We start from the raw sequence: 56,113 nt of genomic DNA on the forward strand, positions 1-56,113 counted from the left end.
GAACGCATCCGCCAGATCGAGTCCAAGACCCTCAACAAGCTGCGGGACCACGCCTACGCGGACCAGCTCAGGGGCTACCTGGACTGACGAGGGGGGTGCCCCGCCGGTCAGGCAGGACACCCCCCAAAAAAGGCGCGATGCGTCAGTCGACCTCGGCGACCGCCTGCGCGAACTGCGCCGCGTACAGCCGGGCGTAGGCCCCGCCGGACGCCAGCAGCTCCTCGTGCGTGCCCTGTTCGACGATCGAGCCGTTCTCCATCACCAGGATCACGTCCGCGTCCCGGATCGTGGAGAGCCGGTGCGCGATCACGAACGACGTGCGCCCGTGGGCGAGTCGGGCCATCGCCTTCTGGATGAGGACCTCGGTACGGGTGTCGACCGAGCTGGTCGCCTCGTCCAGGACGAGGATCACCGGATCGGACAGGAACGCCCGCGCGATGGTGATCAGCTGCTTCTCACCCGCGCTGACGCCCGCCCCGTCGTCCTCGACGACCGTGTCGTAGCCCTCGGGCAGGGTCCGGATGAACCGGTCGGCGTGCGCGGCGCGCGCCGCCTCCTCGATCTCCTCCCGCGTCACCTCGCGCGTGGCGCCGTACGCGATGTTGTCCGCGATGGTGCCGCCGAAGAGCCAGGTGTCCTGGAGGACCATGCCGATGCCCTTGCGCAGCTCCTCGCGGGACATCCTCGCGACGTCCACCCCGTCCAGGGTGATCCGGCCGCCCGTCACCTCGTAGAACCGCATCAGCAGGTTCACCAGGGTCGTCTTGCCGGCGCCGGTCGGGCCGACGATCGCGACCGTCTGCCCCGGATCGACCGTGAGCGACAGGTCCTCGATGAGCGGCTTGTCCGCCTCGTAACGGAAGGACACCTGGTCCAGGGCGACCTTGCCCTTGAGGTCGATGGGCTTCTCGCCGGCCGCCGCGTCCGGCTCCTGCTCCTCCGCGTCGAGCAGCTCGAAGATCCGCTCCGCCGAGGCGACACCGGACTGCACCAGGTTCGCCATCGACGCGACCTGCGTCAGCGGCATCGAGAACTGGCGGGAGTACTGGATGAAGGCCTGCACGTCACCGATGGACAGGGTGCCGGTCGCCACCCGCAGACCGCCGACCACGGCCACCAGGACGTAGTTGATGTTCGAGATGAAGAACATCACCGGCTGCATCACGCCGCTGTTGAACTGGGCCTTGAACCCGGCCTCGTACAGCGCCTCGTTCTGCTCGCGGAAGTCCTTCGCGGACTCCTCCTGCCGGCCGAAGACCTTCACCAGGCTGTGCCCGGTGTACATCTCCTCCACGTGCGCGTTGAGCGCGCCCGTCGACTTCCACTGCTGCACGAAGTGCGGCTGCGAGCGCTTGCCGATCTTCGCCGCGACGAACACCGAGACCGGCACCGTCACCAGCGCCACGAGCGCGAGCAGCGGCGAGATCCAGAACATCATCCCGAGCACGCCGACGATCGTGAGCAGCGAGTTGATCAGCTGGCCCATCGACTGCTGGAGCGTCTGCGAGATGTTGTCGATGTCGTTGGTCGCCCGCGACAGCACCTCGCCGCGCTTCGCCTTGTCGAAGTACGAGAGGGGGAGCCGCGCCAGCTTCGTCTGGACGTCCTCCCGCATCCGGTAGACCGTCCGGTTGATCACCTTGATCGACATGCGGGTGGAGACCAGCATGAGCAGGCCCGCCGCCACGTAGATCGCGAGGACCCACAGCAGGACCTCGCCGACCGCGCCGAAGTCGATCCCGTGGCCGGGGGTGAAGTCGACCCCGGACAGCATGTCGGCCATGCCGCTGTCGCCGGAGGCGCGGAGCTTCTCCAGGGCCTGCGCCTTCGTGGCGCCCTCGGGCATGTTCCGCCCGACGACCCCCGCGAAGATCAGGTCCGTCGCCTTGCCGAGGATCTTCGGTCCGACCACGGAGGCCGCCACCGACAGCACGCCGGCGATCAGCATCACCCAGAGCGTCTTGCGCTCGGGCGCCAGCTGCTTCAGCAGCCGCTTGCCCGAGCCCTTGAAGTCCATCGACCGCTGGTCGGGGCCGCCACCGGCCATCATGCGTCCGCCAGGACCGGCCATCAGGCTGCCTCCGCCTCGGTCAGCTGGGAGAGCACGATCTCCCGGTACGTCTCGTTGTCCGCCATCAGCTCGCGGTGCCGTCCGGTGCCCACGACCCGGCCCTCGTCGAGGACGACGATCCGGTCGGCGTCGCGGATGGTCGACACGCGCTGGGCGACGATCACCACGGTCGAGTCGGCCGTCTCCCGGGCCAGCGCGGCCCGGAGCAGGGCGTCCGTCTCGTAGTCGAGCGCGGAGAAGGAGTCGTCGAAGAGGTAGATCTCCGGCCGCTGCACGAGCGTCCGCGCGATCGCGAGCCGCTGCCGCTGCCCGCCGGAGACGTTGGTGCCGCCCTGCGCGATCGGGGCGTTCAGACCGTTCTCCAGCTTCCGTACGAAGTCGGCGGCCTGGGCGACCTCCAGGGCGTGCCACAGCTCCTCGTCGGTCGCGTCCGGCTTCCCGTACCGCAGGTTCGTCGCCACCGTCCCCGAGAACAGGTACGGCTTCTGCGGGACGAGCCCGACGGTCCTCGCCATCAGGGCGGCGTCGAGCTTCCGCACGTCGACGCCGTCGACGAGGACCTCGCCGCCGGTGGCGTCGAACAGCCGGGGCACGAGCCCGAGCAGCGTCGACTTGCCGCTGCCCGTCGAACCGATGATCGCGGTGGTCTCACCGGGCCGGGCGACGAGCGCCACGTCCTTGAGGACCGACTCCTCCGCGCCCGGGTACCGGAAGTCCGCGCTCCTGACCTCCAGGTGCCCGCGCCGCAGCAGCTTCGTCACCGGCTCGGCCGGCGGCACGACGCTCGTCTCGGTCCCGAGGACCTCCTCGATGCGCTCCGCGCAGACCTCGGCGCGCGGCACCATCATGAACATGAAGGTGGCCATCATCACGGCCATCACGATCTGCATCAGATAGGCGAGGAAGGCGGTCAGCGCGCCGATCTCCATCCCGCCGCTGTCGATGCGCTGCGCGCCGAACCAGACCACGGCCACGCTGGAGACGTTCACGATGGTCATCACCGTCGGGAACATCAGCGCCATCAGCCGCCCGGTCGCCATCGACACGTCGGTCAGCTCGCCGTTGGCACCCCGGAAGCGCTCCTCCTCGTACCCGTCCTTCACGAAGGCGCGGATGACCCGGTTGCCGGTGATCTGCTCGCGCAGCACCCGGTTCACCGTGTCGAGGCGCGTCTGCATGGTCCGGAAGAGCGGCCGCATCTTCCGCACGATCAGCGAGACGGAGACGCCGAGGACCGGCACCACCGCGAGCAGCACGGCCGACAGCGGGACGTCCTGGCCGAGCGCCATCACGATGCCGCCGACGCACATGATGGGCGCGGAGACCATGAGGGTGAACGCCATGAGGACCAGCATCTGGACCTGCTGGACGTCGTTGGTCGTACGGGTGATCAGCGAGGGGGCGCCGAAGTGGCCGAGCTCCCGCGCGGAGAAGGACTGCACCCGGTCGAAGACCGCGCCGCGCACGTCGCGGCCGAGCGCCGAGGCGGTGCGCGCGCCGTAGTACACGGCTCCGATGTTGCAGACGACCTGGACGACGGAGACGCCGACCATCAGGGCGCCGAAGCGCAGGATGTAGCCGGTGTCCCCGTTCACGACACCGTTGTCGATGATGTCCGCGTTCAGGGTCGGCAGGTAGAGGCTCGCGCAGGTCTGCAGGAACTGCAGCAGGACGAGCAGCGCGATGGGTTTTCGATAGGGCCGCAGGTGGGTTCGGAGAAGTCTTATGAGCACGGCTCCTACTATCGCCCGCGTCCCCGTGGCGTTACGAACGGTTTCGGGGGCGCGGGCGGAGCCCTGGGGAAGACTTTACGAACGCCTGTACGCCCCTCAGGCGCCGAACGCGCCGGGGTGGATCTGCTCCCGCGTCGCCACGTACTGCTGCCGCACCGCCTGCCCCGCCGACAGGTCGTCGCCGGGCTCCAGGATCTGCGCGACCGCGCCCTGCCAGGCCGGGGGAGCGGCCGGGGACAGCGTGCCCCGCGCGACCCCGAGCGCCCAGGCGGCCTGCCGGGCCGCGCCGAGCGCCGCGTAGTCGGCGGGCTGGGGGACGACGACCTGCGCGCCGAAGAGCGCCGGCGCCAGTGCCTGCACGGCCGGCAGGGCGGCCGCCGCGCCGAGCAGGAACACCCGCCGCACCTCGACGCCCCGCCCGCGCAGCACGTCCATGGCGTCGGTGAGCGCGCAGAGCATCCCCTCGAACGCCGCCCGCGCCAGGTGCTCGGGCTTCATCGACTCGCGCCGCAGCCCGCTGAGCGTGCCCGCGGTGTGCGGCAGGTTCGGCGTCCGCTCGCCCTCCAGATAGGGCAGCAGGACGAGCCCGGAGGCACCGGGCGTCGACTTCAGCGCGAGCGCGGAGAGCTCGTCCAGCGACTCCAGGCCCAGCATCTCCGCGGTCCCGCGCAGCGCCCGTACGGCATTGGAGGTGGAGACGACCGGCAGGTGCATGCCGGTGGCGTCGGCGAAGGAGGTGATCATGCCGTTCGGGTCGGCGAGGGCCTCGTGGTGCACGGCCATCACGGAACCGGAGGCGCCGAGCGAGACGACCGCGTCGCCGGGGCCGAGACCGAGGCCGAGCGCGGCGGCCATCGTCTCGCCGGTGCCGGCGGAGACGAGGAGGCCCTCGGGGGTGATGCCGGCGGCCTCGGACGGGCCCAGGACCTCGGGCAGCACGGCCTGGTGGCCGAGCGCCAGGTCGACGAGGTCGGGCCGGTAGGACCCGGTCCGCGCGGACCAGTAGCCGGTGCCGGAGGCGGCGCCGCGGTCGGTGGTGCGGCGGACGGGCCGGCCGAGGAGCTGCCAGACGAGCCAGTCGTGCGGCTGGAGGATCATCGCGACCCGCTGGGCGTTCTCGGGTTCGCTCCGGGCCAGCCAGCGCAGCTTGGCGACGGGCTGCCCGGCGCCGGGCACGCTGCCGACGGCCTCGGCCCAGGCCTGCCGTCCGCCCAGCGACTCGACGAGGTCGGCGGCGGCGACCTGCGCCCGCTTGTCGTTGCGGACGAGCGCGGGCCGGACCAGGCCGCCCTGCGCGTCGAGCGGCACGAGCCCGTGCTGCTGCGCGGAGACGCCGATGGCCTCCACGCCCTCCAGGAGCCCGCCGGTGGCGGCCTCCCCGAGCGAGAGCAGCCAGTTCTGCGGATCGACGTCGACGGCCTTCGGCTCGCCTGGATGCGCGGCGTACCCCTGCCGCAGTACGGCACCCGTGTCCGTGTCACAGACGACGATGCGTGTGAACTCCGCAGAGCTGTCCAGTCCGGCGACTATCCCCATGACACATGATTCTGCCGCACGCGAGGGGCTCAGGTGTTGCTGGTGCCCCAGTCGTCGTCCTCGTAGACCTTGCCGTTGCCCCGCTGCCGATCGCGCAGCGCGTGGACCCGGTCGGTCACCGAGGACGGCAGCCGGTCGCCCACCTTGTCGCCCACCAGGTGCGCCGCCCTGCCCGCGGCCTGGCGGCCGGTCTGGGCGGCGGACTCGGCCGCGTTCCGTACGGCGGGGTTCTGGGCGAAGTCCTTCACCGACTTCTTCATCTGCTCGTAGCGCTCGCGTCCGGCCCGCGTGCCGACCACGTAACCGACGGCGAGTCCCACGACGAACGTCAGCTTGTACCGCACGGCGGCGATCCTTCCTGGAGGCCCTGGGGATACCGATTGGCGGAGCACCCCCCTGCTTGCGCTAATGTATGTCTCGCAGCGAGCGGCCGCCGCCCGGCAAGGCCAGAGGTGGATCCGATCGGTGCAACGCAGCAATCCCCTGTAGCTCAATTGGCAGAGCAGCCGGCTGTTAACCGGCAGGTTACTGGTTCGAGTCCAGTCGGGGGAGCGCGATCCCCTGTAGCTCAATTGGCAGAGCATTCGGCTGTTAACCGGAGGGTTGCTGGTTCGAGTCCAGCCGGGGGAGCGAGACGGAAAAGGACCCTTCGGGGTCCTTTTTCGCGTGTACGGGAACCATACGGAGCGCGGTGCGGTCTTCATGGTCGAGCAGAGCCGATCATCCGGAGCAGGAGATCGTATGAGCGGCTATGCTGCGGCAGACGGCGCGCACACATGTACGCGCCTCACCGTTCGGGGCGGTAGCTCAGCCGGTTAGAGCAGCGGACTCATAATCCGTCGGCCGTGGGTTCGAGTCCCACCCGCCCCACCACACGCCCGTGGTCGCAGGAAGGTTTCGTCTGCGACTGCGGGCTCTTTCGTCCCACGGTGCACCCGCTTCGCGCGGGAACGCGGAGCGACACGCCGACATCACCCCGATGCCTCATGGGCGCGGGGCGGTTCAGCCTCTGCCGGGCTTGGCCAGCGTCGCCAGGACCGTGCCGTCGGCACCCAGGACGGTGATCGTGCTGCCGTTCGTCCCGGCCTGCGTGTCGTACGCGTGGAAGGCGACCCAGCCGGGGCTGCCGGGCAGCGTGACGATACGGGCGCTCACCGTCCGGCCCCCCACGGAGAGGGTCACCCCGGCGGGCCTCTCGGGGCCGCGGTAGATGCCGGCCCACACGGTGCCGGTGCCGGTGCCGTCGCCGGAGGTGGTGGCCGAGATCTTTCCGCCGGGCACGTCGGCCGCCTTCATCAGCTGCTCCGAGGCCTTCGGCACCGCCAGGTACAGGCCCTGGGCGGTCAGCCGCATCGTGTGGCCACGGCCGAGCGGCACCTTCTCGCCCGGAACCACCACCTGCACGGCCGCCGGCGCCGGCGTCGACGCCGCGGGCACGGGGGGCGTGGAAGGGGAGCCGAAGGTCGCGGAGAACGCCGCACCGACCACCGGGACGAGCACCGCGGCCGCCACGACGGCGGACCGCATCGTCCTGCGGCGCCGGCGGATCGTCCTTCCCCGCAGCATCACGGCCGCCGTGGGGGCCGTGCCCACCGGCACGGCCGCGGCGGCCTCGTGGAGCGCCGCGGCCAGGGTCTCGTCCTGGTTCATCGGGGCATTCCTTTCAGCGCGACCGAGTCGCTCGGGTGGTCACGGGGTTCCCGGGGGCGTCCGACCAGGGCGGCCAGGACGCCGTCGTCGCGGAGTGCGGCCAGACCGCGGGTGATCTGGCTGCGTACGGTGCTCTCCCGGGTCCCCAGGGCCGCGGCGATCTGGGCGGGAGCCATGTCCTCGAAGTAGCGGAGCACCACCGCGGACCGCTGCCGCAGGGGCAGCCTGGCGAGCGCGTCCATGAGCGCGCCGCGGTGCTCCACCTGTGCCGTCCGGTCGGCCACCGCGGTCTCCGGGAGCCGGGAGGTGAACCACTCGCGGACGGTCCGCCGGCGGAACCCGTCCGCGTGAACGTTGATCATGATCTTGCGGACGTACGCGGCCATGTCGTCACTGTGCCGCACCCTGTTCCACTTGGAGTAGGCGCGGGCCAGGGCGTTCTGGGCCAGGTCCTCGGCATCGTGGTGGCTGCCGGTCAGCAGATACGCGGTGCGTATCAGGCTGGGCCATCGGACGGTCATGAAGGCGTGGAACTCGTCGTCGGCGCTGCTCGAGTCGTCGGCGTTGCTCAACCGGACCTCGGGGGAGAGACGGGGGCGGTGAAGGACACGTGCCGGGTTCGCCGCCGCCCCGTCCTGGGGCGGCGGCGACGGTGCGCGACTAGGTCCGGACGGTGATCGAGGGCTTCATGGAAGCCTTCGCCTTCGCGTCGAAGACGTAGTAGGCCGCCCAGCCCGGCTTGCCGGCCAGGGTCACGACCCTGGCCTGAAGCGTGCGGCCCCCGACGGTGAGGGTGACCGTGGCCGTCGCCGTCACCGGACCGCGGTAGATCCCCGCGAACAGCGCACCGGAGGCGTCGCCGTGGGCGATCGTGGCCACCTTCCCGGGGAGCACGTCGGTCACCCGGAGGACATCCGGCGCGTCCGTGCCCGAGGACGTCGTGGCAGCCACGTGCAGGCCCTCCGCCGTCAGCCACAGCTTGTCGGCGCCGGCGGCGATCCGCTCACCCGGCGCGACCACCCGCACGGAACCGGCCACGGAGGCCGCTCCGGAAGAAGCGACCGCGGGCGCCGCCGACACCGGCGCCGTGGTCACGGACGCCGCGACCGCCGTCCCCATGCCCGTCGCGAGCACCGCGGCCCCCGCGACCGCGGCCAGCCATCCACGCCTCCGCCTGCGCGTACCGATGGAAGTCATCACCAGCTCCTCCAGACCAAACAACGTCGGCTTCCGGCCACCGGGGCCGGAGCAGACGGGCTCTGTCGTCCCATCCACCCCCCAGACGGCACCCGCGCCGCAGAACGCTGCTCCACGCGACGCCCCGTCACGTGTGGTGCTCGTCACATGCGAAGCCCCGCACGCGCAAAGCCCCCACACATCTCCCAAGGGCTTCTCCCTCTCGTTCATGTTTTCTACGTCGCTGCTTCACCGGACCGTGGAGCGGTCAGCGCCCAGCGCGGTGATTGTCATGCCCGCAGCCAGGCTGCGTGGCCGATTGTCGGCCACGCTGAGTTCCCGGCGAAGGGGGCGGCTCCGTGTCTCGGCCACGGTTTCTCTTTGTGTCATGGGTGGACGTCGAAAGACGTCAGGCGCCGGACGAGTGGACTCCGGCCGCGAACCGTGCGGAGGCGGTGAGCTGGCGGCTCGTCGGCGCCAACAACCACGAACTCGGCCGCGGCCCGGGCTTCCACCGGGGCCACACCGCCTGCCACTCCGCCGTCGTACGGCTGCGCGACGGGCTCGACCGCGCGGTCCCCCTCGTCACCATGGCCGCCGACGCCACCGGCACCTGGACCTGGCAGCTCTCCATGGACGACCGCTGCGTGGCCGTCGCCGCCCGGACGTACCGGCGTCAGCGCGAATGCCGCGACAGCCTCCAGCTCTTCCTCGCCGCCGCCGTCGCGGGGCAGGTGGCCTCAGGCGTGACGTACACACGCAGACTGCGCGGCCTGCGACTGCCCGACGCGGCCCGGAGGAACGTCTCTTGAGCACCGTCACCACCCCGGTCGCCGCGGACACCGACGTACCGCGCGCCAGGTCCGCGGCCAAGGACCCCGCCGACCGGCTCTTCCGCGTCGGCGCCCGTGGCGCCGGAGCCGTCGTCCTCGTCACCATGACCCTCGTCGGCGTCTTCCTCGGCGTCCGCGCGAGCCAGGCCCTCGCCGGAGCCGGCGGCTCCTTCGTCACCACCCCGGCCTGGGAGCCCGACTCCCACCGCTTCGGCATCGCCGCCGTCCTGCCCGGCACCGTCCTCATCGGCGTCACCGCGATCAGCTTCGCCCTGCCGCTCGCCCTCGGCACCGCGCTCTACATCACCGAGTACGCGCCCCGCGGACTGCGCCGCACCCTCGTCAGCCTCGTCGACCTGATGGCCGCCGTGCCCAGCGTCGTCTACGGACTGTGGGGCTTCTTCTTCCTCCAGCCCCACATCACCGGCCTGTCCCGCTGGATCTCCACCTACTTCGGCTGGATCCCGGTCTTCGCGGTGAACGGCGCCGACCCGGACGACCCGCTCTCCCCGGCCACCGTCTACACCTCCTCGACCTTCATCGCCGGGGTCGTCGTGGCGCTGATGGTCACCCCCATCGCCTGCTCCGTGATGCGCGAGGCCTTCGCCCAGGCCCCGCCCGGCGAACGCGAGGGCGCCTTCGCGCTCGGGGCGAGCCAGTGGGGCGTCATCCGCACGGTCGTCCTGCCCTTCGGCAAGGGCGGCATCATCGGCGGCACGATGCTCGGGCTCGGCCGGGCGCTCGGCGAGACCATCGCCGTCGTCATGATCATCTCCCCGGTCTTCGTCTTCCAGCCGCACCTCCTGGAGAACGGCGCCAACTCCGTCTCCGCGCTGATCGCCCTGCGCTACGGGGCCGCCAGCCCGTTCGGCATGTCCGCGCTGATGGCGGCCGGGCTCTCGCTCTTCCTGATGACCCTCGTCGTCAACTTCATCGCGTCCTCCGTGGTCGCCCGCAGCCGGTCCGGAACGGGAGCCGAGGCATGACCCTGACCACCGACCAGATCCGCCCGGACGCCGCCGGCACGGTCACCCCGGACGTCGTCCCCGACGGCCCCGGCGCCCCCGCGGAGACCCGCCGTACGACGTCCGCCCTGCACGCCCGGGACGTCTTCGCCCTCGTCGGCGCCGGTGCCGCCGCCCTCGCCCTGACCTCCGTGATCTTCGGGCGGGTGCTGCCCTTCGACGGCGCCCTCGGCTTCACCGTCGTCGCCTACCTCGCCTTCATGGCGCTGTACGCGGTGCTGATCTCCCTCGACGAGAACGGCGCCGTGATCCGCGCCCGGCTCGCCCAGACCCTCGTCCACGCCCTGGCGTTCCTGCTGCTCGCCGCGCTGCTGTTCATCGTGGGCTACGCCCTCTGGCGCGGCCGGGAGGCCCTGCCCCATCTGAACTTCTTCACGGAGGACATGTCCGGCACCGGACCCCTCCAGCCGCTCACCGAGGGCGGCATGCTCCACGCCATCGTCGGCACCCTTGAGCAGATCGGCATCTCGCTGCTCGTCACGGTGCCGCTGGGCCTCGCCTGCGCGGTCTTCCTCAACGAGGTGCCCGGCCGGTACGCCCGCTTCGTCCGCACCATCGTGGAGGCGATGACCGCCCTGCCGTCCATCGTGGCCGGCCTGTTCGTCTACGCCACCGCCATCCTCGCCCTCGGCCTCGGCAAGTCGGGCTTCGCGGCCTCCCTGGCGCTCTCGGTGATGATGCTGCCGATCATCATCCGCGCCTCGGACGTGGTCATCCGTCTCGTGCCCGGCTCGCTCCGCGAGGCCTCCTACGCCCTCGGCGCCGGACAGTGGCGCACCGTGTGGACGGTGGTGCTCCCCACCTCCCGCTCGGGCCTCACCACCGCCGTCATCCTCGGCACCGCCCGCGGCATCGGCGAGACCTCCCCGGTGCTGCTGACCTCGGGCGCCGCGACCGGTCTCAACGCCAACCCCTTCGACGGGCCGCAGACCTCGCTGCCGCTGGCCACCTTCACCCTGGTCGCCTCCCCGGAGAAGGCCATGATCGCCCGCGGCTTCGGCTGCGCCGCCCTGCTGATGGCCCTCGTCCTGCTGCTCTTCCTGCTCGCCCGGGTGATCGGCGGGCGCGGACCGGGCCAGCTGAGCCGACGTCAGCAGAAGCGCAGGACCGCGGCCTCGCTGCGCGATCTGGAGCGCATGGGGTCCCAGGCGTACGGACCCGACCCGTCCGGGGGCCGACCGGACGGCCCCGGGCCCGAGGCCTCCGCCGTCCCGCCGCCCCGGGCCGGCTGACCGCCCGGCCGTACGACCCCGACACCCGCCCCGACACCCCGGTACGACCCGCATCCGCCCGCGGACCCGGTTCCGTACGCGTGCCGGTACGACCCGCACCACCCGCCACCGATCAGGAGAACCCGATGTCCGGACGCCCACCGGCATTCCCCGCGAGCGTGCTGCGGCGCACCCTGGCCGTGCTCGTCACCGCCCTCGCCCTCGTGGCGCCCGCCGCGACGCCCGCCGCCGCCGAGAGCTACGTACCGGTCTCCGGCGCCGGCTCCACCTGGAGCCAGAACGCCCTCGACCAGTGGCGGGCCAACGTCAAGCAGTACGGGATGACGGTCAACTACAACGGCACCGGCTCCTCCGACGGACGCAACCAGTTCCGCAACGGCACCGTCGACTTCGCCGTCTCGGAGATCCCGTACGGCATCAACGACTCGGGCGTCGCCGACCCGCCGCCCTCGCGGAAGTTCAGCTACATGCCGATCGTCGCGGGCGGCACCGCCTTCATGTACAACCTGCGGATCGGCAACCGCCGGGTGACCAACCTGCGGCTCTCCGGCGAGAACGTCGCCAAGATCTTCACCGGCGCCCTCACCATGTGGAACGACCCCGCGCTCAAGGCCGACAACCCCGGGCTCGCGGCGAGCCTCCCCGCCCGCCGGATCGTCCCCGTGGTCCGCTCCGACGGCTCGGGCACCACCGCCCAGCTGACCACCTGGATGAGCAAGAAGCACCCGGCGATCTGGGACGCCTACTGCCGCCGGGCGGGCCGCAGCACCCCCTGCGGGCCGACCTCCAACTACCCCGTCGTCGGCGGCACCGGCATGGTCGGCCAGTCCGGCTCCAACGGCGTCTCCGGCTACGTCGCCCAGGACGGCAACCAGGGCACGATCACCTACGTCGAGTACTCGTACGCCGTGTCCACCACCGGCTTCCCGGTGGCCAAGATCCTCAACGCCAAGGGCTACTACACCGAGCCCACCGCCCAGAACGTGGCGGTCTCGCTGACCCAGGCGCGCATCAACTCCGACCTCACGCAGCGGCTCGACGGGGTCTACGACTCCACCGACGCCCGGACCTACCCGCTCTCCAGCTACAGCTACATGATCGTCCCGACGGCGGTGGAGTCGAACTTCAACCCGCAGAAGGGCAAGTCCCTCGGGGCCTTCGCCTACTACTTCCTGTGCCAGGGACAGCAGTCGGTGGACCGGCTCGGCTACTCGCCGCTCCCCGTCAACCTCGTCCAGGCCGGTCTGGCCCAGGTCCGCCGCATCCCCGGCGTGGTCGCGGAGAGCGTCGACATCCGCAGCTGCAAGAACCCGACCTTCTCCAGCGACGGCACCAACACCCTCGCCAAGACGGCTCCCATGCCGCGCGACTGCGACCTCAAGGGTCCCACCCAGTGCGACACCGGCACCGGCGGTGACAAGACCCCGACCCCGACGGGCAGTTCCTCCGGCGGCAGCACCGGCGGCGGCACGGGAGGCGCGAGCGGCGGAGCCGGCGGAGGCACCGGCGGGTCGGGCGGCACCGGCGGCGGCACCGGCTCCGGCGGCGCGGCCAACGGCGGGGCCACCGGCTCCGCCGCGGGCGGCGCGACGGGCGGCTCCGCCGGCACCTCCGGTGCGGGCGCCACCGGCTCCGGCGGCGCGGCTTCCGGCGGCACGACCGGCGGTGCGCTCGACCCCGAGACCGGCCAGCCCCTCGGCGACGGCGGCGGCGCGGGCGGCGGGGGAGCGAGCGGCGGCGGCGCGGGCGGAGGCGGCGAGCTGTACGGCGTCCCCGTGACCACCGCCGCGAGCGTCGGCGGCGGACTCCAGACCACCCTCATGGTGCTCGGTGCCCTGATGCTCGTCCTCGTCACCGTCGGCCCGCCGCTGCTGCACCGGCGGCTCGCCGCCCGCCGCACGGGGGAGGGCCTCCGATGACCCTCGTACGCCCCGGCCGGCTGCGCACCCTCCTCGGCACCCTGTGCCTGGCCCTCGTCCCCGTCGTCGCCACCGTCGGCGCCGGCCTCGACCCGGCCGCCGCCCCCGCCTACGCCGCCACCGGGCAGAGCTCCGCGGTGACGGTCTCCGGCACCGGCGAGTTCGCCGACCTGAGGATCACCGTCGGCCAGACCCGCAACCTCGTCAACCAGGTCGTCAGGATCTCCTGGACCGGCGGCACGCCCACCGTCTCCGACACCGCCTACGCCGCCGACTACCTCCAGATCATGCAGTGCTGGGGCGACGAGCACGGCCCCGGGACCGACCAGTGCCAGTTCGGCGGCTCCTCCGCCCTCGGCGCGGGCGCCGGCAACCAGGCCGCCGGCGCGTACACCAACGGACGGCAGCTCAACTACGGCGCCCACCTGAAGGACTCCGAGAACCAGCCGCTGCCCCCGCCCACCCCCAGCGGCATCTCGTACGCGCCGTTCCGCTCGGTCACCGGCGACGACGTCAGCCCCGGCAACTGGAACGAGTTCTTCGACGTCAACAGCACCAACGAGGTCCCCTACGCCCGCACCGACGCCCGCGGCACCGGCGAGGTCCACTTCGAGATGCAGACCGGCGTCGAGGCGCCCGGCCTCGGCTGCGGCGCCGCCGTCGAGACCGCCGGCACCGTCACCGGCCGCGGCTGCTGGCTGGTGATCGTGCCGCGCGGCGAGAAGGAGGTCGACGGAAGCCCGTACACCTCCCAGTCCAGCGGCCAGCTCCAGTCCTCGCCGCTCAGCCCGGCCAACTGGAAGCACCGCATCACCGTCCCCCTCGGCTTCGAACCGATCGGCAGCTACTGCCCGATCGGCGCCGAGGAACGCGGCACCCTCGGCAGCGAGATGGCCGCCGAGGCCGTCACCCGCTGGCAGCCCACCCTCTGCCGCACCGGCGACCAGGCGATCTACGGCTACGCCCAGGTCCCCGACGAGACCGCCCGCGTCAAGCTGCTCTCCGGCATGCCCGGCCTCGTCTTCGTCGGCCGCGCCGCCCCCGCCTCCGCCACCCGCACCCCGGTCTACGCCCCGGTGGCGCTCTCCGGCATCACCATCGGCTACTCCATCGAGAGCCAGGCTTCGTTCCGCGCCCCCGACGAGGTGCGGCAGCGCAACGGCACCCGGATGACGACCCTGCGGCTCACCCCGCGCCTGGTCGCCAAGCTCCTCACGGAGTCGTACCGCGACGGCGTCTCCCGCTTCGCCGAGAGCGTCGCCGGGAACCCCGAGAACCTCGGCCGCGACCCGGAGTTCATCCACTACAACCCCGAGTACGCCGACCTGGACTTCGGCGGCAAGCTCGGCGACGCCCTCGTACCGCAGCCGCTCTCCGACACCACCCGGCAGCTGTGGGAGTGGGTCGCCCAGGACCCGGCCGCCGCCGAGTTCCTCAAGGGCACCCCCGACGACGAGGGCGCCCACGGCGACCCCGGCAACGCCGGCATGAAGGTCAACCCGCACTACAAGGGCCTCGCCCTGCCGCTCGACTCCTTCCCCAAGAGCGACCCGTACTGCCAGACCTTCGACGACCGGCCGGAGCACCCGCTCTGCGTCCAGGACAAGAAGCCGTACGCCACCGACATGCACGCCGCGGCGCGCGCGGCCGGCCGCGGCGACACCCTGGCCCGCACCTCCTGGGACGCGACCGCGACCCCGCCCGCGTACAGGAAGGACCCGCCGCAGCCGGCCGGCCAGCGGGCCGTGCTCGCCGTGACGGACACCGCGACCGCCGACCGGTACGGCCTGATGAAGGCCGAACTGCTCAACGCCTCGGGCCGGTTCACCGCACCCGACGAGGCGTCCCTGACGGCCGCCGCGAAGGCCCGCAAGCCGGGCCCGAGCGGGGTGAGCGTCCCCGACCCGGGCACCGAGGACCCCGCCGCCTACCCGCTGACCGTCCTCACCTACGCCGCCACCGTCCCCGCCGACCTCACCGCCGCCGAGGGACGCGACTACGGCACCCTGCTCACCTACGCCGCAGGCGCGGGGCAGACGCCGGGCGTCGCCGCCGGCAACCTCCCGCACGGCTACGCGCCGCTGCCCGAGGCGCTGCGCGCGCAGACCCGCGAGGCCGCGCGCCTGGTGACCACGAAGGCGGGCGTGAAGCCGTCGACGCCCACGCCCACGCCGACGCCGACGCCCGTACCGTCCACGTCCACCGGCACCGGCTCCGACGGGGGCACCACCACCGGCGGCTCCGACAACGCCGCGACCACGGGCGGATCGAGCGGTTCGAGCGGGGGCGCGTCGGGCGGATCGGGCGGTTCGGGGACCGGCGGATCGGGCGCCGACGCCGGCGGTACGAGCTCCTCCGGGGGCGCCGGCTCGCACACGACCCCGAGCGCGACCCCGAGCACGAGCGCGCCCGCCCCGGCCGCCGCGACCACGAAACCCGCCCCCGGCACGCAGACCGTCACCGCCGTGGGCTCCCCGACACCCGCCTGGACGGTCGGCGCCGTCCGGAACGTGCTGCTCGTCTGCCTGATCGTCGGCGCGCTCGCCGCCTTCGCCGGCCCGACGCTGCCGAGGTACCTGCCGCGCCTCGTGGCGGCCGTACGCGAACGGACGGGGAGGTGATGGTGCCCGAGAACGTCTGATTCGTCCGCGCCAACGGAAGTCCTGCACACGCGCCCCGGGCACCACCGGAGCGCAGCCTAGCTGAGGAGAACCCCCAGTGAACAAGAAGAAGACCGGCCTCGCGCTCGCCGCCGCGGCGCTCGCGGCCATCACCGTCGGCAGCGGCCTGGCCGCCGCCGACCCGGCCGGCCCTCCGCAGTACCGCCAGCTCGCCGGTGTCGGCTCCGACACCACCCAGGACGTCATGAACGGCCTCGCCGACGTCGTCACCGTGAACGGCCAGAAGGCCATCGGCTCCTACGGCGCCACGGGTTCCGCGACCATCACCACGAAGAACCCGGCGACCAACCCCAACTGCACCATCCCGCGGCCCAACGGCTCCGGCGCCGGACGTTCCGCGCTCCTCACCTCCCTCCAGAGCGGCAACGGGTGCCTCGACTTCTCCCGTTCCTCCTCGCTGAGCCTCGGCGCGGCCAGCCCGGGCCTGACGTACGTGCCGTTCGCGATCGACGGCGTCAGCTACGCCATCACCCCCGGCTCCTCGATCCCGCGCAAGCTCGCGATGGCCGACCTCAAGGCCATCTACCACTGCGACCCCAACTACGTGGGCGCCGGGCCGAACTACGACCTGACCGTCTACCTCCCGCAGGCGGGCTCCGGCACGCGCTCCTTCTGGGAGTCGCAGATGGGCATCACCGAGACCGACGTCGTCGCCGGCGTCTACCCCTGCATCAAGGACAAGAAGGGCACCGCCCCGGTCCAGGAGCACGACGGCCGCGTCCTCGACGACAAGTCGATCGTGCCCTTCTCCATCGCGCAGTACCAGGCGCAGTCCTCGCAGACCATCGCCGACCTCCGCGGCCGCGCCATCCTCGGCACGATCGAGGGCGTCGCGCCGACGGTCCTCAACACCGGCTTCGGCGTGAAGCGCGACGTCTACAACGTCATCCCGACGAGCAAGGTCACCACCTCCCCGTGGAGCGACGTCTTCGTCGGCCCGGACTCCGGGATCTGCAAGCAGTCCGCCGTGATCAACACCTACGGCTTCGCGACCAACCCGAACTGCGGCGACATCACCAAGCAGACCCCCTGACAGGAGCCTTCACCGTGCTGAAGAACAGAATCTCCCGGGCCCTCGCGCTGGGTGTCGCGGCCGTCACCACCGCCGTCGCGGCGGGCCTCGCCACCGCGGGCGCCGCGTACGCCGCGCCCATCGGGACCATCGACATCACCCCCGCCACCGGTGCCGACACCAGCGGCATCTCCTTCACCACCTCGGGCGCCTGCCCCACCAACGCCACCAACGTCCTGGTGAAGGTGGAGGGTTCCGGCTTCCCGGCCGGCGGCCTCAACGTCGTCGGCAACTCGCCGATCACCACGTACCCCAAGGCCGGCAACGGCGGCATGATCATCCCGCTGACGTCCACCATGCGCGACTACGCCTCCCAGGCGGGCTTCACGACCCTCCAGGGCCGGTACGACTTCACCGTCATCTGCCGCACCGCCTTCAACGGCACCAGCCTCGGCGACTTCACCGGCGCGATCTGGTTCACGTCCAACACCACGTACCAGGCGAACGACCCGGCCGTGAAGACGGACACCGCCACCTCGCTCGCGGTCACCCCGGCCGGTCCCGCCCAGGCGGGCTCCCCGGTCACCCTGACCGCCACGGTCACCCCCTCCGGCGCCGCCGGCACCGTCCAGTTCAAGGACGGCTCCGCCGTCCTCGGCACCCCGGTCACCGTCAACGGAGGCACCGCCACGCTGACCACGAGCAACCTGACGGCCGGCACCCACGCCCTCACCGCCGTGTTCACCCCGGCCGACGCCTCGTACAACGGCTCGACGTCGACCGCCGTCTCCTACGAGGTCAAGGCCGCCGCGGCCACCCAGACGAGCACCGCCCTCGCGGTCTCCCCGGCGTCCGGCACCCCGCAGTACAGCCCCGTCACCCTGACCGGCACGGTCACCCCGGCCGGCGCCGCGGGCTCCCTGAAGTTCACCGACACCGTCGGCGGCACCACCACCCCGCTCGGCACCGTCCCGGTCGGCAACGGCTCCGCCGTCCTGACCACCTCCAGCCTGCCGGCCGGCGCGCACTCCTTCACCGCCGTCTTCGTCCCGGCCGACCCGGCCCGCTACACGGCTTCCGACTCCAACGCCATCCCGTACACCATCGGCGCGTTCGCCGGAGTCACCTCCTCGGAGACCATCACCACCACCGTCAACGCCGGCGCCCTCGTCATCAGCGTCGACAACCCGCAGGTCACCCTGCCCTCGCCGGTCCTCAACGGCGACGGCGACCTGCTCGTCACCGCCGGCGCCCTCAGCCCGGTGACACTGACCGACACCCGCGCCGGCAACCCCGGCTGGACCGTGAGCGGCCAGGTCACCGACTTCACCGACGGCGCCACCCACACCATCAACGGCCAGAACCTCGGCTGGTCCCCGAAGGTCGTCGACAAGGCGCCCGCGCAGACCGTCACCCCCGGCTCCGCCGTCCCCGCCGCCAAGGGCGCCGCCTCCGGCGACACGGGCACCGCGGGCCTGAAGTCCGCGCGCACGCTCGCCAACGGCACCGGCCTCGGCACCGCCCACGTCGGCGCCGACCTCGCCCTCAACGCGCCGACCTCCACCACGGCCGGCACGTACACCACCACGCTCACCCTCACCGCCATCTGATCCAGGCGTGAGCTCCGGGGCGGAACCGCGCCGCGGTTCCGCCCCGCCCCTGACCTCTGGAGACCCGTCATGACCGCACCCCGCCCCGCCCGCCGCACCGGCGCGCTCGGCCTGCTGCTCCTCCTGCTCCTGGCCTTCCTGCCGAGCACGGCCACGGCCGCCCCCGCCGAGGACGGGAAGAACGACAGGAAGGCCGTCTTCGGCGTCCAGCCCTCCGGCCCCGGGAAGCCCGACCAGCGGCCCCACTTCTCGTACGGGGTCACCGGCGGCGCCGCGATGCGCGACCAGATCGCCCTGTGGAACTACGGCACCCGGCCGCTGACCCTCGACGTCTACGCGAGCGACGCCGTCAACACCGTCGACGGCGGCTTCGACCTGCTCCCCGCCGGCACGAAGCCGACCGACGCCGGAAGCTGGATCAGGCTCGCCAGGAACAAGGTGACCGTGCCGCCCAAGGGCCGGGTCATCGTCCCCTTCACCCTCGCCGTGCCGAAGAACGTCACCCCCGGCGACCACACCGGAGGCATCGTCGCCTCGCTCTCCGGCACCGGCAAGGACGCCAAGGGCAACCGGGTCCGGCTCGACCAGCGCGTCGGCGCCCGCGTCTACCTGCGGGTGGCGGGCGCGCTCCGCCCGGAGCTGACCGTGGACGACGTCACCGCCGAGTACCACGGCAGCCCCAACCCCCTCGCCGCCGGCTCGGCCACGGTCACGTACACCGTCCGCAACACCGGGAACGTGCGGCTCGGCGCCCGCCAGGCCGTCCGCGTCAACGGCCTCTTCGGCTCCTCGGTCATCGCCTCCGGCGTCCGCGACCTCGGTGAACTGCTGCCCGGCAGCGCCCTGACCGTCACCGCCGAGGCCGAGGGCATCGCGCCGCTGTTCCACGCCTCCGCCGTCGTCTCCGTCCAGCCCGTGCAGACCCGGGACGGCGTCGACCCCCGGCTCCCCTCGCTGACGCGCTCGGTGCCGCTGTGGACGGTCCCGTGGACGGCGCTCGGCCTGCTCGTCCTGCTCGCCGCGGGCGTCTTCTGGCGCGTGCGCTCGCGGCGGAACCGGCGCGGGCCGAAGGCCGCGGCCCCGAAGACGTCCACCGAGAAGCCCGAGAACCCCGAGAACCCCGAACTCCCCGACAAGGAGCTCATCGTGCAGTTCAGTCGTCTCACCCGGCGGACCGCGGCCGGCGTGGCGGTCGCCGCGACGACGGCCCTCGCCGGCGTCGGCATCCTCACCGTGCCGGCCGCCACGGCCGCCCCGCTGGGCACCGCCCGCATCACCCCGGGAGAGGGTGCCGACGACACCAGCATCGCCCTCACCACCTCCGGGGCCTGCCCGGCGCCCGCCACCCACGTGCTCGTGAAGGTGACCGGCAAGGGCTTCCCCGCCGACGGCAAGAACGTGGTCGGCAACGCCCCCCTCAGCACCTACGGGCAGGACCCGACCGGCACCGGCTTCATCGTGCCGCTGACCATGACCATGCGGGACTACGCCAACGAGGCCGGCTTCACCACCCTCGAAGGCCGGTACGACCTGACGGTGATCTGCCGGAAGGCCTTCGGCACCGAGACGTACGGGGACTTCACCGGCTCCCTCTGGTTCACCTCGCCCACCGTCTACCAGGACACCGACCCGGACGGCACGAACCCGACCGGCACCCCGACGAGCACGGCGACCCCCACCGGCACGACCCCCACCCCCACCGACATGGCCACGGCCACCCCGAGCGACACGGCCACCGCCTCGCCGACCGACACCGCCTCGCCCTCGGCGACCACGAGCCCGACCGCGACCGACACCGCGTCGGCGCCCGCGACCGGCGGCGACACCGTCGGCGTCTCCACCAGCATCCGGCCCACCACCGCCTCCCCCTCGGCCACCGGCACCGGCTCCTCCGACGCGGGCGGCACGGACGGCTCCGGCTCCGGTGACGCCTCGGGCTCGGGCGGGACCGGCGGCGGCCACGGAGGCGGCGGTCTGGCCCACACCGGCGCCGACCCCCTGCTGCTCGGGCTGCTCGCCGCAGCCCTGGTGGCCGCCGGCACCTTCGCCGTCCGGTGGGCCCGTCGCCGCGGACTGATCACCTTCGGCACCCACTGAACCCCCGACGTACGGAGCACACCCGATGACAGCCACCCTCACCCCGGTGGACGTGCGCCCCGCCCCGGCCGGTCCCGCACCCCGCTCCAGCCGGCTGTGGACGGTCGGCGGCACCCTGGCGATCCTGGGCGCGCTGCTCCTCGGATTCGTCGCCGAGGTCGGACCGCTCGGCGACCTCCGCCAGGAGCGGGACCGCCGCGTCGGCTACGCCGATCTGCGCGCCTCGCTTGCCGAGGCCACCGCGCCGATCGGCCCGTCCACCGAACCGGGCACCCCCGTCGCCCTGCTGAAGATCCCTCAGCTCGGCGTGAAGGAGGTGATCCGGGAGGGCAGCTCCGCGGAGGTGCTGGCCTCGGGGCCCGGACACCGCCGTGACACGGTGCTGCCCGGACAGGCCGGGAACAGCATCGTCATGGGCCGCCGGGCGGGGTACGGGGGGCCGTTCCGGCACCTCGACACCCTCCAGCCCGGCGAGTCGATCAAGGTCGTCACCGGCCAGGGCGAGCACACGTACCGGGTGATGGGGGTCCGCAGGGCGGGCGACCCCAAGCCGCCGGCCATCCAGGCCGGGCAGGGCCGGCTCACGCTGATGACCGCGACCGGATCCCCGTACCGCCCGGACGGGGTCCTCCAGGTCGACGCCGAGCTGATCTCCCCGCCCCAGCCGGGAGCCGTCCCCGCCTTCCGCTTCGGCCACGTCCCGGACGACGAACTCCCGCTCGCCGGCCAGGCCTCGGCCTGGCTCCCGCTGGTGCTGTGGGCGCAGGCCCTGCTCCTCGCGGCGGCGCTGCTGGTCTGGGCGCGGACGCGGGTGCCCCGCGCACACGTCTGGCTCGTCGGCTTCCCCGTGCTCGTCGCGCTCGGCCTCACGGCCGGCGACCGGGCGGCGCTCCTCCTTCCCAACCTCCTGTAAGGACAGTCGTGGCTTCCCATCTGGACGCACGTTCCCTCTCCGCCTGGTTCGGCTCCCGAAAGGTCCTCAACCGGGTCTCGCTGACCATGCCCGCCGGCCGGGTCACCGCGCTCATCGGGCCCTCCGGCTGCGGCAAGTCGACCTTCCTGCGCATCCTCAACCGGATGCACGAGCTGATCCCGGGCGCCGAACTCGCGGGCGAGGTGCTCCTGGACGGCGAGGACATCTACGCGCGCGGGCGCCGGCTCACCGAGGCCCGCCGGGACATCGGCATGGTCTTCCAGAAGCCGAATCCGTTCCCGGCGATGTCCGTGTACGACAACGTGACGGCGGGCCTGAAGCTGACCGGCGTCCGGGCCTCGGCCGCCGACCGGGACGTCCTCGTGGAGGAGTGCCTGACCCGGGCCGGCCTGTGGAAGGAGGTCCGCGACCGGCTGCGCCAGCCGGGCGGGGCGCTCTCGGGCGGTCAGCAGCAGCGCCTGTGCATCGCCCGCTCGCTGGCGGTCCGGCCGCGGATCCTGCTGATGGACGAGCCGTGCTCGGCGCTCGACCCCACGTCGACCCGGCGGATCGAGGAGACGATCCGCGAGCTCGCGGAGGAGGTCACCATCGTGATCGTCACCCACAACATGCAGCAGGCGGCCCGGGTCTCCGACCAGTGCGCCTTCTTCCTCGCGGAGCAGGCGACACCGGGCGTGATCGTCGAACACGGCCCCACGGACGCGATGTTCTCCAGCCCCCGGGACCAGCGCACCGCGGACTACGTGGAGGGCCGCTTCGGCTGAGCACCGGCGAAACGGCGGCGAGGGCCCGTACGCGTCGCGTACGGGCCCTCGCCGCCGACTCAGACGGTCAGGATGCCCGGGTCGGACTGGCTCGCGGCACCGGTCTCGACGTGTCCGGACAGGCGGCGGAGGAAGTCCGCGCTGACCGGGGAGGTGATGGTGACGTCGTACCAGTGGTGGGCGGCGGAGACGTCGACGCTGTGGGTCGTGGTGCCCTTCGGGACGGCGAGGGACACCGTGGTGCCGTAGGCGTTCGCGATGCTCACCGTCGTCGCCGCGCCCGTGTTGGCGAAGGTGAGGTCCAGGGTGCCGGCGGTCGCGTTGTGTCGGGCGGTGACCTCGGGGACGGCCGTCTTGCCGGGGGAGCGGAAGCGGCGGAGGAAGCCGTTGGGGCCGTGGACCGTGAGGTCGGTGACGCCCTTGGAGTACTTGGTGTTCCAGGTGTCCGCGATGGACTTGTTCGCCTCCGCCGTGTAGGTCCACGGGACGTCCGTGCGGTTCGCCGAGGTCACGTAGAACTGGGCGCCCGCCGTGGGGCCACCGCTGAACGTGAGGGTGTAGGTGCCCGCCGTGGTGTCGGCGGCGCCGTCCACGTACGGGGCGTACTTCAGCGGGCGGGTGGGCTTGGCGCCCGCTTCCTGGCGGGGCATCGCGCCGACGGCCGGGGCGGTGGCCATGAAGTCGGGGTGGCGGTTCTTGTCCGGCGGGTAGTAGCCGGCGGTCGAGGGCAGCGCGGCCGGCTGGGTCTGCGTCCGGGTGAAGTCGAACGCCGAGGTCAGGTCGCCGCAGACGGCCCGGCGCCACGGCGAGATGTTGGGCTCGCGCACCCCGAAGCGGCTCTCCATGAAGCGGATGACCGAGGTGTGGTCGAAGGTCTCGGAGCAGGTGTACCCGCCGGTGGACCAGGGGGAGACGACGATCATCGGGACGCGCGGGCCGAGGCCGTACGGGCCGGCCGCGTAGCCGATCTTGCCGTTGAACCAGTCCAGGGAGGTGGCGACCGTGGACTTGCCCCAGGAGGCGTCGCCCGGGACGAACGGCGGGACGACGTGGTCGAAGAAGCCGTCGTTCTCGTCGTACGTGATGAACAGGGCCGTCTTCGCCCACACGTCCGGGTTCGAGGTCAGCGCGTCCAGGACCTGCGCGATGTACCAGGCGCCGTAGTTGGCCGGCCAGTTGGCGTGCTCCGAGAAGGCCTCGGGGGCGGCGATCCAGGAGATCTGGGGGAGGGCGCCCGCCTGTACGTCGGCGCGGAGCTTGTCGAAGTAGCCCTCGCCCGCCTTGGCGTTCGTGCCCGTGCGGGCCTTGTCGTACAGCGGGTTGCCGGGCTGGGCGTTCCGGTAGTTGTTGAAGTACAGGAGGGAGTTGTCGCCGTAGTTGCCGCGGAAGGCGTCGTTGATCCAGCCCCAGGAGCCGCCCGCGTTCAGGCCGTCGCCGATGTCCTGGTAGATCTTCCACGAGACCCCCGCCGCCTGCAGGCGCTCCGGGTAGGTGGTCCAGCCGTAGCCCGCCTCGGCGTTGTTCAGGACGGGGCCGCCGCCCGTGCCGTCGTTGCCGACGTACCCGGTCCACATGTAGTAGCGGTTCGGGTCGGTCGCCCCGATGAACGAGCAGTGGTACGCGTCGCAGATCGTGAAGGCGTCGGCGAGCGCGTAGTGGAACGGGATGTCCTCACGGGTGAGGTGCGCCATCGTGGCCTTGGTCTTGGCCGGGATCCAGTTGTTGTACTTGCCCTTGTTCCACGCGCTCTGGCCGCCCTGCCAGTCGTGGTTCAGGCCCTGGAGGTACTCCATGCCCAGCTTGTCGCTGCTCGGCCGGAAGGGCAGCGTGGTGTTCCCGGAGTTGTCCTCCTGGTTCCAGACCGACTTCCCGCTGGGCAGGGTCACCGGGCGCGGGTCACCGAAGCCCCGTACGCCCTTCATCGCCCCGAAATAGTGGTCGAAGGAACGATTCTCCTGCATCAGGACGACGATGTGCTCGATGTCCTGGATCGTGCCGGTGGAACCCTGCGCCGGTATCGCGGCGGCGCGGGCGATGCTCTCCGAGAGCATCGTGAACGCGGCGGTACCGCCGGCCAGCTGAAGGAACCGGCGGCGATTGAGGTCGGCCATGGGGGAGTTGTCCTCCGGGATGCGTGCGAACGGTGGGGGTGCGGGTGCGCGCACGGCCGGACGGACCCGGCCGACGGGCGCCCCAAGGAGAGCGCCCGTGGACCACGGCCCGGCGGCCGTTCCATGACTGCCCGCTGTACGCCAAGCGAATCCCCCGTACCCGAACGTGAAAACTCACAACCAAACGCCCCCGGTAGGTCGTTGACCTCCGGGGGCGTGTGTGAATCAACAGAAAACCACGTGGCGAACTACTCGGCGACGAGCTCGACCTCGATGTTCCCGCGGGTGGCCTTCGAGTACGGGCAGAAGGCGTGCGTCTTCTTCAGCAGGGTGAGGCCCGCCTCGCCCTGGAGGTGGTCGGGGAACTCGGCGCGCATCACGACCGCGAGACCGAAGCCGCCGTCCGTCGCGTCCTTGCCGATGGAGACCTCGGCGGTGACGGAGACCTCGGAGATGTCGATCCGCTCCTGGCGGGCGATCACGCCCATGGCGCTGGCGAAACAGGCCGCGTACCCGGCGGCGAAGAGCTGTTCCGGGTTGGTGCCCTGACCGTTGCCGCCGAGCGCCTCGGGGTGGGCGAGGGGGAGGTCGAGGCGGCCGTCGGAGCTGACGGCGCGGCCCTCGCGGCCGTTGGCGGTGGCGACGGCGGTGTAGATCGCGTCCATGGGGTTCTTCCGTCCTGTCGTGGTGCTGGATGCGGTGGCTCTCCATTTGTAGCGCACGATTCAGTTGTGCACAACTCAATCGCGTGTGAAGGGTCTCGCGTATCCTGGAGTCATGGAGACGCTCGACACCGTCCCGGACGAGGAATTCCTCCGGCTCGACCACCAGATCTGCTTCTCGCTGCACGCGGCGACCCGCGCCTTCAACGGCGTCTACCGCGAGGCCCTCAAGGAGCTCGGGCTCACCTACCCCCAGTACCTCGTCATGCTCGTGCTCTGGGAGCACGGCGAGCTGCCCGTGAAGGGCATCGGCGAGCGCCTGCGGCTCGACTCCGGAACCCTGTCGCCGCTGCTCAAGCGCCTGGAGGCGGCCGGACACGTCGAGCGCCGCCGCAGCCCCGAGGACGAGCGGTCCGTCACGGTCCGCCTCACCGCCGGCGGGGCCGCCCTGCGAGAGACGGCCCGCGACGTGCCGCGCCGGATCGCCGCCGCGACGGGCCTTGGGGTCGGCGAGATCGTCGAGCTGAAGGAACGGCTCGACGCACTGGCCGCCCGGCTCGACGCCGTCGACCCGGACGACCTCGCGCCGTGCGCGACCGGGGCGTGACGGGCGGGACGTACGGGGCCCGCCGGCGCCCCCGGTCGCTACGGCGCCGTGATCACCAGCGCCGCGTTGTGTCCGCCGAAGCCCACCGACGTGGAGACCGCGGCCCTGAGCCGTGACCCCCGGGCCGTCGTGGGGACGTCCAGGTCGATGCCCTCGCCCGGTTCCGCGAAGTTCGCCGTCGGCGGCACCGTCTGCTCCGTCAGCGACAGCACCGTGAGCGCCGCCTCCACCGCCCCCGCCGCGCCCAGCAGGTGCCCGGTCACCCCCTTCGTCGACGTCACCGGCGGCCGGTGCGGGAGGAGCGCCGCGAGCACCGCCGCCTCCACGGCGTCACCGCGCGGCGTGCCCGTCCCGTGCGCGTTCACCAGGTCCACGTCGCCCGGCACGAGCCCCGCCTCCGCGAGCGCGCCCCGGACCGCCGCCGTCAGGCCCGAGCCGTCCGGCCGGGGCGCCACCACGTGGTGCGCGTCCGACGTCGCCCCGTAGCCGGTGATCAGCGCCCGGGGCCCTGCCCCGCGCGCGGCGGCGTCCGCCGGCCGCTCCAGGACCAGGAACCCCGCGCCCTCCGCCATCACGAAGCCGTCCCGGTCCCGGTCGAACGGCCGCAGCCCGCCCGCCGGGTCGTCGAACCGGTGGGACAGCGCCCGGAGCCGGTCGAAGCCCGCGATGTAGAACGGGCTCAGCGAGGCCTCGGCCCCGCCCGCCAGGACGATGTCGCAGCGGCCGAGGGCCAGCAGATCGAGCGCCACGCCGATCGCCGTGGCGCCCGCCGCGCACGCCGTGGCCACCGCCGTCGACGGCCCGCGGATCCCGAACTCGACGGCCAGCTGCCCCGCGACCGCGTTCGGCAGCGCGCCAGGCACCGCGAACGGCGACATGTCCCCGGGCCCGTCCGCCCGCAGCACCTCGCGCTGTGCCTCGAACGTCAGGACCCCGCCCGCCCCGGTCCCGGCGACCACACCGACCCGCGCCCCGTCCCACCCGGCGGGATCCAGGCCGGCGTCGGCGAGCGCCTCCCGCGCCGCGACCAGCGCGAGCAGCGCGCTGCGGTCGGGTCGCCGCGCGGTCACCGCCCTGCCGAGGTCCCCGGGGAGCCCGGGCGCCCGGCAGGCGAGACGGCGCAGGCCGTCCCGCTCCTCGAGGACGGCGGTGGCCTTCCCGGCCCGGACGGTCTCCCAGGTCGTCGCGGCGTCCGCCCCGGCGGGGGTGAAGAGACCGACGCCGGTGACGGCGGCCGCGTGGCCGTGGACCATCAGGCCACCCCCGCGTACCGGGCGACGAGCCCCTCGATCGCCGTGACGGTCGGCGCCGCGTACAGCTCCTCCTCCGGGACCGGGACCCCCCGTTCCCTGCGGAGCACGAGGGCGAGTTCGGTGAGCAGGAGGGAGTCGAGTCCGGCCTCCTCGCGGGTGGACTCCGGGGTGATGTCGTCCGGGTCGAGACCGAGCGACACGAGCAGGGTCTTCAGTTCGTCGAAGGTCATGGCGTTCCTCTGGGGTCAGCGCGTCGCGTACGCGCGCGCGTGGTTCAGGCCGAGCAGCACGCACACGTCCGTCAGGAGCGGCACGTGGTACGCGAGCGGCCGGGGCCCGGCCTGGTCGGGGCGGGAGACGAAGCCGCCGTCCGGCCGCTGCCGCTCGAGCAGGTGGCGTACCGCCCGCCCGGTCGCACCCCGGGCGGACGGCACGGTCGGTGTCCGGGCCACCGCGATCAGCGCGTACGCCGTACTGATCGGGTCGCTCGGATCGGACGGCACGTGGCCCCAGCCGCCGTCCGCGTTCTGTGTGTCGAGCAGCCGCTCCACCGCCCGCGCCCGGGCCCGGGCGACCTCGGTGCGGGCCGGGTGGCCGGGCGCCACGGCGAGGAAGGAGTCGTGGGCGAGGACCGTACGGAACAGGGCGTTGCTCTCGTTCAGGCTCCAGCTCCGCTCGAACGGCCCGGGGGCCTCCTGCCGGGCCACCGCGAACCGGGCGGCGGCCTCCATCGCGGCCCGGTGCGCGGGCTCGGGGGCGAGGGCGTTCACTGCGGCGGCCGTTATCGCCACCTCGGAGGCGGTGCCGCGCTCGAAGGTCGGGAAGCCGCCGTCCGTGCCCTGCCGGGCGAGCAGGTACCGCTCGCCGGCCGCCACCTCCGTGCCGAAGAGACTCGGCCCCGCCGCCCGCAGGAACTCCACGCAGTACGAGGTGTCGTCCACGTCGCTCTGCGCGACACCCCGGTCGAAGCCCCAGCCGCCGTCCGGGTTCCGGTGCTCCGTCAGGGCCGCCGCGAGGGCCCGCAGGGTGTGCGCGGGGGCACCCGCGCCGGCCAGGGCGAGCCCGCCGGTCGCCGTCGCGAAGACGTCCATGCCCGTGATGAACGGCAACCCGCCGTCCTCGCGCAGCCGGCCGCGCAGCTCCCGCGCCCGCGCCCGTACGGCCTCTGCGTACCGGGGGTGGAACCGCAGCGCCAGCAGGGCGAGGACGCGGGCGAGATGGTTGCCGTACGGGGGAGGGCCGGGCAGCGAGCAGGGTTCGAGCGCCCGCCAGTCCTCCTCCGCGACGAGCCCCGGCGCACCGGTACCGAAGGCGTACAGGACCTTGAGGGCGGCCATCTCCGTGATCAGCCAACGCTGTTGGCCGCGCGCCTCGAACAGGGCCTCGGGGGAGCGGACTTCGGGGAAGGAGTGGGCGCCCAGCTCGGCCAGGAGCGTCCGGAACATCAGCCGCTTGCGCCCGGCGGTGAAGTGGTCGAAGCCGCCGAGCAGCCGGGCGAGCGCGCCCCGCCCGTCCACGTACTCGCCGAGGGCCGCACGGGCCGCGGCCTCCTGCACGGGGTCGGGGGCGCCCTCGTCGACGGCGGTCTTCAGGCGGCGGGTGAGCCGCTCCTGGGCGTCCGGGTCCACGCCCGTCACCGTGAGCAGCCGCAGGGCCAGGGCGGACTCCAGGATCCGGCTGTCGCACGGGGCCCGGAGCAGCCCGTCGGGACCGGCGGCGGCCACCAGGCGGGTGGCGAGCCGGGCGCGGGCGCGGTCGAGCGGCCCGGTCCCCGGGAGGGGCGCCGGCCGGGGGCCGGGGACGGCGAGGGAGACGCCGGGTAAGGGCAGCGCGCAGTGCGTCATGGGGAAGGTGTCCTTCGGGATGTCGTACGAGAGGTGGGGCGAGGGGCGACGGCCGGCGGGGGAGGCGATGCCGCGCGGTCTTCGAGCCTCGGGGTGCTGTGCGGGGGATGGGCGGCGTGCGGTCTTCGAGCCTCGGGGTGCTGTGCGGGGGATGGGCGGCGTGCGGTCTTCGAGCCTCGGGGTGCTGTGCGGGGGACGGGCGCCGTGCGGGCTCCGCGCCCGGCGGCGGTCAGGCGGGGAACAGGCGCCGTACGGCCTCCGCGCCGGCCGGGACCAGCGGGGTGTAGCCGCCGGTCAGGACCGCGAGCGGCGCGACGAAGCCGCACCAGGCGATCTCCTGCGGATCCGGCCGGGGCGCGCGGTCCGCCACCCAGCGGTGGACCGTCAGGAAGCAGGCGCCGTGCGGATCGTCGACGCGGACCCGGTACGCCTCGGTCAGACCGGGCGCCCGCTCCCAGCCCAGCTCCTCCCGGAGCTCCCGGAGCGCGGCCGTGCGGTACTCCTCGCCGCTGCGGACCGCCCCGCCGAACAGGACGTCGTAGTGGCCCGGGTACGCCGGGGCCGAGGCGGTCCGCCGGTAGAGGAGGACCCGGCCGGCGCGGTCGGTGCAGACGGTCGCCGCGTACCGGCGCAGCAGCCCGGTGGGAGGCCCGGCGGACCGCCCGCCCTGGGCCACCACCCGGTCCCCGGGATCGACGTAGTCGACGCGCTCGGAGCCGTACCCCTCGGAACCACGGCCCACCGAGGAGGCGTGGTCCTCGGACGGCGTCGCGTTCACGTCCGCTCGCGCACGCGCGCGTGCAGCGGTCCCGCCGGGCGCAGGTTGACGCCGAACACGGCCTCGCTCGCCGGGCCGGTCGTCTCGACCGTGAACCGGCCGAGGAGCGCGCCGAGCAGCACCTCCATCTCCCGCATCGCGAACCGGGTGCCGAGGCAGGCGCGCGGACCGATGCCGAACGGGAGGTACGCGCCGGGCGGCAGGGGCGAACGGGCCGGGAAGCGGCCCGGGTCGAAGACCTCGGGCTCCGGCCAGACCTCCGGGTCGCGGTGGGTGAGGTAGGGGCAGACCAGGAGGTCCGTGCCGGCGGGGATCGCCCAGCCGTCCAGCGTCTGGTCGTCCGGGCTGTGCCGGGGCAGCAGCCAGCCCGTCGGGTAGAGCCGCAGCGTCTCGCAGAGCACCGCCTCGACGGCCGGGCCGTCCCCCGCCGCCCGTTCCATGACCTCCGGGTGTGCGTCGAGCAGGACGAACGCCCAGGTCAGCGTGCGGGCGCTGCTCTCGTACCCGGCGACGAGCAGGGTGACGAGCTCGTCGCGGATCAGCCGGTCCGTGTACGCCGGGTCGGTGCCGGCCGCGTCGAGGAGCCGGTCGAGGACGCTCGGGCCCGACGTGCGGGCCGGGCCGGGCCCGTGGCCTTCCGTACGGTGGCGGACCCGGGCGTCGGCGAGCGCGCGGAGCATCCGCTCGTCGAGCGCGGCGATCGCCGCCTCCACGGCGGGCGGCAGCGCGGCCGCACCGCCCACGTCGGCGGGGAGCGCGGCGACGATGTCCTGCACGGCCGCCAGGTCGACGTACGTCTCCTGGTCCAGGGGCCGGTCCGTGAGCGAGCGCCAGATCGTGTCGACGGTGAAGAACTGCACGTCCTCGGCGATGTCCGTCGGCTCGCCGAGGCGCGCCCGTTCCGCCCAGCGCTCGACGACGCGCGCCGCCGCCCCCTCGATGTGGTGCTCCCAGCGCTGGATGCCCCGGCCCGTGAACATCGCCTGGAGCAGCTTCCGCTGGGACCGCCAGGCCTCGCCCGTGGCGGTCAGCATCCCGTCGCCGAGGAGGGGTCTCGCCCGGTGCGACCGCTTCACGTAACGCTCGCCGCCGACGCCGAGCACCTGGTGCACGTGCCGGGGCTCCGCGACCAGGACCGCCGCCCTGCCGCCCCGGCGGAAACCGGTCAGCCGGCCCGGCGTGTGCGCCTGGCGGAGGAGGTCGACGAGGGGTGCTCCGGAGGCGGTCCAGGCCGCCACGGCGTCGTCTTCGAGGAAGTCGGGGGGCACGCCATCCGTCACGCATTGCGATTGCATGATGACGTATCGTAGCGCTCTGTGCGATCTTCAGATCCAGTCCGATCCTCCTCGGCGGTGCCGCTCGCGGTGCTCGACCGGCTCTCCCTCGACGTCGCGGCGCTGCATGCGACGGACTCCGCGCTGCACCTCGGCGGCCTGATCGTCTTCGACGGTGAACCGCCTTCCCGGGAGCGGGTGTCGGATCATCTGAGGCGTCGCATCGGACTGCTTCCCGAGCTCGCCCACCGGCTCGCGGGGGACCCGGGGCGTCCCTGCTGGGAGCCCGACCCCGGCTTCGACCCCGACCATCACCTGTACGAGCTACCCGGCGGCGCCGACCCGTTGACGGTCGTGGCCGAACTCCTTCGGCAACCCCTGGCGCGCGAGCGGCCGTTGTGGGGGATCTGGCTCGTCCGCCGGGCGGGCGACGGACGGTGGGGGCTCTGCTACCGGGCCCACCACGCCTTCCAGGACGGCGCCGCCGCCGTCGCGACCCTGGAGCGGCTGCTCGGCCCCGAGGGGGCACCCCGCGCCAGGGCCCTCACCTTCCGGCCGCCCCGGCCCGTGCCCTGGGCCGCCGTCCTCCCCGAGTTCCGGCCGCAGCGCCGCGTCACCTGGTGGCCCGCCCTCGACACCCCGCCCGCCCTGTCGTACGCCGCCGCGTTCGCCGACGTCGACACCGCCCGGCTGTACGCCCTCGGGCGCCTGACCGGCGCCACCGTCCCGCAGCTCTGCCTGGCCCTGGCCACCGAGACCCTGCGCGCCTGGCACCCCGACGCCTGGGGGCCGGGCGGTCCCGGCCACGGCCTGGGCCTGCGCGCCAACCTCGGGATCAGCGTCCGGGACCCCGACGACCCCCGCCCCCTCCTCGGCAACCGGGTCGCCGTCGCCGGGATCGACCTCCCCTGCGGCGAACCCGACCCGGCCCGGCGGCTCGACCGCCTCGGGCGGGCCCTCGACCACACCCGGCTCGCCCGTCTCGCCGACGCCCACCGGGCCGTCCTGCGCGGACTCCCGTACCGGATCGGCCGGTTGGCGCTCGGCCGCAGCGTCGACGCCCGGTACACGCCGCTCAGCGTCGCCGACCTCCGGGTCCGGCAGCCCCTCGGCTTCGCCGGCACCCCCGCCGCCGCGGTGTACGCCCTGCCGGTCATGGTCCCGGGCCAGCCGCTCTTCGTCGCCTGGGTCGCGCATCGCCGCCGCCTCCACGTCACGTTCCTCGCCGACCGCGCGCTCGCCGGTGCCGAACACCTGCCGGAGGCATGGGAGTCGGCCCTGGAGGAGTACGAACGACGGGCCGGGGCCGGCGTGTTCGCGCGGACCGGGGCGGGGGCGTCGTGAGCGGCCCGGAGTCCCTGTCCACGCCCGCGCCCCGCCACGGCCGCGCCCCGGGGGCCTGGCCCCTGCTCGGACACCTGCCCCATCTGGCGACCCGTCCGCTCGCCTTCCTCGACTCGCTGCCCGGCCACGGCGACGTCGTCCGCGTGCGGATGGGGACCCGGACCGCCCACGTCGTCAGCCACCCCGCGCTCGTCCGCCGCGTCCTCACCGACCGCGGCTCCTTCGACCGGAGCGGCGTCCTCTACGAGAAGGTCCGCGCCCTCCTCGGCAACGGTCTCGCCACCTGCCCGAACGCCGAGCACCGCGCCCAGCGGCGCGCCCTCCAGCCGGCCTTCCACCACTCCCACATGGACCGCTACGCCACCGTCATGACGGCCGAGACCCAGGCCCTGACCGGGCGCTGGCGGCCGGGAGCGGTCGTCGACGTCACCGAGGAGGCGTTCCGGCTCACGACCGCCGTCGCCGTCCGCACGATGTTCTCCGCCGGCATCACCCCGCGCGCCGCCGAGGAGCTGCGCGAGGCCCTCGAAGTCCTGCTGCGCGGGGTCTACACACGGGTCGTCGCGCCCGCCGTCGACCGCGTGCCCTCCCCGGCCCGCCGCCGCTACCGCCGGGCCCTGGCCCGCTGGCGTACGGGTGTCGCCGTCATCGTCGCCGCGTACCGGGCGGCCGGCGTGGACCACGGGGACGCCCTCTCGCTGCTCCTCGCCGTACGGGACGAGTACGGCCGGGCCCTGTCCGACGCCGAACTCGGCGACCAGGTCGCCACCCTCGTCCTCGCCGGCGCCGAGACCACCTCCTCGGTCGTCGCCTGGGCCCTGCGCCTCCTGGCCGACCACCCCGAGGCCGCCGCCCGGCTGCACGGGGAACTCGACACGGTCCTCGCCGGGCACCCGGTCACCCCGGAGGACCTGCCCCGGCTGCCGTACACCGGCGACGTCGTGCGCGAGGTCCTCCGCCTCTACCCGCCGGCCTGGGCGGTCACCCGCACCACCACCCGTACGACCGAGCTCGCCGGACGGGCGCTGCCGCCCGGTTCCACCGTCATCTGCTGCCTCTACCTGCTCCACCGGCGCCGTGAACTCTTCCCGGACGCGGCGCGCTTCGACCCGGGCCGCTGGGCGGCGGGGGAGGTGCCGCGCGACGCCTGGCTCCCGTTCGGGCTCGGCGCCACCAAGTGCGTCGGGGACGTCCTCGGCACGGTCGAGGCCACCCTCGCGCTCGCCGCGATCGCCTCGCACTGGCGGCTGACCCCGGTCTCCCCGCGCCCGCCCCGCCCGGTCCCTCGCATCGTCCTCTCCCCGGGGCCACAGCCGATGCGGCTCGCGCGGCGGTGAGACTCCGTGCGGCATTCATCGAATTGTAAGGAGCATCAACAGAGCTCGCTCCTATACTCGCTCCATGTCCGACATCAGCATCCGGCGCGCCACCGCCGACGACTCCAAGCGGCTCACCCGGCTCGTCCGCACCTCAGGGGCCTACCGGGGCGACTACGCCGCCATGGTCGAGGGCTACCAGGTCGGCGGTCCGTACATCGAGCACCACCCCGTCTTCGTCGCCGTCGACGAAGGCGACGGCGGCCGGGTGCTCGGCTTCTACGCGCTCCTCGTCGACGAGGCGGAGCTCGACCTCGCGTTCGTCGCCGACGCCGCCCAGGGGCTCGGCATAGGCCGGCTCCTCATGGAGCACATGACCGGGGAGGCCAGGACCGCCGGGCTCGCCTCCGTGCGGGTCGTCGCGCATCCGCCGGCCGAGGAGTTCTATCTGCGGACCGGAGCCGTCCGCACCGGCACCGTGCCGCCCACCGGCCGCATCCACTGGGAGCGCCCCGAGCTGCGGTACGACGTCGCGTGACCGCCACCACCCAGCGGCAGGAGCCGGAGCAGAGCCGCCGCAAGGTCTTCGCCGACCTCACCCCGCTGCGCACCTCCGCGCACTACCGCCGCCTCTGGTTCGGGAACACCGTCTCCTGGATCGGGCAGGGCATGACGGCGCTCGCCGTCTCCCTCCAGGTGTACGACATCACCCGCTCGCCCTTCTCCGTCGGGCTCGTCGGCCTCTTCGCCCTCGTCCCGCTGATCGTCTTCGGCCTGTACGGCGGCGCGATCGCCGACACCGTGGACCGGCGCAAGCTCGGCCTCGTCAGCGCGAGCGGCTCGGCCGTGCTGTCCGTCGCCCTCGCCGGCGCGGCGTTCGCCGGCTTCCACCACGTGTGGTTCCTGTACGGGATCGTCGCCCTCCAGGCCGTGTGCGGCGCGCTCAACGCGCCCGCCCGCTCCTCGATGATCCCCCGGCTCCTGCCGCCCGAGCAGCTGCGCGCCGCCAACGCGCTCAACTCGATGGTCACGACCTTCGGCACGCTCGTCGGGCCCAGCCTCGGCGGCCTGATCGTCGGCTTCGCCGGCTACCAGACCGCGTACCTCGTGGACGCCGTCGCCTTCACCGCGAGCCTGTACGCGATGTGGCGGCTGCCGTCGATGCTCCCGGACCGGACGGGCAGCAAGAGGGCCTCGGTCCTCGACGGGCTGCGCTTCCTCGCCACCCGCCCCAACCTGCGCATGACGTTCTTCTCGGACTTCTGCGCGATGATCCTCGCCCACCCCCGCGCGCTGTTCCCGGCCATCGCCGTCCTCTGGTACGGCGGCGACGCGAAGACGACCGGACTCCTCGTCGCCGCGCCCGCGTTCGGGGCGCTCCTCGGCGGCGTCCTCTCCGGCTGGCAGGGCCGTATCCGCCACCACGGACAGGCGATCCTGCTCTCCGTCGCCGCCTGGGGCACCGCCATCGCCGTCTTCGGACTGACCCGGAACCTCTGGCTCGGGCTCCTCATGCTCGCCCTCGCCGGCTACTCCGACACCGTCTCGATGATCTTCCGGAACACGATGATGCAGGTCGCCGCCCCGGACGAGATGCGCGGCCGGCTCCAGGGCGTCTTCATCGTGGTCGTCGCGGGCGGACCCCGGCTCGGCGACTTCCTCGCCGGCTCCGTCGCGGACCTCACCTCGCCGGCGGTCGCCGTCACCGGCGGCGGGATCGCCTGCGTCGTCGCGATCGGCCTCCTCGCCCTGTACGGACGTGGATTCCGCCGCTACGACGCCCTCGACCCGACGCCCTGACGTCCCCGCCCTGACGCGCCGAAAGGGCCTGTCCTCCGGATCGGGCCGGGCTCGCGGGCCTGATCCGGAAGACGGGCCCCGCCCCGCACTACGCCGTCGGCAGCGCCTTCTTCAGGACCTTGCCCATGTCGTTGCGGGGCAGCGCGTCCAGGTAGCGCACCACGCGGGGGCGCTTGTGCGGGGCGAGCAGCCCCGCCACGTGCTCGGCGAGCTCCGCCTCCGCCGGCGGCTTCTCCCCGTCCTGCGGCACCACCCAGGCCACGATCCGCTCGCCCAGGTCCGGGTCCGGCTCGCCCGTGACGGCCGCCTCGCGGACGCCGGGGTGGTCGAGGAGCGCGTTCTCGATCTCGCCCGCCCCGATCTTGTAGCCGCCGCTCTTGATGAGGTCGGTCGCCTTCCGGCCCACCAGACGCACCCCGCCGTCCGCCTCCCGGACCGCCATGTCGCCGGTGCGGAACCAGTCGCCGTCGAAGGCCGCCGCCGTCGCGTCCGGCCGGTTGAGGTAGCCGGAGAAGAGGTTCGGGCCGCGCACCTGCACCTCGCCGACCGTCTCCCCGTCGAGCTCCGCCAGGACGGAGCCGTCCTCGTCCACGAGCCGCAGGTCCACGCCCGCGAGCGGGGTCCCGACCGTCCCCGGCCGGGGCTCGCCGCCCGGGCGCACGCTGGTGTTCATGAGCGTCTCGCTCATCCCGTACCGCTCCACGACCGTCCGGCCCGTCGCCGCCGCGATCCGCTCGTGGTCGTGGACGGGCAGCGCCGCCGAACCGGAGACGAGGAGCCGGGCGCCCGCCAGCGCGTCCGTGAGCCGGTCGTTCGCGTCGAGCGCGTCCGCGAGCCGGTGGTACATGGTCGGTACGCCGAACAGCATCGTGCCGCCCCCGTCGCCGAGCTCCCGCGCGACGCCGTCCACCGAGAACCCGCCCAGGTGCCGGACCTCGCCGCCGCGCCGCAGCGGGCCCAGGATCCCGAGGACGAGCCCATGGACGTGGAACAGCGGCAGCGCGTGCACGAGGACGTCGTCCGCCGTCCACGACCAGGCCTCGGCCAGCGCGTCGAGGGAGGCGGCGACCGCCCGGCGGGAGAGCAGAACGCCCTTCGGCGGACCGGTGGTTCCGGACGTGTAGACGACGAGCGCGGTGGCCTCCGGATCGACCGGCGCCGCCGGGGACGCTTCAGGACCGGTGAGCTCCACATCGACCCGGGGGAGCGCCGCGAGCCCGCCCGGCAGCTCGTCCACCGGGCCCGCGAGCACGAGGCCGGGCGCGCTGTCGCCCAGGATGTGCGCCAACTCCCGCTCCCCGGTACGCGGATTGAGCGGTACGGCCGGCACGCCGGCGAGCAGCGCGGCGACCACGGCGACGGCCGTCCGGGCGGTCGGCGTGGCCCAGACGGCGACCCGCTCCACCCCGTCGAGGCGCCCGGCGAGGGCACCGGCGGCGCGGGCCAGCTCGGCGTACGTCAGGGTGTCGGGGCCGACCCGCAGGGCGGGGCGGTCGGACGGGTCCGCCAGGGCGGGGAAGAGCGCACTCACCGGTCGTACTCCTACGGTCGTCGAGGGTGGGGGCTACCAGGAGGGATTCTGCCCGGACCGAGGGTGCGGCGCGGCCGATGGCCCGGGTCGGGGCCCCCTCCGTGGTGGGCGCGCGGCGATCACCGCGCACAGGGCCGCGAGGGGGAGTTCCGCGCACACGGCCATGGCGACGGCGACGGCCAGCTCGGGTCCTGCGGTGGAGGTGGCGAGGTCGACGCAGGCGTCGGCGAGGAGGAGCACCGCCGCGGCGGCCGCGGGCGCGCGGTGGCGGGCGTCGCCGCGCAGCAGCCGGCTGCCGGCGGTGAGCAGCGCGGCGGCCTCCAGGGCGTCGAGGGTGACCCAGGCGGCGGCCTCGGCGGGCGGGAGCGTACCGGCGAGGTAGCCGAGCCAGGGCAGCAGGGCGAGGCCCGCACCCAGGAGCACGCGGCCCTGCAGGCGGCGGACTCGGCTGGGGCGACGGATGCCGAAGGAAGGGCGACCGGCGTCAGCGGCAGGCGGGATGAGGGAGGCGAGGGCCATGTCGGAGGTCTCTTTCGCTGTCACGAACCCGGCCGTCGGGCTCGTGATCAACCCTCCGGTCGCCGCCCTCCGGAGTCAGTAACACCGCTGTCCGTCCTGGGGTGGCACTGGCTACACCCCCGATGCGGACGGCAGGTTCATGGCAGGCCGCGGAGCCCGGCGCCTACGGTGGGGGCATGAAGATCCGGACCCGGCTGCGGCGCGCGCTCACCCGCCTGACGCGCGACGCGTCCTTCCTCGCCGTGGGGGCGCCGCTCCACCTCCTCATGGGTTCCCTGCTGTTCGGGGTCTTCGGCCTTCTCTGGGAGACCATCGGGGGAGCGGACGACAGCGCGCCGATCGCCCTGGGGTTCGTGGTCGTGGCGACGGTGTTCTGCGTGCCGGCGCTGACCGTGGCCCAGTGCTGGCGCTTCCGACAGCTGCTCGGCATCGACATCCCCCGCCCGGGATGGCGGCGGCCGTGGCGCCAGTTCGGCTACCACTCCCTGGCCGGGACGCTGTTCGGCACGCTCGAAGCGGTGGTGGTGGCGCTGATCCCGGCCGGACTCGCCGCGTCACTGACCTCGGTGTGGGTCTACGCCCTGCCCTGGCAATGGCGGCTCAAGCAACTCAAGTTCGCCGTGGCGGCCCCGTACGTCTCCGTGGCGGGACTGCTCGTGCTGGCCGCCGTCCCGCCCCTCGCCGCCGCCCTCGTGCGCCTGGAGAGCCAGGTGGTCCCCCTCCTGCTCGGCCGCAGCCGGGAGGAGGATCTGGTGCGACGGGTCGAGGACCTCACCGAGAGCCGGGCCGGCGCCGTGGACGCCGCCGACGCGGAACGGCGCCGCATCGAACGGGACCTGCACGACGGTGCGCAGCAGCGACTCGTCTCGCTGGCGCTGAACCTGGGCATAGCCAAGGCCACGCTCGTGGACCTGACGCCCGAGGCGCGCGAGGCGATCGAGGCCGCGCACCGGGAGGCGAAGGAGGCGATCGAGGAGCTGAGCAGCCTCGTGCGCGGCCTCCACCCCGCCGTCCTGGACGAACTCGGCCTGGACGCGGCCCTGTCGGGGCTCGCGGCCCGCGCCCCGCTGCCCGTACGGCTGGAGGCGGACCTGCCGCGGCGGCCGCCGCCGGCGGTCGAGGCGGTCGCCTACTTCGTGGTCTCCGAGGCGCTGACGAACGTCGCCAAGCACGCACGGGAGGCGACCCGGGCCGATGTGACGGTGACCCGGCTGGGCGGGATACTGCGGGTGGTGATCGCGGACGACGGCCTGGGCGGCGCCGACCCCGGCAAGGGGAGCGGCCTGACGGGGCTCGCCCAGCGCGTGCGATCAGTCGACGGAACGTTCCGGATGAGCAGCCCGGTGGGGGGACCGACCATGATGAGTGTGGATCTGCCGTGTCAGAACTGAAGAGCGCCGGGCAGGAGGAGCCCCGCATGCGACGTGCGGTGATCGCCGAGGACTCCGTCCTGCTGCGGATGGGCCTGGTCAAGGTCGTCGAGATGGCCGGCTTCGAGGTGGCCGCCGAGGCGGGCGACGCCGAGGGACTCCTCGCCGCGGTCGAGGAGCACCGCCCCGACCTGGCGGTGATCGACGTCCGGATGCCGCCGGGCTTCACGGACGAGGGAGTGCGTGCCGCGCTGTCCATCCGCCGCAGCCGGCCGTCGACCGCCCTGCTGCTGCTCTCCCAGTACGTCGAGGAGCGCTACGCGGCCGACCTGCTCGCCGCCCACACCAGCGGCGTGGGCTATCTGCTCAAGCAGCGGGTCGCGGACGTCGAGGAGTTCATCGAGGCGCTGCGGCGGGTCGCCGACGGCGGCACCGCACTCGATCCGCAGGTCGTCGCCCAGCTCCTCGTACGGCGGTCGAACGATCCGCTGGAACGGCTGACGGCCCGCGAGAAGGAGGTGCTCTCCCTCATGGCCGAGGGCCGCTCCAACGCGGGCATCGCCGCCCAGCTCGTCGTCAGCGAGAGCGCCGTCGCCAAGCACATCAACAGCATCCTCGCCAAGCTCGACCTGCCCAGGGCGGACGCCGACCACCGCCGGGTCCTGGCCGTGCTGCGCTTCCTGGGCGTGGGCGCCTGAGGGGTGTCCCTACGGGCGGCCCGCCGTGACCTCGGCGGGCTTCGGGTCCGGGCTGTCGCCGTCCGGGCGGATCCCGCGCATCCGCCCGTACGCGTACACACAGCCCGCGAGCGCCAGGTCGGACAGGAGCATGAAGCCGATCGAGTACGAGCCCTTCGCGCTGTAGATCGCGCCCATCACCAGCGGCGGCACGAACCCGCCGAGGCCGCCCATCGCGCCGACGATGCCGGTCACGCTGCCCACCTGGGCCTGCGGGGTGACCTGGGAGACCAGGGCGAAGACCGAACCGCTCGCCGTGCCGAGCCCGGCCGCCATGACGAGCAGGGCGATCGTGCCGCCGGGGTTCAGCGGCGGGTCGAAGGCCTGGACGATCGCGAACAGGGCGGCCGTGCCGAGCGCGGCGGCCGTGACGAGCGCCGGGTGGATCCGGTCCGAGAGCCAGCCGCCGATCGGCCGGAAGACGACCGTGACCAGGGCGAACCCGGCCGCCTTGGTGCCCGCGTCCGTCGGGTCGAGCTCGTACCAGGTCTTCAGGTACGTCGGCAGGTAGACGCCGAACGCGACGATGCCGCCGAACCCGATCGCGTACAGCGCCGACAGCTCCCACGTCACCCGCAGCCGGCCCGCCGAGCCGAGCCGCGACGCGAGGGAGGCCGTCGGCACCGGCCGGTCGGGGCGGTCGGTGATGAGGAACGCGGCGAGCACCGCGTACGCGGCGAGGGCGAGCGCGACCACGATGAACGGCAGGTTCTCGCCGTGCTTGGCGATCCGGGGCGTGAAGTAGCCGGACAGCGCGACACCGCCCATGCCCATGCCGAACACCCCGAGCGCCAGACCGCGCTTCGCGGGCGGGAACCAGGAGTTGACCAGGGGGATGCCGATGGCGAACGTCGTGCCGCCCAGGCCGAGGAGGAAGCCGACGACCAGCATCAGGCCGTAACTGTCCTTGACCACGATCAGGAGCAGCACGGGGACGATCGTCAGCGCCGAGACGAGCGGGAACATCCGCTTCGCCCCGTACCGGTCGGTCATGGCCCCCGCCGGGACGCGGCCGAGCGAGCCGACCAGGACGGGCACGGCGACGAGGAACGACTGCTGGAAGGAGCTGAGTTCGAGCCGCTCGCCGTACCAGCTCGCGAGCGGTGCGATCAGGTTCCACGCCCAGAAGGTGAGCGTGAAGCCGATGGTGGCCATCACCAGGTTGCGGTAGGCCGCCGCTGTCGGGGCCGTGGTCTCGGTGGTCACCCCTCCAGTCAAGATCCGGGGGAGGGGCGCGGCGCGCCCAGTTGCTCCGTACGAGGGAGGGAGCCCCACTGTCCTACGGCCACGTCACCGTCGTCGGCGGGGTGCCGTCGTCCTCGACGCGCAGCCGGGCGCCGCCGCCCTCCCCGGCCGACACCTCGACGGTGATCGCGCCGACCCCGGGCCGCCGGTGCGCCGCCGCGAGCGCCCCGCGCAGGGCGGCGAGGAGCCGGTCCGCCGTCCCCTCGTCGACGAGGGTGTCGACCGCGCCGGAGAAGTGCACGGACGGCTGGAAGCCGAGCGGGACCGCGGCCCCGCCGGTCTCGCGCAGGACCCTCCCCCGGAAGGTCGTCGGCGCGTCGGCCGGCGGCTGCTGGAGGGCGAAGATGGTCGTCCTGACCTCCTGGATCGTGGAGTCCAGCTCGTCCACGGCCCGGCCGAGCAGCGCGTCCTCGCCGGAGGAGCCGGCCGCCCGCCTACGGGTGGACTCCAGCATCATCTCCGTGGCGAACAGCCGCTGCACCACCAGGTCGTGGAGGTCCCGCGCGATCCGGTCGCGGTCCTCGAAGACGGCGAGCCGCTCACGGTCGTGGCGCGCGTCCGCGAGGACGAGCGCGAGCGCCGCCTGCGAGGCGAACTGCGAGGCGAGCAGCCGGTCCACCGCCGAGTACGGCGGGCCGCCGCGCCGCCGGGGCAGGGCGAGGGTGCCGATGAGCTTCCCGCCGCTCTGCAGCGGCAGCATCATCGACGGACCGAAACGGGACCGGACGTGCGTGGTCATCCGAGGGTCGGTCGCCGAGTCCTCGACGAAGACGGGCTCCCCGCCGAGGAGCTGGACGAGGACCGGGGAGCCGGGCGCGATCGTCGTGCCGACGAGGTCGCCGGGGTCGTCCCTGGTGGAGGCGGCGACGATCTCCATCCCGCCCTGTTCGGTGGGCTGGAGGACGACGCCGGCCGAGGCGTCGGCGAGGATGCGGGCCTGCTCGGCGACGGTGGTCAGGGCGTTCTCGGCGGTGGCGCCGGTGAGCAGGGCCGTGGTCACCGCGGCGGCGCCCTCGATCCAGCGCTCCCGCTGACGGGCCGTCTCGTACAGGCGGGCGTTGCCGATGGCGATCCCGGCCTGGGAGGCGAGGACCCGGAGCAGGGCGAGGTCCTCCTCGGTGAAGGGGCCGCCGCGCTTCCCGGTGAGGTGCAGATGGCCGAAGACCTGGGTGTGGACCCGGATCGGGACGCCGGTCGAGCGCGCGCCGGGGGTCAGGTCGGCGGGGCGGCGGAACCGCTGCCGCTCCTCGTCGGTCATGCCGGAGGTGAAGAGCTCGGTGAGGCGGGGGCGCTCGGGGTCGACGACCCCGAGCGCCCCGTGGCGGGCTCCGGTCAGCTCGGTGGCGGAGTCCACGATGTGCTGGAGGGTGGTGCGGAGTTCGAGGTCCGTACCGACGCCGAGGACGGCTTCGAGCAGCAGGGGCAGGCGGGCGGAGTCCTCGTCCGTGCCCGAGGCCCCGGCGTCCTCATCCATGATCGTCATGGTCTCATTGTCGTGCGAATCGCCCGGTTCTTTCCGGTATCAGTCCTCGTCGGCGAGCGGGTCCCGCTCGGCCAGCGGGTCGAGGACCATCGGCTGGACCTTGCCCTCCAGCATCGCGCCGAGCCCCAGGACCGCGCAGACGTCGGGCCGTTCGGCGATGTGCACGGGCATGCCGGTCGCCTCGCGGAGCATCTGGTCGAGGCCCGGCAGCAGGGCGCTGCCGCCCACCATCATGATCCCGCGGTCCGCGAGGTCGGCGACCAGGTCCGGCGGGCAGTCCCGCAGCACCTTCCCGATGCCGTCGAGGACGGCCGTCAGCGGGGTGTGGATCGCCTCCCGTACGGCGGCGGTGTCGACGGTCACCGAACGGGCCAGGCCCGTGGCGACGTCCCGGCCGTGGATCTCCGTCCAGGCGGGGCCGGTCGTCGTCAGGCCGTTGCCGCTGAGGGCCAGCTGCAGCGGGCGCACCGACTGGCTCGGCAGCATCAGTTCGTGGTGGTGGCGCAGGTGCTGGATGACGGCGTGGTCGATGGCGTCGCCGCCGACGGGCATCCGCTCCGCCGTGACGATCGCGCCGAGCGAGAGCACCGCGACCTGCGTGGTCGCCGCGCCGCACACCAGGATCATGGTCGCGGTCGGCTGCTCCACGGGCAGCCCGCAGCCCACGGCCGCCGCGATCAGGGTGTCGACCAGCTCGACCCGGCGCGCCCCGAGCCCGACGAGGGTCTCCACGGCGGCGCGCTGCGCGAGCGGATCGCTGTCGTGCGGGGTGCAGGCGGCCGCGCGCAGCCGGGGCTTGCGGCGCAGCTGCCGGCGCAGCTTCTCGCCGAGGAGATGACGGAGCATCCGCTGCGCCATCTCGATGTCGACGACCGTGCCGCCCGAGACCGGGCGGACGACCCGGATGTAGTCGGGGGTGCGGCCGGTCATCTTCTCGGCGAGCGCGCCGACGGCGATCAGCGCTCCGGTACGGGTGTTGACGGCGGCGACGCTCGGCTCGTCGACGACGAGTCCGGCGCCCTTGACGAAGACCCGGGTGCGGGCGGCACCCAGGTCGACGGCGACATGGCAACGACGCAGCTGATCGAGGCTGACGGTCACGGCGGGATCCTCCGGAGTGCGGTGCTGGCACGGGCGAGGCGGGTCGCGATTCGCGGTCCTGTTCGCATCGTCCGGCCGCGCGCGGCGCGGCGCGCGCTGGGCTGAGCCGCCCGGGGGCCGCATGCGGGCCGTGTCGGAGGGCCCACTACCCGTGAGAAGGATTCGGAGGCCATCCTTCCCGAAGCGGGAGATTCACGGCGCACCGCCGCCGACCTGCGGTTTCCACACAGGATCCTCACGTTCGCGCCTACCTGACGGCGTACCTGGCCGCATAGCCTGCGGGCCCCATGGACTACTGCCACGCGTGCCGGCGGCACCTCAACGGGGCCCTCGCCTGTGCCGGGTGCGGGACTCCGGTCGAGGAACTGCGGTACGAGACCCCCCACATACCGGTCCACACCCCGGACCACACCCAGGCCCACACCCCGGACCTCGGCTACGGCTACCCGAACGGGCCGACGGCGTACGGCGCCACGACCGGGCCCGCGGCGTACGGCGCCACGACCGGGCCCGCGGCGTACGGCGTCCAGGCCGGGCCCGCGATCTACGGCGACCCCGCTCGTCCCACCGCCTACGGCGACCGCAGCGGGCCGGGCGTCTACGGCGACCCCGGTCGCCCGGCTGTCCACGGAGACCCGGGCCGGTCCGCCGCCTACGGAGAAGCGACCCCGCCCGCCCACGACGAACCGTTCCCGGACGACGGCGGCGGTGCCGGCGACGACGACCTGGACCGGCCCGCGCCCGAGCACGTCTACGAGCTGGACGTCCTCGAACCGCCGCGCACCACCCCCGGCGGGCGCCGCGCCGCCCGGGGCCGCCCCGCCGTGCGGCGGGGGAGGAGGCAGGGCCCGCGCCGCGGCCGTACGGTCCTGGTGGGAACGGTGGGCCTGGTCCTCGCGGCCGGAACGCTGACCCTGGCGAAGATCGCCTTCGAGGAGCCGCCGCAGGACGGCGCCGCCACCGCCGTGGAGGAGCTGGAGGTCACCGAGACCCCGCTCTCGCCGCCACCCGCGGAGACCACGGAACCGTCGCGGGCATCGAGCCCGTCCCCGGCGACGGACGCCCCGGGCTCCGTCCCCGCCCGCCCACGCCAGGTGAGCACGGGCTCGGGCTCGGACTCCGGTACGCGTACGGGCACGGGCACGGGATCCGGTACGGGGACCGGCACCGGCACGGGAAGCGGCACCGCCCCGACCGCCGCGCCGACGACCACCGCCCCGGCCTCCCCGTCCGCCACGCCCACCGCGACCCCGTCCGCGACGGAGAGCGGCCCGACGCCGACCGGCTCGGCGACGCCCGGCGGACCGACGGCATCGACCACCGGCCCCACCCCGAGTCGGACCCCGACCCCCAGCCCGACCCCGACGTGCACCCGCTTCCTGTGGTGGTGCGTCTAGGACGGCGTCACGCCACGTCCACGCCCAGCATCCGCTTCAGCAGGTCCCGGAGGAGGGTCCGCTCCGTCTCCGTCAGCTCGCCGAGGGGTTCGCGCGCGAAGTCGAGGGAGTCGCGGAGGCGGCGGGCGGTGTCGCGGCCCTCGTCCGTGGGGACGGCCAGTTTGACGCGGCGGTCCGCCGGGTCGGGGCGGCGTTCCACCAGGCCCCGGGCCTCCAGGCGGTCGACGATGCCCGTGATGTTGGAGGGCTCGCACTTGAGCTTCTGGGCGATGCGGCGCATCGGCAGCGGGTCGAGCGAGAGCAGGCCGAGGACCCGGGCCTGGGCGCCGGTCAGCGCGTGCTGCGCCGCCGCCTGCTCGTACTCCTCGTAGTAGCGCGCCACGACCGTGCCGATCAGCTCGACGACTTCGAGGGTCAGGGGGTCCGTGCGTGAGGTGGCCATGGGGACGAGTCTACTCCGATACTTGACAACATGAAATATCTAGGCGCATGGTTGTTTGAGGTACTGAACCTTTTGTGATCTCAAGCTTTTCTGGAGGCCGTGCTCATGTCCGTTCTTCCCGCGTCCAGCCGTGAGTGGCACCTCGTCGCCCGTCCGCACGGCTGGCCCGTGCCGTCGGACTTCGCCCTGCGCGAGACCCCGGTCGCCGAGCCCGCCGAGGGCCGCATCCTCGTGCGCAACCTGCACTTCTCCGTCGACCCGTACATGCGCGGCCGGATGAACGACGTCAAGTCGTACATTCCGCCCTTCAAGCTCGACCACCCCATGGACGGCGGCGCGGTCGGCGAGGTCATCGCCTCCAACGCCGAGGGCTTCGCCGTCGGCGACCACGTCCTGCACGGTCTCGGCTGGCGCGAGTACGCCGACGTCCCGGCCCAGCACGCCACCAAGGTCGACCCGTCGCTCGCCCCCCTCTCCGCCTACCTCGGCGTGCTCGGCATGACCGGCCTCACGGCCTACGCCGGTCTCTTCGAGGTCGCCTCCTTCAAGGAGGGCGACGCCGTCTTCGTCTCCGGCGCGGCCGGCGCCGTCGGCAGCCAGGTCGGCCAGATGGCCCGGCTCAAGGGCGCCTCCCGCGTCATCGGCTCCGCCGGCTCCGACGAGAAGGTGAAGTTCCTCGTCGAGGAGCTCGGCTTCGACGCCGCCTTCAACTACAAGAACGGCCCGGTCAAGGACCAGCTCCGCGAGGCCGCCCCGGACGGCATCGACGTCTACTTCGACAACGTCGGCGGCGACCACCTCGAAGCCGCGATCTCCTCGCTCAACGTGCACGGCCGCGCCACCATCTGCGGCATGATCGCCCAGTACAACGACACCGAGCCGGTCCCGGGCCCGCGCAACATGGCGATGATCATCGGCAAGCGGCTGCGGCTCCAGGGCGTCCTCGTCGGCGACCACTACGGCCTGCAGAACCAGTTCGTCCAGGAGGTCGGCGGCTGGCTCGCCTCCGGCGAGCTGAAGCACCGCGAGACCTTCGTCGAGGGCATCGAGAACGGCGTGGACGCCTTCCTCGGTCTGCTGCGCGGCGACAACACCGGAAAGATGATCGTCTCGGCGACCCGCTAGTCTTCCCTCAGCCGTCGCGATCGTGGGCGCGAGTCGCGGCGAACAGAAGAAGGAAGACAACAGCATGTCGATCCAGCAGTCCGACGTCCTGTACACCGCCGTAGCCACCGCCGAGAACGGTCGTGACGGCCGTGTCGCCACCGACGACGGCCAGCTCGACGTCGTCGTCAACCCGCCCAAGGCCATGGGCGGCTCCGGCGCCGGCACCAACCCCGAGCAGCTCTTCGCGGCCGGCTACAGCGCCTGCTTCCAGGGCGCGCTCGGCGTCGTCGCCCGCAACGAGAACGCCGACGTCTCCGGCTCGACGGTCACCGCCGAGGTCGGCATCGGCAAGAACGACGACGGCTTCGGCATCATCGTCAAGATCTCGGCGACCATCCCGAACGTGGACGCCGAGACCGCCAAGAGCCTGATCGAGAAGGCCCACCAGGTCTGCCCGTACTCCAAGGCGACCCGCGGCAACATCACGGTCGAGCTCGCCGTCTGAGACCCGGACGCGCACACCGCGCGAGGACCGCACCCCGACCGACCGGGGTGCGGTCCTCGCCGTGTACGGGAGGGCTGCGGCATCATGGCTTCGGTCCGCGGGCAAGGGGAGTCGGGTGTCTTCGTACAACGGGTCGGAGCAGGCCGGTCACGAGCTGATCGGCGGGCGCTACCGCCTGGGCGAGCGGCTCGGCCAGGGCGGCATGGGCGTCGTCCGGCGGGCCACCGACGAGCTGCTCGGGCGCCCCGTCGCCGTCAAGACCCTCGCGCTCGACTCGGGCGCCGACCCGGCGGACGCCCTGCGGGAGGCCCGCGTCGTCGCCCAGGTCCGCCACCCGCACGTGATCGTCGTCCACGACGTCGTCGAGCACGCCGGCATGCCCGCCCTGGTCATGGAGCTCGTCGACGGCGGCTCGCTCGCCGACCGGCTGGCCGCCGGCGAGGTGCTGTCCCCCCGGGAGGCCGCCCGGCTCGGGCTCGACCTGCTCGACGCGCTGTCCGCCGCGCACGCCCGCGACGTGCTGCACCGGGACGTGAAGCCCGCCAACGTCCTCCTGGAGAAGGACACCGGCCGGGCCGTGCTGACCGACTTCGGCATCGCCAGCCTCCCCGGCGCGACGACGCTCAGCCGCACCGGCGTCTTCATCGGCACCCCCGAGTACACGGCGCCGGAGCGGATGCAGGGCGACGACGCGGGACCCGCCTCCGACCTGTGGTCGCTCGGCGCGCTGCTGTGCGCGGCGACCACCGGCACCTCGCCGTTCCGCCGGGACTCGATCGGCGCCGTCCTGCACGCGATCGTGTACGAGGAGATCCGGCCCTCCGAACGGCTCGGGCCCCTCGTGCCCGTCGTCCAGGGCCTCCTCGAACGCGACCCGGACCGCCGCCTCGGCGCCCCCGAGGCCCGCCGGATGCTCGCCGCGTGCGCGGCGGGGGAGGAGCCTGCGGGGGGCGACGCGTACGTCCCCACCCTGCGAGAGACCGGTCCAGGGGAGGCCGGCGCTCCGGCCGCCGGCCGCCGTCGGCGCCTCACCGTCCCCCTCGTGGCCACCGCCCTCGCCGTCTGCGTCGCGGTGGCGACCGTGGCGGTGCTGCGCGCCGTCCAGGACGAACCCGCGACGGGCGCGCCGCCGCCCCGTACGGGGTCCCCCTCGGCCCCGCCCCCCTCCGAGCCGGACGGTTTCCGGTCCCGGGAGATCACCGACGAGCGCGGTTTCAGCCTGCGGGTCCCCTACGGGGCGGTCCGCTCCACCGACGGCGACCGGGTGTTCTACACCTCGCCGGACGGGGCCGTCAGGGTCGGGATCAGGATCCGGCCGATCCCGGCCGGCGGGGCGATCGGCGTGATGCGCTCCTCCGACGCGAGCGGCCCGAAGGACTATCCGGGGTACCGCGACGGCACCGTGAAGGAGACGACGCGCCAGGGACTGCCCGCCGCCCGCTGGGAGTTCACCTGGGACGGCTTCACCAGCGCCGAGGGGCCGCGGCACACCAGGGACGTCTGCTGGGAGCAGGACGGGACGCTGTACGACCTGTGGGTGTCCGCCCCCGTGGGCCGCCCCGCAGAGGCCCGCGTCCGCTTCGACGAAGCCGTCGCCTCGTTCCTCGCGACCGGCGGCTGACCTGCCCCGTCGGGCCCCGGAGGCACCGATAAGGTGACCCCCATGCGTGATTTCGGGGTGGGTTTCAGGTACTTGTTGCGGGGCCAGAAGTGGGTCGGCGGTCACGGGCGCTGGCTCGGGTTCGGACTGCTGCCCGGGCTCGTGACGCTCGTCCTGTACATCGGCGCGCTCGTCGGCCTCGGTTACGGCGCCGACGACCTGACCGCGTGGGCGACGCCGTTCGCCGACGACTGGACCTCGCCCTGGCAGGGCCTCTTCCGCGGCGCCCTGACGGGGCTCGTCTTCGCGTTCGGGCTGTTCCTCGCGGTGATCACCTTCACCGCCGTCACCCTCCTCGTCGGCCAGCCCTTCTACGAGTCGCTGTCCGAGGAGGTCGACCGCAGCGAGGGCGGCGAGGCGCCCGAGTCGGGCCTGCCGCTCTGGCGCGAGCTGTGGATCTCGGCCCGTGACAGCCTGCGGATCGTGCTGCGGGTCGCGTTCTACGGCGTGCTGCTCTTCGCCTGCGGGTTCATCCCCGTCGTCGGCCAGACCGTCGTCCCCGCCATCGGCTTCTGCGTCTCCGGCTTCTTCCTCACCGAGGAGCTGACGGCCGTCGCGCTCCAGCGCCGGCGCGTCGAGCTCAAGGAACGCCTGGTGCTGCTCCGTGGACGCCGGATGGCGGCCCTGGGCTTCGGCGTCCCGCTGACGCTCGCCTTCCTGGTCCCGTTCGTCGCCGTCTTCCTCATGCCCGGAGCGGTCGCGGGGGCCACCCTGATGGCCCGTGACCTGTGCGGAGAGACCTCCGGCGACGGAGCGGACGACGACGCCGAGGAGGACGACCAGGACCCGTCCTCAGTCGTCCAGAACCGGGTGTAGTTCCGGGCGGGCGTCCCACCAGGCGCGGTGGAAGGCGTTGTTGCCGACGTTCGCCAGGTACGCGCGGGCCGCCGCCCGGTACAGCAGCTCCGCCTGCGGCGCCGGGACCGCCGTACGGTTCCAGGCGAGCCGGATCCGGCCCGTCACCGGGTCGCCCTCCAGGGGGCGCAGGACCGTGCCCTCCGCAGCCGGGGCCGTCGGCTGGCTCATCGAGATCGCCCGGCCCGCCGCGATCAGGTCGTAGTGCATCTTCCGGTCGGCGACCCGGTGCCGCAGCGAGGGCGTGAACCCGGCCTTCTCGCAGGCCGCGACCAGCGCCTCGGGTCCGCCGTCGTCGTCCTCGACCAGCGTCATCCAGGACTCGCCCGCGAGCTCGGCGAGCGCGATCCGCTCCCGGCCCGCCAGCGGGTGCTCCGCCGAAAGACGCACGCAGAAGGGCTCCTTGGGGACGAGGGTGCGGGCCGTGGTCCCCTCGGGCAGCGGCACCTCGTGGTCGTTGACCTCCCCGTACAGGACGGCGTCGTACCGTCCCGCGCCGAGCTGCCGGGTCAGCGTCGTCGCCGAGTGCTCCACGGTGACCGCGATCTCCCGCCCGGCCACGACCTGTTCGAGCTCCCCGAGCAGCCGGTCGACGAGGACGAGCAGGATGCAGCCGAGCCGCAGCGGGGTGTGCGGGGCGACGGCCCGCGCCCCGGCGGCAAGGGCGTCCATCTCGCCGAGCACGAGCCGCGCCTTGGACAGCACGAACTCGCCCAGCGGGGTGGGCTCCACGCCGTGCCGGCCGCGCAGGAACAGCTCCCCGCCGGCGACCCGCTCGATCCGCCGCAGCTGCGCCGAGAGGGCCGGCTGCGAGACGCCGAGCCGCCCGGCGGCCCGCCCCAGACTGCCCGCTTCCGCAATGCGGCAGACGGCTTCGAGATGCCTCAACTCCAGCTGCATTTCAGCAGCGTACGCAGCGGGCCTGGTCTGCACCATAACCCGCGTCTTATGCCGGATGAGATGTCCCGAACTGGCCATGTCCACGCCCATACTCGGCGCGACGATCCGTCTCCCCCACCCTTGAACGGAGCACGACGTTGCACCCGACCAGACTCACGGCGGCCGTGGCCGCCCTGGCGCTCTCGGCGAGCCTCGCGACCGCCCTCGCCGGACCGGCGACCGCGGCGACCCCGCAGGCACAGCCCGTACCGCCGGGCCACGGCAAGGCGCTCGCCCTCGCCGCCGCCGACAAGGCCGCGAGCAGCGGCCTCGACGAGCTGCGGCACGGCGCCGACGAGGACCTCGTCCGGACGTCCGTCACCCCCTGGACGAACGGCCTGTACTACGCCTCGTACGAGCGCACCTACCGCGGCCTCCCGGTCGTCGGCGGCGACGCGGTCGTCGTCTCCGACAGCTCCGGCAAGGTCCGCGAGGTCACCGGCGCTCCCGCCCCGGCCATCAGACTCTCCACGAAGGCGAAGGTGACGGCCGAGGCGGCCCTCGCCACCGCCCGGAAGCAACTGGCCTCGGTGGAGAGCGCGAGCGCCCCGGAGCTGACCGTGCTCCTCAAGGGCGGCAGGGCCGTCCTGACCTGGCACACCCTGGTCGTCGGCCGGACCGCGACCGGCGCCCCGAGCTCCCTCGCCACCTATGTCGACGCGCGCACCGGGGCCATCGCCCGGGCCACCGACAAGGTCTCGGACGCCGACGGCCGCGGCTACCACAACGGCAACGTCACCATCGACACCGCCGCGAACTCCATGACCGACTCCTCCCGCGGCGGCTTCCAGTGCGGCGGGCAGAGCGGCGGCGCCTACACGGGCTCCTCGCCGTGGGGCAACGGCACCGCCAATGACCTGGTGACCGCCTGCGTCGACATCATGTACGCGGCGCAGAAGGAAAACTCCATGGTCAAGGAGTGGTTCGGCTACAACGGCCAGAACGGGCAGGGCGGCATGGTCCCGGCCCGCGCCGGCCTCGGCGAGGTCAACGCCTACTACGACGGCACGAAGACCACGTACGGCCGCAACCAGGGCGGCACGATGCAGCTCACCGGCATCGACGTCGTGGCGCACGAGTACGGCCACGAGATCTTCGACAAGACGCCGGGCAGCTCGGGCTCGTCCAACGAGAACGGCGGCATGAACGAGTCGACGGGCGACATCTTCGGCGCGCTCACCGAGCACTACGCCAACAACCCGAACGACACCCCGGACTACACGGTCGGCGAGAAGCTGAACTTCCTCGGCGACAACAAGCCGATCCGCTACATGTACAACCCCTCGCTCGCCGACAACGCCCCGAACTGCTATCCGCAGTTGACCTCCGGCACCGAGGTGCACGCGGCGGCCGGCCCGCAGAACCACTGGTTCTACCTGCTCGCCGAGGGCTCCAACCCGGGCGGCGGCAAGCCCAGCAGCCCGATATGTTCCGGCGGCCCGTCCTCCGTGACCGGCATCGGCATCCAGAAGGCCGGCAAGATCTTCATGGGCGCCCTGCTCATGAAGACCTCCTCCTGGAACCACCTCGCCGCCCGCAGGGCGACCCTGACCAGTGCCAAGAACACCTACGGCAGCGCCGAGTGCAACGCCGTGAAGGCGGCCTGGAACGCGGTCGGCGTGCCGGCCCAGTCCGGTGAGACCGACTGCGGCGGCACCAGCACCCCGGACTTCTCGCTCGCCCTGAACCCGTCCTCGGGCTCGGTCCAGCCGGGTGCCTCCGTCACCTCCACGGTGAACACCTCCACCACCGGCGGCAGCGCGCAGAGCGTGCAGCTCTCCGCGAGCGGCGCCCCGAGCGGGGTCACCGTCTCCTTCAGCCCCTCCTCGGTGACCTCCGGGTCCTCGTCCACGATGACCGTGCAGGTCGCGGCGGGCACCGCCAACGGCACGTACCCGATCACCGTCACCGGTACGGGCTCCGCCACGCACACGGTCACCTACCAGCTGTCGGTCGGCACCACGACCCCGCCGACCGGCTGCGACAACGCCGAGTACACCTACCAGGGCAGCCTGACCTCCGGCCAGGCCGCGGCCCAGCCCGACGGCTCGTACTACTACTCGGCGACCTCCGGCACCCACGTGGGCTGCCTGCGCGGTCCGGCCGGCACCGACTTCGACCTGTACCTGCAGAAGTGGAACGGGTCGAGCTGGGTGGACGTGGCCGTCGGAGGCACGGCGACGGCGAACGAGGACACCAGCTACTACGGCACCGCGGGCTACTACCGGTACGTGGTCCACGCGTACAGCGGCTCCGGCGCGTACACGCTGGGCCTGAGCGCCCCGTAAGGGGGACGCGCTCCCCGTCCGCCAGGGGATGAGCGCCCCATGGCGGGGGCGGGGCGGCGTCGCGGACCGGGGGTTCCCTGACGGCGCCCCCGGAGGGCCGGACGGTCGTATGTCCCACGACCGTCCGGCCCTTCCCGTGTGCTCAGCGCACCTCGGCGAGGACGAACCCGGGCTCCTCGGGACCCGCGTCCGCGATCCGCCCGCCGTCCGGACCCCAGGCGCCGGCCAGGCCGCAGCCCACCCCGTCCTCGTTGGACCCCAGGACGTTCCCGAGCACCACGTACAGACCGAAGTCCCGGGCCCGTACCGGATACACCTTCTCGAACGAGTCGTTGTCGGCGGAGAGCACCGAACTCGCCAGATAAACCGAGCAGTTGTCGGTGGCCGCCCGCTCGGCGAGCTCCGGGAAGCGGTTGTCGTAGCAGGTGGCCAGGGCGAACCGGACGCCGTCGAGCGTGAACCGCCCGTCGCCCGGGCCCGGTTCGAAGACCTCCGCCTCGACCCCGTACAGGTGCTGCTTGTCGTAGCGGGTGAGGAGCGAGCCGTCCGGACCGATCACGAGCGTGGTGATCCCGAAGCCCGAACCGCCTTTCCTCACCGGCCCGTTGACCACGGCCGCCGCGCCGGCGGCCCGGCACGCCTCCCGTACGGGTTCGAGGCGCGGGTCGTCCTCGGTCAGGACCAGGCCGGGGGTGTCCCGGATCAGGGAGGGCTCGTACCCGGTCAGGCAGAGCTCGGCGAAGACGACCACACGGGCCCCCTCGGCCCCCGCCGCCCGGACCAGACCGGCGATCGTACGGACGTTGGCGTCGATGTCCCCGGCGGCCGGGGTGAACTGGGTGGCTGCGACGATCATGACCGCCATCATCCCGTGCCCCGGTGTAAGGGGCAAGAGTGGGTAGGGGGTATTAGTCGGAAGGGATGAGGTCCTCCGCCGTCTCCTGGAGCAGCGCCAGGAAGGCCGTGGCCGCCACCGTCGGCACCGGCGGGGTCGCGGCGCAGATCGCCCGGTACGGCACGTCGTCCGGGTGGATCGTCACCAGCGCCACGTCGGGCCGTACGGACGTGGCCGCGAGCGCCGGTACGAGGGTGACGCCGAGCCCCGCCGCCACCGCGCCCAGCTTGGCGATCCAGTCGAGCGCGAGCAGACCGGTGCGCGGCCGGAACCCGGCGGCGACGGCGGGCCGGAACAGGGTGTCCTCCAGGCGTTCGTTGGCGACGATCCACTCCTCGTCGGCCAGGTCCGCGAGCCGCAGGTCCCGCCGCTCCGCGTACGGATGCCCGCGCTCCAGGGCCACCAGCATCGGCTCGTCCAGGAGGTGATGGAGCGTCACCCCCTCCGGTGCCGGACCGCTCGACGCCGGGCTGACCACCGCCAGGTCCTCCTCGCCGGCCGCGACGAGCCGCAGGTGCTTGACCGAAGGCCCCTCGACCCGGGTCACCACGACCCCCGGATGCCGTGCCCGGAACGCCGCCTGGGTGCGGGGTACGAGCGCCGCGCCCGCGCTGGAGAAGGCGCCGAGCCGCAGCAGCCCGCCGTCCAGGGTGCGCAGCGCCGCCAACTCGGCCCGCGCCAGGGCGAGCCGGTCCCGCACGGCCTCCGCGTGCGGCAGCAGCACCCGGCCCGCCTCGCTCGGCCGCACCCCGCGCGGCAGCCGCTCGAACAGGGGCGCGCCGGTCTCGTCCTCCAGGGCCTGGATCTGCCGGGACACCGCGGACTGCGTGTACCCGAGGACGCGGGCGGCGGCGGTGAAGGACCCCTCCCGGGCGACGGCGAGGAACGCTTCGTACAAGCCATGCGGGGTGGACATGGCAACCATGCTAGACAGTCGCTTGTCGCATGCGAGGGCCAGGCCTAGCGTCGAGGACATGCAGAACACCGCGTCCTCGCAGAAGACTTCGCAGAACACCCCGCAGAAGATCGCCTTCCTCGGCCTCGGATCCATGGGCCTGCCCATGGCCCGCCGCCTCCTCGACGCCGGACACCCGCTCACCGTCTGGAACCGCACGGCCGCCAAGGCCGACGCCCTCGTCGCCGACGGCGCCGTCCGCGCCGCGACCCCCGCCGAGGCTGCCCGGGACGCCGACGTCGTCGTCACGATGCTCGCGGACCCCGCCGCCGCCCTCGCCGTCGCGGACGAGCTGATCCCCGCGCTGCGCCCCGGCGTCCACTGGATCGACACCTCGACCGTCGGCCCGGAGACCGTCGCCGCCCTCGCCGCCCGGATCCCCGACGGGGTCACCCTGATCGACGCGCCCGTCATGGGCAGCGTCGACCGGGCGGCCGCCGGCGAGCTGCTGATCCTCGCGGGCGGCGACACCGCGCCCGTCACCGCCGTCCTCGACCTGCTCGGCACGGTCACGCCCTGCGGCGGGCCCGGCACGGGCGCCGCCCTCAAGCTCGTCCTCATCAACGCCGCCATCGGCGGGGTCGCCGTCGTCGCCGAGGCCCTCACGCTCGCCGGCTCCCTGGGCCTGCCCCGCGAGCTCGCGCTGCGCACCCTCGGCGCGGGCCCCCTCGCGGGCGCGGTCGCCCGGGCCACCGCCACCGGCGCGCACTTCCCGGTCGCCCTGGCCGCGAAGGACGTCGCCCTGGCCACGGCGACGGCGAAGCTCCCCGTCCTGGAGGCCGTCCACGCGGCCCTGACCGAGGACCCGGCCCTGCTCGGCGAGGACCTGGGGGCGATCGCCCGCTAGGGCCTGATCCGAAAGGCAGGCCCTAGGCCGGGGCGTCGCTCCCGTACAGCAGTCGTACGAAGTCCCGGAAGGCGCCCGGCATGTCCACCGCCGACGGGTCCAGGAGCCACTGGTACTGGAGGCCGTCCATCACGGCCGTGATCAGCGGCGCGGCCCGCTCCGGGGTGAGCCCGCCGGGCAGCCGGTCGCCGAACTCCTGGCGCAGGGTGTCCGCCATGCTCGCCCGCACCTGCGTGTACCGCTCGGTGAAGAACTCCCGCGCCGGGTGCCCGTCGGTGACGCTCTCGCCGAGCAGAGCGGAGAAGGTCTGCACGATCCCCGGCCGCATCGCGTTGTACTCGACGAGGGACTCCATGAGGTCGAGCCGCCAGCCCTCGCGGTCCCGGCCCCCGCTCGTGTCCCAGCGGTCCCGCTCCTCCAGGACCGCGACGAGCAGGGCCTCCTTCGTCGGGTAGTAGTGCAGCAGCCCCTGCTGGGTCAGCCCGACGCGCTCGGCGACGGAGCCGAGGGTGGCGCCCCGGTAGCCGCGCTCGGCGATCACTTCGAGGGCGGCGCGCAGGATGTCCGCGCGCCGCTCCTCGCTCCTGGCCCGCACCATCGCCGTGGCCCCCTTTCGCAGGTTCGTCCGTCCGACAGGACCGTACCTCCTCGTCATGACCCATAGATAACAGACTCATAACGTCACCTACCGATCTACAGGTAGGTGGGTGCACGATGGGCGCATCGGGGTCATCGGCACGTCAACGAGGAGGTACGGCCATGGCGGAGAACACCGCGGAGACCGTGAGGAACACGGTCGTCGAGGCGGCGCTCGGCAAGCTCGGCCTGGACGCCAAGACGCGGCTGCTCGCCGGCCAGGACATGTGGTCCCTGCCCGCCCTGCCCGAGATCGGCCTGAAGTCCCTGGTCATGTCCGACGGCCCCATCGGTGTCCGCGGCGTCCGCTGGACCGCCGACGACCCGTCCGTCGCGCTG

The 56,113-nt window shown here is 73.4% G+C and carries 50 protein-coding genes and 3 tRNA genes (2 of these 53 only partly in view); 29 read left to right on the forward strand and 24 right to left on the reverse strand.

What is annotated here, in order from left to right; translation table 11 throughout:
* Positions 1–87: the final stretch of an RNA polymerase sigma factor gene (locus tag ACFYX3_RS13475; RefSeq protein WP_389012148.1), read on the forward strand. It extends 921 nt beyond the left edge of the window; only the last 87 of its 1,008 coding nucleotides appear in the window; its start codon lies off the left edge, out of view; it ends in the stop codon at positions 85–87.
* A 55-nt stretch (positions 88–142) separates the two neighbouring features.
* Here the strand turns inward: ACFYX3_RS13475 and ACFYX3_RS13480 are convergent, their stop codons facing one another.
* From ACFYX3_RS13480 to ACFYX3_RS13495, 4 genes are all read right to left on the reverse strand, one after another.
* The gene (locus tag ACFYX3_RS13480; RefSeq protein WP_389012152.1) at positions 143–2,071 is read right to left on the reverse strand and encodes an ABC transporter ATP-binding protein; all 1,929 of its coding nucleotides are present in this window, start codon (positions 2,069–2,071) and stop codon (positions 143–145) included.
* Positions 2,071–3,804 carry an ABC transporter ATP-binding protein gene (locus ACFYX3_RS13485; protein ID WP_389012156.1) on the reverse strand — a complete coding sequence of 578 codons (1,734 nt, stop codon included), beginning with the start codon at positions 3,802–3,804 and terminating at the stop codon, positions 2,071–2,073. Before ACFYX3_RS13485 ends, ACFYX3_RS13480 begins: the two co-directional genes overlap by 1 nt.
* Positions 3,805–3,900: 96 nt before the next feature.
* On the reverse strand, positions 3,901–5,340 hold the full coding sequence (locus ACFYX3_RS13490; RefSeq protein ID WP_376593698.1) for an FGGY family carbohydrate kinase: 1,440 nt from the start codon (positions 5,338–5,340) through the stop codon (positions 3,901–3,903).
* A 29-nt stretch (positions 5,341–5,369) separates the two neighbouring features.
* Positions 5,370–5,684, reverse strand: a complete 315-nt coding sequence (locus ACFYX3_RS13495) for a YtxH domain-containing protein (protein ID WP_382661270.1) — start codon at positions 5,682–5,684, stop codon at positions 5,370–5,372.
* Between the two features lie 135 nt (positions 5,685–5,819).
* Here ACFYX3_RS13495 and ACFYX3_RS13500 point away from each other — a divergent pair.
* From ACFYX3_RS13500 to ACFYX3_RS13510, 3 genes are all read left to right on the forward strand, one after another.
* Positions 5,820–5,892 (forward strand) — tRNA-Asn (locus tag ACFYX3_RS13500).
* Between the two features lie 5 nt (positions 5,893–5,897).
* Positions 5,898–5,970: transfer RNA gene (locus ACFYX3_RS13505), tRNA-Asn, on the forward strand.
* A gap of 166 nt (positions 5,971–6,136) precedes the next feature.
* Positions 6,137–6,213, forward strand: a tRNA-Ile gene (locus ACFYX3_RS13510).
* A gap of 129 nt (positions 6,214–6,342) precedes the next feature.
* Here ACFYX3_RS13510 and ACFYX3_RS13515 read toward each other — a convergent pair.
* The 3 genes from ACFYX3_RS13515 to ACFYX3_RS13525 all read right to left on the reverse strand — a co-directional run bounded on the left by ACFYX3_RS13515 (position 6,343) and on the right by ACFYX3_RS13525 (position 8,187).
* The gene (locus ACFYX3_RS13515; protein WP_389012160.1) at positions 6,343–6,990 is read right to left on the reverse strand and encodes a hypothetical protein; all 648 of its coding nucleotides are present in this window, start codon (positions 6,988–6,990) and stop codon (positions 6,343–6,345) included.
* Positions 6,987–7,562 (reverse strand): SigE family RNA polymerase sigma factor, encoded by a 576-nt coding sequence (locus ACFYX3_RS13520; protein WP_389012163.1) that lies wholly within the window; start codon positions 7,560–7,562, stop codon positions 6,987–6,989. The genes ACFYX3_RS13515 and ACFYX3_RS13520 overlap by 4 nt, the downstream gene beginning before the upstream one ends.
* 88 nt (positions 7,563–7,650) lie before the next feature.
* Positions 7,651–8,187, reverse strand: coding sequence for a hypothetical protein (locus ACFYX3_RS13525; protein ID WP_389012166.1), 537 nt, complete (start codon positions 8,185–8,187; stop codon positions 7,651–7,653).
* Between the two features lie 371 nt (positions 8,188–8,558).
* Here ACFYX3_RS13525 and ACFYX3_RS13530 point away from each other — a divergent pair, with 371 nt between their 5' ends.
* The 10 genes from ACFYX3_RS13530 (at position 8,559) to ACFYX3_RS13575 (ending at position 22,273) form a co-directional block, all read left to right on the forward strand.
* Positions 8,559–8,978: a hypothetical protein gene (locus tag ACFYX3_RS13530; RefSeq protein ID WP_382662708.1), complete on the forward strand. Its 420-nt coding sequence runs from the start codon at positions 8,559–8,561 to the stop codon at positions 8,976–8,978.
* Entirely contained in the window at positions 8,975–9,985 is a 1,011-nt protein-coding gene (pstC, locus tag ACFYX3_RS13535) for a phosphate ABC transporter permease subunit PstC (RefSeq protein ID WP_389012170.1), read from the forward strand. The genes ACFYX3_RS13530 and pstC overlap by 4 nt, the downstream gene beginning before the upstream one ends.
* Positions 9,982–11,256 (forward strand): phosphate ABC transporter permease PstA, encoded by a 1,275-nt coding sequence (gene pstA, locus ACFYX3_RS13540; RefSeq protein ID WP_389012173.1) that lies wholly within the window; start codon positions 9,982–9,984, stop codon positions 11,254–11,256. The genes pstC and pstA overlap by 4 nt, the downstream gene beginning before the upstream one ends.
* 125 nt (positions 11,257–11,381) lie before the next feature.
* Entirely contained in the window at positions 11,382–13,175 is a 1,794-nt protein-coding gene (locus ACFYX3_RS13545) for a phosphate ABC transporter substrate-binding protein PstS (RefSeq protein ID WP_389012176.1), read from the forward strand.
* The gene (locus ACFYX3_RS13550) at positions 13,172–15,796 is read left to right on the forward strand and encodes a hypothetical protein (RefSeq protein WP_389012179.1); all 2,625 of its coding nucleotides are present in this window, start codon (positions 13,172–13,174) and stop codon (positions 15,794–15,796) included. The genes ACFYX3_RS13545 and ACFYX3_RS13550 overlap by 4 nt, the downstream gene beginning before the upstream one ends.
* Positions 15,797–15,893: 97 nt before the next feature.
* Positions 15,894–16,889 carry a hypothetical protein gene (locus ACFYX3_RS13555; RefSeq protein WP_389012182.1) on the forward strand — a complete coding sequence of 332 codons (996 nt, stop codon included), beginning with the start codon at positions 15,894–15,896 and terminating at the stop codon, positions 16,887–16,889.
* A gap of 14 nt (positions 16,890–16,903) precedes the next feature.
* On the forward strand, positions 16,904–18,478 hold the full coding sequence (locus tag ACFYX3_RS13560) for an Ig-like domain repeat protein (RefSeq protein WP_389012184.1): 1,575 nt from the start codon (positions 16,904–16,906) through the stop codon (positions 18,476–18,478).
* A 69-nt stretch (positions 18,479–18,547) separates the two neighbouring features.
* Entirely contained in the window at positions 18,548–20,575 is a 2,028-nt protein-coding gene (locus ACFYX3_RS13565; RefSeq protein WP_389012187.1) for a WxL protein peptidoglycan domain-containing protein, read from the forward strand.
* Between the two features lie 25 nt (positions 20,576–20,600).
* Positions 20,601–21,488, forward strand: coding sequence for a class E sortase (locus ACFYX3_RS13570; protein ID WP_382662695.1), 888 nt, complete (start codon positions 20,601–20,603; stop codon positions 21,486–21,488).
* 8 nt (positions 21,489–21,496) lie between these two features.
* Positions 21,497–22,273 (forward strand): phosphate ABC transporter ATP-binding protein, encoded by a 777-nt coding sequence (locus tag ACFYX3_RS13575; protein ID WP_389012191.1) that lies wholly within the window; start codon positions 21,497–21,499, stop codon positions 22,271–22,273.
* 59 nt (positions 22,274–22,332) lie between these two features.
* Here the strand turns inward: ACFYX3_RS13575 and ACFYX3_RS13580 are convergent, their stop codons facing one another.
* Positions 22,333–24,384 carry a phosphocholine-specific phospholipase C gene (locus tag ACFYX3_RS13580; RefSeq protein ID WP_389012194.1) on the reverse strand — a complete coding sequence of 684 codons (2,052 nt, stop codon included), beginning with the start codon at positions 24,382–24,384 and terminating at the stop codon, positions 22,333–22,335.
* Positions 24,385–24,632: 248 nt separating this feature from the next.
* The gene (locus ACFYX3_RS13585; RefSeq protein ID WP_116161149.1) at positions 24,633–25,049 is read right to left on the reverse strand and encodes an organic hydroperoxide resistance protein; all 417 of its coding nucleotides are present in this window, start codon (positions 25,047–25,049) and stop codon (positions 24,633–24,635) included.
* Positions 25,050–25,161: 112 nt separating this feature from the next.
* On the opposite strand from ACFYX3_RS13585, the gene ACFYX3_RS13590 reads away from it, so the two are divergent.
* Positions 25,162–25,653, forward strand: a complete 492-nt coding sequence (locus ACFYX3_RS13590) for a MarR family winged helix-turn-helix transcriptional regulator (RefSeq protein WP_389012197.1) — start codon at positions 25,162–25,164, stop codon at positions 25,651–25,653.
* Between the two features lie 38 nt (positions 25,654–25,691).
* Here ACFYX3_RS13590 and ACFYX3_RS13595 read toward each other — a convergent pair whose 3' ends face one another.
* From ACFYX3_RS13595 to ACFYX3_RS13615, 5 genes are all read right to left on the reverse strand, one after another.
* Entirely contained in the window at positions 25,692–26,906 is a 1,215-nt protein-coding gene (locus ACFYX3_RS13595; RefSeq protein WP_389012200.1) for a beta-ketoacyl-[acyl-carrier-protein] synthase family protein, read from the reverse strand.
* On the reverse strand, positions 26,906–27,136 hold the full coding sequence (locus ACFYX3_RS13600) for an acyl carrier protein (RefSeq protein ID WP_359516943.1): 231 nt from the start codon (positions 27,134–27,136) through the stop codon (positions 26,906–26,908). The genes ACFYX3_RS13595 and ACFYX3_RS13600 overlap by 1 nt, the downstream gene beginning before the upstream one ends.
* Positions 27,137–27,151: 15 nt before the next feature.
* Positions 27,152–28,750 carry a prenyltransferase/squalene oxidase repeat-containing protein gene (locus ACFYX3_RS13605; protein WP_389012204.1) on the reverse strand — a complete coding sequence of 533 codons (1,599 nt, stop codon included), beginning with the start codon at positions 28,748–28,750 and terminating at the stop codon, positions 27,152–27,154.
* A gap of 229 nt (positions 28,751–28,979) precedes the next feature.
* A complete protein-coding gene (locus ACFYX3_RS13610) occupies positions 28,980–29,528 on the reverse strand; it encodes an NUDIX domain-containing protein (protein ID WP_389012207.1) in 549 nt (182 codons plus the stop codon).
* Complete coding sequence (locus tag ACFYX3_RS13615; protein ID WP_389012210.1) at positions 29,525–30,823, reverse strand: cytochrome P450; 1,299 nt, start codon at positions 30,821–30,823, stop codon at positions 29,525–29,527. Before ACFYX3_RS13615 ends, ACFYX3_RS13610 begins: the two co-directional genes overlap by 4 nt.
* 57 nt (positions 30,824–30,880) lie before the next feature.
* Between ACFYX3_RS13615 and ACFYX3_RS13620 the strand changes: the two genes are divergently transcribed.
* The 4 genes from ACFYX3_RS13620 (at position 30,881) to ACFYX3_RS13635 (ending at position 35,262) form a co-directional block, all read left to right on the forward strand.
* Positions 30,881–32,146 carry a wax ester/triacylglycerol synthase domain-containing protein gene (locus tag ACFYX3_RS13620; RefSeq protein ID WP_389012213.1) on the forward strand — a complete coding sequence of 422 codons (1,266 nt, stop codon included), beginning with the start codon at positions 30,881–30,883 and terminating at the stop codon, positions 32,144–32,146.
* On the forward strand, positions 32,143–33,483 hold the full coding sequence (locus ACFYX3_RS13625; RefSeq protein WP_389012216.1) for a cytochrome P450: 1,341 nt from the start codon (positions 32,143–32,145) through the stop codon (positions 33,481–33,483). Before ACFYX3_RS13620 ends, ACFYX3_RS13625 begins: the two co-directional genes overlap by 4 nt.
* A 64-nt stretch (positions 33,484–33,547) precedes the next feature.
* Positions 33,548–34,000, forward strand: coding sequence for a GNAT family N-acetyltransferase (locus tag ACFYX3_RS13630; protein ID WP_389012219.1), 453 nt, complete (start codon positions 33,548–33,550; stop codon positions 33,998–34,000).
* Complete coding sequence (locus tag ACFYX3_RS13635) at positions 33,997–35,262, forward strand: MFS transporter (protein ID WP_116161159.1); 1,266 nt, start codon at positions 33,997–33,999, stop codon at positions 35,260–35,262. Before ACFYX3_RS13630 ends, ACFYX3_RS13635 begins: the two co-directional genes overlap by 4 nt.
* Before the next feature lie 88 nt (positions 35,263–35,350).
* Here ACFYX3_RS13635 and ACFYX3_RS13640 read toward each other — a convergent pair whose 3' ends face one another.
* On the reverse strand, positions 35,351–36,793 hold the full coding sequence (locus ACFYX3_RS13640; protein WP_389012222.1) for an acyl-CoA synthetase: 1,443 nt from the start codon (positions 36,791–36,793) through the stop codon (positions 35,351–35,353).
* A gap of 33 nt (positions 36,794–36,826) precedes the next feature.
* The gene (locus ACFYX3_RS13645) at positions 36,827–37,336 is read right to left on the reverse strand and encodes a hypothetical protein (RefSeq protein WP_389012225.1); all 510 of its coding nucleotides are present in this window, start codon (positions 37,334–37,336) and stop codon (positions 36,827–36,829) included.
* 152 nt (positions 37,337–37,488) lie between these two features.
* Between ACFYX3_RS13645 and ACFYX3_RS13650 the strand changes: the two genes are divergently transcribed.
* A complete protein-coding gene (locus ACFYX3_RS13650; RefSeq protein WP_389012228.1) occupies positions 37,489–38,703 on the forward strand; it encodes a sensor histidine kinase in 1,215 nt (404 codons plus the stop codon).
* Positions 38,704–38,729: 26 nt separating this feature from the next.
* Positions 38,730–39,380, forward strand: coding sequence for a response regulator (locus ACFYX3_RS13655; RefSeq protein WP_376594122.1), 651 nt, complete (start codon positions 38,730–38,732; stop codon positions 39,378–39,380).
* 9 nt (positions 39,381–39,389) lie between these two features.
* Here ACFYX3_RS13655 and ACFYX3_RS13660 read toward each other — a convergent pair whose 3' ends face one another.
* The 3 genes from ACFYX3_RS13660 to ACFYX3_RS13670 form a co-directional block, all read right to left on the reverse strand.
* The gene (locus ACFYX3_RS13660) at positions 39,390–40,574 is read right to left on the reverse strand and encodes an MFS transporter (protein WP_389012386.1); all 1,185 of its coding nucleotides are present in this window, start codon (positions 40,572–40,574) and stop codon (positions 39,390–39,392) included.
* A gap of 124 nt (positions 40,575–40,698) precedes the next feature.
* Complete coding sequence (locus tag ACFYX3_RS13665; RefSeq protein WP_389012232.1) at positions 40,699–42,147, reverse strand: GAF domain-containing protein; 1,449 nt, start codon at positions 42,145–42,147, stop codon at positions 40,699–40,701.
* A gap of 39 nt (positions 42,148–42,186) precedes the next feature.
* Positions 42,187–43,248: a rod shape-determining protein gene (locus ACFYX3_RS13670; RefSeq protein WP_376594120.1), complete on the reverse strand. Its 1,062-nt coding sequence runs from the start codon at positions 43,246–43,248 to the stop codon at positions 42,187–42,189.
* Between the two features lie 287 nt (positions 43,249–43,535).
* On the opposite strand from ACFYX3_RS13670, the gene ACFYX3_RS13675 reads away from it, so the two are divergent.
* Complete coding sequence (locus ACFYX3_RS13675; RefSeq protein WP_389012235.1) at positions 43,536–44,645, forward strand: hypothetical protein; 1,110 nt, start codon at positions 43,536–43,538, stop codon at positions 44,643–44,645.
* A 7-nt stretch (positions 44,646–44,652) separates the two neighbouring features.
* Here ACFYX3_RS13675 and ACFYX3_RS13680 read toward each other — a convergent pair whose 3' ends face one another.
* On the reverse strand, positions 44,653–45,087 hold the full coding sequence (locus ACFYX3_RS13680; RefSeq protein WP_376594118.1) for a MarR family winged helix-turn-helix transcriptional regulator: 435 nt from the start codon (positions 45,085–45,087) through the stop codon (positions 44,653–44,655).
* 105 nt (positions 45,088–45,192) lie between these two features.
* Here ACFYX3_RS13680 and ACFYX3_RS13685 point away from each other — a divergent pair, with 105 nt between their 5' ends.
* The 4 genes from ACFYX3_RS13685 to ACFYX3_RS13700 all read left to right on the forward strand — a co-directional run bounded on the left by ACFYX3_RS13685 (position 45,193) and on the right by ACFYX3_RS13700 (position 49,175).
* Positions 45,193–46,212 carry an NADP-dependent oxidoreductase gene (locus ACFYX3_RS13685; protein WP_376594117.1) on the forward strand — a complete coding sequence of 340 codons (1,020 nt, stop codon included), beginning with the start codon at positions 45,193–45,195 and terminating at the stop codon, positions 46,210–46,212.
* A 64-nt stretch (positions 46,213–46,276) separates the two neighbouring features.
* Positions 46,277–46,699 carry an organic hydroperoxide resistance protein gene (locus tag ACFYX3_RS13690; protein ID WP_086831271.1) on the forward strand — a complete coding sequence of 141 codons (423 nt, stop codon included), beginning with the start codon at positions 46,277–46,279 and terminating at the stop codon, positions 46,697–46,699.
* A gap of 115 nt (positions 46,700–46,814) precedes the next feature.
* Complete coding sequence (locus ACFYX3_RS13695; RefSeq protein WP_389012239.1) at positions 46,815–48,320, forward strand: serine/threonine-protein kinase; 1,506 nt, start codon at positions 46,815–46,817, stop codon at positions 48,318–48,320.
* Between the two features lie 42 nt (positions 48,321–48,362).
* Positions 48,363–49,175, forward strand: a complete 813-nt coding sequence (locus ACFYX3_RS13700; RefSeq protein ID WP_389012242.1) for an EI24 domain-containing protein — start codon at positions 48,363–48,365, stop codon at positions 49,173–49,175.
* On the opposite strand, the gene ACFYX3_RS13705 is transcribed toward ACFYX3_RS13700, so the two are convergent.
* Positions 49,152–50,114, reverse strand: coding sequence for a LysR family transcriptional regulator (locus ACFYX3_RS13705; RefSeq protein WP_116161171.1), 963 nt, complete (start codon positions 50,112–50,114; stop codon positions 49,152–49,154). The genes ACFYX3_RS13700 and ACFYX3_RS13705 overlap by 24 nt on opposite strands.
* 137 nt (positions 50,115–50,251) lie before the next feature.
* Here ACFYX3_RS13705 and ACFYX3_RS13710 point away from each other — a divergent pair, with 137 nt between their 5' ends.
* Positions 50,252–52,441 (forward strand): M4 family metallopeptidase, encoded by a 2,190-nt coding sequence (locus tag ACFYX3_RS13710; RefSeq protein WP_389012245.1) that lies wholly within the window; start codon positions 50,252–50,254, stop codon positions 52,439–52,441.
* A 142-nt stretch (positions 52,442–52,583) separates the two neighbouring features.
* Here ACFYX3_RS13710 and ACFYX3_RS13715 read toward each other — a convergent pair whose 3' ends face one another.
* Positions 52,584–53,297, reverse strand: coding sequence for a carbon-nitrogen hydrolase family protein (locus ACFYX3_RS13715; protein WP_389012247.1), 714 nt, complete (start codon positions 53,295–53,297; stop codon positions 52,584–52,586).
* 52 nt (positions 53,298–53,349) lie between these two features.
* Complete coding sequence (locus ACFYX3_RS13720) at positions 53,350–54,261, reverse strand: LysR family transcriptional regulator (protein WP_389012250.1); 912 nt, start codon at positions 54,259–54,261, stop codon at positions 53,350–53,352.
* Between ACFYX3_RS13720 and ACFYX3_RS13725 the strand changes: the two genes are divergently transcribed.
* Positions 54,260–55,138, forward strand: a complete 879-nt coding sequence (locus ACFYX3_RS13725; protein ID WP_389012253.1) for an NAD(P)-dependent oxidoreductase — start codon at positions 54,260–54,262, stop codon at positions 55,136–55,138. The genes ACFYX3_RS13720 and ACFYX3_RS13725 overlap by 2 nt on opposite strands.
* Before the next feature lie 22 nt (positions 55,139–55,160).
* On the opposite strand, the gene ACFYX3_RS13730 is transcribed toward ACFYX3_RS13725, so the two are convergent.
* Entirely contained in the window at positions 55,161–55,736 is a 576-nt protein-coding gene (locus tag ACFYX3_RS13730; protein ID WP_376594107.1) for a TetR/AcrR family transcriptional regulator, read from the reverse strand.
* Positions 55,737–55,897: 161 nt separating this feature from the next.
* On the opposite strand from ACFYX3_RS13730, the gene ACFYX3_RS13735 reads away from it, so the two are divergent.
* Positions 55,898–56,113, forward strand: partial view of a beta-glucosidase gene (locus ACFYX3_RS13735; protein ID WP_389012255.1) — the beginning only. The gene runs 2,220 nt beyond the window's last position; only the first 216 of its 2,436 coding nucleotides appear in the window; it begins with the start codon at positions 55,898–55,900; its stop codon lies beyond the right edge, outside the window.

The sequence above is a fragment of the Streptomyces sp. NPDC002463 genome (genome assembly GCF_042889835.1).
Lineage (GTDB): Bacteria > Actinomycetota > Actinomycetes > Streptomycetales > Streptomycetaceae > Streptomyces > Streptomyces nymphaeiformis.

Excerpts from the sequence above, each read along its gene's own strand:
- ACFYX3_RS13715 (WP_389012247.1), bottom strand. The coding sequence starts at position 53,297 with ATGATCGTCGCAGCCACCCAGTTCACCCCGGCCGCCGGGGACATCGAC.
- ACFYX3_RS13730 (WP_376594107.1), bottom strand. The coding sequence starts at position 55,736 with ATGGTGCGGGCCAGGAGCGAGGAGCGGCGCGCGGACATCCTGCGCGCC.
- ACFYX3_RS13600 (WP_359516943.1), bottom strand. The coding sequence starts at position 27,136 with ATGACCTTCGACGAACTGAAGACCCTGCTCGTGTCGCTCGGTCTCGAC.
- ACFYX3_RS13705 (WP_116161171.1), bottom strand. The coding sequence starts at position 50,114 with ATGCAGCTGGAGTTGAGGCATCTCGAAGCCGTCTGCCGCATTGCGGAA.
- ACFYX3_RS13725 (WP_389012253.1), top strand. The coding sequence starts at position 54,260 with ATGCTAGACAGTCGCTTGTCGCATGCGAGGGCCAGGCCTAGCGTCGAG.
- ACFYX3_RS13595 (WP_389012200.1), bottom strand. The coding sequence starts at position 26,906 with ATGGTCCACGGCCACGCGGCCGCCGTCACCGGCGTCGGTCTCTTCACC.
- ACFYX3_RS13590 (WP_389012197.1), top strand. The coding sequence starts at position 25,162 with ATGGAGACGCTCGACACCGTCCCGGACGAGGAATTCCTCCGGCTCGAC.
- ACFYX3_RS13700 (WP_389012242.1), top strand. The coding sequence starts at position 48,363 with ATGCGTGATTTCGGGGTGGGTTTCAGGTACTTGTTGCGGGGCCAGAAG.
- ACFYX3_RS13690 (WP_086831271.1), top strand. The coding sequence starts at position 46,277 with ATGTCGATCCAGCAGTCCGACGTCCTGTACACCGCCGTAGCCACCGCC.
- ACFYX3_RS13565 (WP_389012187.1), top strand. The coding sequence starts at position 18,548 with ATGACCGCACCCCGCCCCGCCCGCCGCACCGGCGCGCTCGGCCTGCTG.
- ACFYX3_RS13585 (WP_116161149.1), bottom strand. The coding sequence starts at position 25,049 with ATGGACGCGATCTACACCGCCGTCGCCACCGCCAACGGCCGCGAGGGC.
- ACFYX3_RS13720 (WP_389012250.1), bottom strand. The coding sequence starts at position 54,261 with ATGGTTGCCATGTCCACCCCGCATGGCTTGTACGAAGCGTTCCTCGCC.
- ACFYX3_RS13615 (WP_389012210.1), bottom strand. The coding sequence starts at position 30,823 with ATGCAATCGCAATGCGTGACGGATGGCGTGCCCCCCGACTTCCTCGAA.
- ACFYX3_RS13675 (WP_389012235.1), top strand. The coding sequence starts at position 43,536 with ATGGACTACTGCCACGCGTGCCGGCGGCACCTCAACGGGGCCCTCGCC.
- ACFYX3_RS13665 (WP_389012232.1), bottom strand. The coding sequence starts at position 42,147 with ATGACGATCATGGATGAGGACGCCGGGGCCTCGGGCACGGACGAGGAC.
- ACFYX3_RS13660 (WP_389012386.1), bottom strand. The coding sequence starts at position 40,574 with ATGGCCACCATCGGCTTCACGCTCACCTTCTGGGCGTGGAACCTGATC.
- ACFYX3_RS13650 (WP_389012228.1), top strand. The coding sequence starts at position 37,489 with ATGAAGATCCGGACCCGGCTGCGGCGCGCGCTCACCCGCCTGACGCGC.
- ACFYX3_RS13545 (WP_389012176.1), top strand. The coding sequence starts at position 11,382 with ATGTCCGGACGCCCACCGGCATTCCCCGCGAGCGTGCTGCGGCGCACC.
- ACFYX3_RS13605 (WP_389012204.1), bottom strand. The coding sequence starts at position 28,750 with ATGACGCACTGCGCGCTGCCCTTACCCGGCGTCTCCCTCGCCGTCCCC.
- ACFYX3_RS13480 (WP_389012152.1), bottom strand. The coding sequence starts at position 2,071 with ATGGCCGGTCCTGGCGGACGCATGATGGCCGGTGGCGGCCCCGACCAG.
- ACFYX3_RS13550 (WP_389012179.1), top strand. The coding sequence starts at position 13,172 with ATGACCCTCGTACGCCCCGGCCGGCTGCGCACCCTCCTCGGCACCCTG.
- ACFYX3_RS13580 (WP_389012194.1), bottom strand. The coding sequence starts at position 24,384 with ATGGCCGACCTCAATCGCCGCCGGTTCCTTCAGCTGGCCGGCGGTACC.
- ACFYX3_RS13525 (WP_389012166.1), bottom strand. The coding sequence starts at position 8,187 with ATGACTTCCATCGGTACGCGCAGGCGGAGGCGTGGATGGCTGGCCGCG.
- ACFYX3_RS13685 (WP_376594117.1), top strand. The coding sequence starts at position 45,193 with ATGTCCGTTCTTCCCGCGTCCAGCCGTGAGTGGCACCTCGTCGCCCGT.
- ACFYX3_RS13515 (WP_389012160.1), bottom strand. The coding sequence starts at position 6,990 with ATGAACCAGGACGAGACCCTGGCCGCGGCGCTCCACGAGGCCGCCGCG.
- ACFYX3_RS13570 (WP_382662695.1), top strand. The coding sequence starts at position 20,601 with ATGACAGCCACCCTCACCCCGGTGGACGTGCGCCCCGCCCCGGCCGGT.
- ACFYX3_RS13680 (WP_376594118.1), bottom strand. The coding sequence starts at position 45,087 with ATGGCCACCTCACGCACGGACCCCCTGACCCTCGAAGTCGTCGAGCTG.
- ACFYX3_RS13490 (WP_376593698.1), bottom strand. The coding sequence starts at position 5,340 with ATGGGGATAGTCGCCGGACTGGACAGCTCTGCGGAGTTCACACGCATC.
- ACFYX3_RS13655 (WP_376594122.1), top strand. The coding sequence starts at position 38,730 with ATGCGACGTGCGGTGATCGCCGAGGACTCCGTCCTGCTGCGGATGGGC.
- pstA (WP_389012173.1), top strand. The coding sequence starts at position 9,982 with ATGACCCTGACCACCGACCAGATCCGCCCGGACGCCGCCGGCACGGTC.
- ACFYX3_RS13630 (WP_389012219.1), top strand. The coding sequence starts at position 33,548 with ATGTCCGACATCAGCATCCGGCGCGCCACCGCCGACGACTCCAAGCGG.